The sequence below is a fragment of the Mesorhizobium sp. M1163 genome (assembly GCF_040318415.1).
Classification (GTDB): domain Bacteria; phylum Pseudomonadota; class Alphaproteobacteria; order Rhizobiales; family Rhizobiaceae; genus Mesorhizobium.
On sequence record NZ_JAMYMF010000027.1, the window covers coordinates 1 to 57,192 of the forward strand.

The 57,192-nt window shown below is 63.3% G+C and carries 49 protein-coding genes and 1 pseudogene (1 of these 50 only partly in view); 29 read left to right on the forward strand and 21 right to left on the reverse strand.

Going from position 1 to position 57,192, the window contains the following annotated elements; all coding sequences use genetic code 11:
- Window positions 1–364: 364 nt before the first annotated feature.
- The gene (locus NKH43_RS23615) at window positions 365–838 is read right to left on the reverse strand and encodes a VOC family protein (protein WP_023717939.1); all 474 of its coding nucleotides are present in this window, start codon (window positions 836–838) and stop codon (window positions 365–367) included.
- A 282-nt stretch (window positions 839–1,120) separates the two neighbouring features.
- On the opposite strand from NKH43_RS23615, the gene ilvD reads away from it, so the two are divergent.
- The 3 genes from ilvD to NKH43_RS23630 all read left to right on the forward strand — a co-directional run bounded on the left by ilvD (window position 1,121) and on the right by NKH43_RS23630 (window position 5,303).
- Entirely contained in the window at window positions 1,121–2,965 is a 1,845-nt protein-coding gene (gene ilvD / locus NKH43_RS23620; RefSeq protein ID WP_352483996.1) for a dihydroxy-acid dehydratase, read from the forward strand.
- 28 nt (window positions 2,966–2,993) lie between these two features.
- Window positions 2,994–4,268 carry an amidohydrolase family protein gene (locus NKH43_RS23625; RefSeq protein WP_352495764.1) on the forward strand — a complete coding sequence of 425 codons (1,275 nt, stop codon included), beginning with the start codon at window positions 2,994–2,996 and terminating at the stop codon, window positions 4,266–4,268.
- A gap of 114 nt (window positions 4,269–4,382) precedes the next feature.
- The gene (locus NKH43_RS23630; RefSeq protein ID WP_352860107.1) at window positions 4,383–5,303 is read left to right on the forward strand and encodes a DMT family transporter; all 921 of its coding nucleotides are present in this window, start codon (window positions 4,383–4,385) and stop codon (window positions 5,301–5,303) included.
- Here NKH43_RS23630 and NKH43_RS23635 read toward each other — a convergent pair.
- Window positions 5,300–6,202 carry a phosphotransferase gene (locus tag NKH43_RS23635; RefSeq protein ID WP_352860108.1) on the reverse strand — a complete coding sequence of 301 codons (903 nt, stop codon included), beginning with the start codon at window positions 6,200–6,202 and terminating at the stop codon, window positions 5,300–5,302. The genes NKH43_RS23630 and NKH43_RS23635 overlap by 4 nt on opposite strands.
- A 104-nt stretch (window positions 6,203–6,306) precedes the next feature.
- On the opposite strand from NKH43_RS23635, the gene NKH43_RS23640 reads away from it, so the two are divergent.
- On the forward strand, window positions 6,307–6,939 hold the full coding sequence (locus tag NKH43_RS23640) for a class I SAM-dependent DNA methyltransferase (protein ID WP_023717942.1): 633 nt from the start codon (window positions 6,307–6,309) through the stop codon (window positions 6,937–6,939).
- Between the two features lie 18 nt (window positions 6,940–6,957).
- Here the strand turns inward: NKH43_RS23640 and NKH43_RS23645 are convergent, their stop codons facing one another.
- Together NKH43_RS23645 and NKH43_RS23650 are read right to left on the reverse strand one after the other, a co-directional pair.
- The gene (locus tag NKH43_RS23645; protein WP_352860109.1) at window positions 6,958–9,411 is read right to left on the reverse strand and encodes a GcvT family protein; all 2,454 of its coding nucleotides are present in this window, start codon (window positions 9,409–9,411) and stop codon (window positions 6,958–6,960) included.
- Window positions 9,408–10,292, reverse strand: a complete 885-nt coding sequence (locus NKH43_RS23650) for a phosphotransferase family protein (RefSeq protein WP_023717944.1) — start codon at window positions 10,290–10,292, stop codon at window positions 9,408–9,410. Before NKH43_RS23650 ends, NKH43_RS23645 begins: the two co-directional genes overlap by 4 nt.
- Before the next feature lie 433 nt (window positions 10,293–10,725).
- On the opposite strand from NKH43_RS23650, the gene NKH43_RS23655 reads away from it, so the two are divergent.
- The 7 genes from NKH43_RS23655 to NKH43_RS23685 all read left to right on the forward strand — a co-directional run bounded on the left by NKH43_RS23655 (window position 10,726) and on the right by NKH43_RS23685 (window position 18,252).
- A complete protein-coding gene (locus NKH43_RS23655; RefSeq protein WP_352484001.1) occupies window positions 10,726–11,502 on the forward strand; it encodes a DeoR/GlpR family DNA-binding transcription regulator in 777 nt (258 codons plus the stop codon).
- A 66-nt stretch (window positions 11,503–11,568) separates the two neighbouring features.
- The gene (locus NKH43_RS23660; protein WP_023717947.1) at window positions 11,569–12,495 is read left to right on the forward strand and encodes a LysR family transcriptional regulator; all 927 of its coding nucleotides are present in this window, start codon (window positions 11,569–11,571) and stop codon (window positions 12,493–12,495) included.
- 198 nt (window positions 12,496–12,693) lie between these two features.
- Entirely contained in the window at window positions 12,694–13,848 is a 1,155-nt protein-coding gene (locus NKH43_RS23665) for an ABC transporter substrate-binding protein (RefSeq protein WP_352860110.1), read from the forward strand.
- 182 nt (window positions 13,849–14,030) lie between these two features.
- A complete protein-coding gene (locus NKH43_RS23670; protein WP_352860111.1) occupies window positions 14,031–15,029 on the forward strand; it encodes an ABC transporter ATP-binding protein in 999 nt (332 codons plus the stop codon).
- 14 nt (window positions 15,030–15,043) lie between these two features.
- Entirely contained in the window at window positions 15,044–15,994 is a 951-nt protein-coding gene (locus NKH43_RS23675; protein ID WP_352860143.1) for an ABC transporter permease, read from the forward strand.
- Complete coding sequence (locus NKH43_RS23680) at window positions 15,984–16,799, forward strand: ABC transporter permease (RefSeq protein ID WP_352479858.1); 816 nt, start codon at window positions 15,984–15,986, stop codon at window positions 16,797–16,799. Before NKH43_RS23675 ends, NKH43_RS23680 begins: the two co-directional genes overlap by 11 nt.
- A gap of 25 nt (window positions 16,800–16,824) precedes the next feature.
- A complete protein-coding gene (locus tag NKH43_RS23685; RefSeq protein ID WP_352483988.1) occupies window positions 16,825–18,252 on the forward strand; it encodes a gamma-aminobutyraldehyde dehydrogenase in 1,428 nt (475 codons plus the stop codon).
- 49 nt (window positions 18,253–18,301) lie between these two features.
- Here NKH43_RS23685 and nhaA read toward each other — a convergent pair whose 3' ends face one another.
- From nhaA to NKH43_RS23710, 5 genes are all read right to left on the reverse strand, one after another.
- The gene (nhaA, locus tag NKH43_RS23690; RefSeq protein WP_352860112.1) at window positions 18,302–19,495 is read right to left on the reverse strand and encodes a Na+/H+ antiporter NhaA; all 1,194 of its coding nucleotides are present in this window, start codon (window positions 19,493–19,495) and stop codon (window positions 18,302–18,304) included.
- A 91-nt stretch (window positions 19,496–19,586) separates the two neighbouring features.
- The gene (locus NKH43_RS23695; protein WP_023676342.1) at window positions 19,587–20,150 is read right to left on the reverse strand and encodes an ActR/PrrA/RegA family redox response regulator transcription factor; all 564 of its coding nucleotides are present in this window, start codon (window positions 20,148–20,150) and stop codon (window positions 19,587–19,589) included.
- A gap of 63 nt (window positions 20,151–20,213) precedes the next feature.
- Complete coding sequence (locus NKH43_RS23700) at window positions 20,214–21,539, reverse strand: ActS/PrrB/RegB family redox-sensitive histidine kinase (protein ID WP_352860113.1); 1,326 nt, start codon at window positions 21,537–21,539, stop codon at window positions 20,214–20,216.
- A gap of 91 nt (window positions 21,540–21,630) precedes the next feature.
- Window positions 21,631–24,213, reverse strand: coding sequence for an ATP-dependent helicase HrpB (gene hrpB, locus NKH43_RS23705; RefSeq protein WP_352860114.1), 2,583 nt, complete (start codon window positions 24,211–24,213; stop codon window positions 21,631–21,633).
- 76 nt (window positions 24,214–24,289) lie between these two features.
- Window positions 24,290–25,180, reverse strand: a complete 891-nt coding sequence (locus NKH43_RS23710; RefSeq protein ID WP_352860115.1) for a DMT family transporter — start codon at window positions 25,178–25,180, stop codon at window positions 24,290–24,292.
- A 26-nt stretch (window positions 25,181–25,206) separates the two neighbouring features.
- Here NKH43_RS23710 and NKH43_RS23715 point away from each other — a divergent pair, with 26 nt between their 5' ends.
- The 14 genes from NKH43_RS23715 to dhaK all read left to right on the forward strand — a co-directional run bounded on the left by NKH43_RS23715 (window position 25,207) and on the right by dhaK (window position 37,932).
- Complete coding sequence (locus tag NKH43_RS23715; protein ID WP_352860116.1) at window positions 25,207–25,896, forward strand: PIG-L deacetylase family protein; 690 nt, start codon at window positions 25,207–25,209, stop codon at window positions 25,894–25,896.
- 212 nt (window positions 25,897–26,108) lie between these two features.
- Complete coding sequence (locus NKH43_RS23720; protein ID WP_023717957.1) at window positions 26,109–27,440, forward strand: ABC transporter substrate-binding protein; 1,332 nt, start codon at window positions 26,109–26,111, stop codon at window positions 27,438–27,440.
- A 128-nt stretch (window positions 27,441–27,568) separates the two neighbouring features.
- Entirely contained in the window at window positions 27,569–28,516 is a 948-nt protein-coding gene (locus NKH43_RS23725) for a carbohydrate ABC transporter permease (RefSeq protein ID WP_302893612.1), read from the forward strand.
- Complete coding sequence (locus NKH43_RS23730; RefSeq protein WP_023717959.1) at window positions 28,513–29,463, forward strand: carbohydrate ABC transporter permease; 951 nt, start codon at window positions 28,513–28,515, stop codon at window positions 29,461–29,463. Before NKH43_RS23725 ends, NKH43_RS23730 begins: the two co-directional genes overlap by 4 nt.
- Window positions 29,460–29,660, forward strand: coding sequence for a hypothetical protein (locus NKH43_RS23735; protein ID WP_023717960.1), 201 nt, complete (start codon window positions 29,460–29,462; stop codon window positions 29,658–29,660). Before NKH43_RS23730 ends, NKH43_RS23735 begins: the two co-directional genes overlap by 4 nt.
- A gap of 3 nt (window positions 29,661–29,663) precedes the next feature.
- Window positions 29,664–30,776 carry an ABC transporter ATP-binding protein gene (locus NKH43_RS23740; RefSeq protein WP_352860117.1) on the forward strand — a complete coding sequence of 371 codons (1,113 nt, stop codon included), beginning with the start codon at window positions 29,664–29,666 and terminating at the stop codon, window positions 30,774–30,776.
- Window positions 30,769–31,782, forward strand: coding sequence for an ABC transporter ATP-binding protein (locus NKH43_RS23745; RefSeq protein WP_023717962.1), 1,014 nt, complete (start codon window positions 30,769–30,771; stop codon window positions 31,780–31,782). The genes NKH43_RS23740 and NKH43_RS23745 overlap by 8 nt, the downstream gene beginning before the upstream one ends.
- A 67-nt stretch (window positions 31,783–31,849) precedes the next feature.
- Window positions 31,850–33,493 (forward strand): dihydroxyacetone kinase subunit DhaK, encoded by a 1,644-nt coding sequence (locus NKH43_RS23750; RefSeq protein ID WP_352860118.1) that lies wholly within the window; start codon window positions 31,850–31,852, stop codon window positions 33,491–33,493.
- Window positions 33,494–33,574: 81 nt separating this feature from the next.
- Entirely contained in the window at window positions 33,575–34,177 is a 603-nt protein-coding gene (gene dhaL, locus NKH43_RS23755) for a dihydroxyacetone kinase subunit DhaL (RefSeq protein ID WP_352860119.1), read from the forward strand.
- The gene (gene dhaM / locus NKH43_RS23760; RefSeq protein ID WP_352860120.1) at window positions 34,174–34,563 is read left to right on the forward strand and encodes a dihydroxyacetone kinase phosphoryl donor subunit DhaM; all 390 of its coding nucleotides are present in this window, start codon (window positions 34,174–34,176) and stop codon (window positions 34,561–34,563) included. Before dhaL ends, dhaM begins: the two co-directional genes overlap by 4 nt.
- A 23-nt stretch (window positions 34,564–34,586) precedes the next feature.
- Complete coding sequence (locus NKH43_RS23765; protein WP_352860121.1) at window positions 34,587–34,889, forward strand: HPr family phosphocarrier protein; 303 nt, start codon at window positions 34,587–34,589, stop codon at window positions 34,887–34,889.
- Entirely contained in the window at window positions 34,873–36,489 is a 1,617-nt protein-coding gene (ptsP, locus tag NKH43_RS23770; protein WP_352860122.1) for a phosphoenolpyruvate--protein phosphotransferase, read from the forward strand. The genes NKH43_RS23765 and ptsP overlap by 17 nt, the downstream gene beginning before the upstream one ends.
- Window positions 36,490–36,496: 7 nt before the next feature.
- On the forward strand, window positions 36,497–36,919 hold the full coding sequence (locus tag NKH43_RS23775) for a hypothetical protein (protein WP_023717968.1): 423 nt from the start codon (window positions 36,497–36,499) through the stop codon (window positions 36,917–36,919).
- A 26-nt stretch (window positions 36,920–36,945) separates the two neighbouring features.
- A complete protein-coding gene (dhaK, locus tag NKH43_RS23780) occupies window positions 36,946–37,932 on the forward strand; it encodes a dihydroxyacetone kinase subunit DhaK (RefSeq protein ID WP_352860123.1) in 987 nt (328 codons plus the stop codon).
- A gap of 282 nt (window positions 37,933–38,214) precedes the next feature.
- On the opposite strand, the gene NKH43_RS23785 is transcribed toward dhaK, so the two are convergent.
- Window positions 38,215–39,012, reverse strand: a complete 798-nt coding sequence (locus NKH43_RS23785) for a DUF2259 domain-containing protein (protein ID WP_352860124.1) — start codon at window positions 39,010–39,012, stop codon at window positions 38,215–38,217.
- Between the two features lie 171 nt (window positions 39,013–39,183).
- On the opposite strand from NKH43_RS23785, the gene NKH43_RS23790 reads away from it, so the two are divergent.
- Together NKH43_RS23790 and NKH43_RS23795 are read left to right on the forward strand one after the other, a co-directional pair.
- On the forward strand, window positions 39,184–41,091 hold the full coding sequence (locus NKH43_RS23790; RefSeq protein WP_023717972.1) for a propionyl-CoA synthetase: 1,908 nt from the start codon (window positions 39,184–39,186) through the stop codon (window positions 41,089–41,091).
- 128 nt (window positions 41,092–41,219) lie between these two features.
- Window positions 41,220–41,984, forward strand: a complete 765-nt coding sequence (locus NKH43_RS23795; protein WP_352640700.1) for a metallophosphoesterase family protein — start codon at window positions 41,220–41,222, stop codon at window positions 41,982–41,984.
- Window positions 41,985–42,086: 102 nt separating this feature from the next.
- Here the strand turns inward: NKH43_RS23795 and NKH43_RS23800 are convergent, their stop codons facing one another.
- Entirely contained in the window at window positions 42,087–42,239 is a 153-nt protein-coding gene (locus NKH43_RS23800) for a Thivi_2564 family membrane protein (RefSeq protein WP_352860125.1), read from the reverse strand.
- A complete protein-coding gene (locus NKH43_RS23805; protein ID WP_352860144.1) occupies window positions 42,169–43,167 on the reverse strand; it encodes a sensor histidine kinase in 999 nt (332 codons plus the stop codon). The genes NKH43_RS23800 and NKH43_RS23805 overlap by 71 nt, the downstream gene beginning before the upstream one ends.
- 166 nt (window positions 43,168–43,333) lie before the next feature.
- Between NKH43_RS23805 and NKH43_RS23810 the strand changes: the two genes are divergently transcribed.
- Window positions 43,334–44,614 (forward strand): glucoamylase family protein, encoded by a 1,281-nt coding sequence (locus NKH43_RS23810; RefSeq protein ID WP_352860126.1) that lies wholly within the window; start codon window positions 43,334–43,336, stop codon window positions 44,612–44,614.
- Between the two features lie 65 nt (window positions 44,615–44,679).
- On the opposite strand, the gene NKH43_RS23815 is transcribed toward NKH43_RS23810, so the two are convergent.
- From NKH43_RS23815 to NKH43_RS23840, 6 genes are all read right to left on the reverse strand, one after another.
- Complete coding sequence (locus NKH43_RS23815) at window positions 44,680–47,100, reverse strand: polysaccharide biosynthesis tyrosine autokinase (RefSeq protein ID WP_352817043.1); 2,421 nt, start codon at window positions 47,098–47,100, stop codon at window positions 44,680–44,682.
- Between the two features lie 149 nt (window positions 47,101–47,249).
- Complete coding sequence (gene galU / locus NKH43_RS23820) at window positions 47,250–48,146, reverse strand: UTP--glucose-1-phosphate uridylyltransferase GalU (protein ID WP_352817040.1); 897 nt, start codon at window positions 48,144–48,146, stop codon at window positions 47,250–47,252.
- Window positions 48,147–48,222: 76 nt separating this feature from the next.
- Complete coding sequence (locus tag NKH43_RS23825; RefSeq protein WP_352790637.1) at window positions 48,223–49,173, reverse strand: glycosyltransferase family 2 protein; 951 nt, start codon at window positions 49,171–49,173, stop codon at window positions 48,223–48,225.
- A complete protein-coding gene (locus NKH43_RS23830; protein ID WP_352860127.1) occupies window positions 49,163–50,113 on the reverse strand; it encodes a glycosyltransferase family 2 protein in 951 nt (316 codons plus the stop codon). The genes NKH43_RS23825 and NKH43_RS23830 overlap by 11 nt, the downstream gene beginning before the upstream one ends.
- Window positions 50,113–51,108, reverse strand: coding sequence for a glycosyltransferase family 2 protein (locus NKH43_RS23835; RefSeq protein ID WP_352860128.1), 996 nt, complete (start codon window positions 51,106–51,108; stop codon window positions 50,113–50,115). The genes NKH43_RS23830 and NKH43_RS23835 overlap by 1 nt, the downstream gene beginning before the upstream one ends.
- Window positions 51,109–51,119: 11 nt before the next feature.
- A complete protein-coding gene (locus NKH43_RS23840; RefSeq protein ID WP_352860129.1) occupies window positions 51,120–52,292 on the reverse strand; it encodes a glycosyltransferase family protein in 1,173 nt (390 codons plus the stop codon).
- 292 nt (window positions 52,293–52,584) lie between these two features.
- On the opposite strand from NKH43_RS23840, the pseudogene NKH43_RS23845 reads away from it, so the two are divergent.
- Window positions 52,585–53,637, forward strand: a pseudogene (locus tag NKH43_RS23845) (polysaccharide pyruvyl transferase family protein); the annotation flags it as partial.
- Between the two features lie 222 nt (window positions 53,638–53,859).
- On the opposite strand, the gene NKH43_RS23850 reads toward NKH43_RS23845, so the two are convergent.
- The 3 genes from NKH43_RS23850 to NKH43_RS23860 all read right to left on the reverse strand — a co-directional run.
- Window positions 53,860–55,323, reverse strand: a complete 1,464-nt coding sequence (locus NKH43_RS23850; RefSeq protein WP_352790644.1) for a lipopolysaccharide biosynthesis protein — start codon at window positions 55,321–55,323, stop codon at window positions 53,860–53,862.
- Entirely contained in the window at window positions 55,320–56,606 is a 1,287-nt protein-coding gene (locus NKH43_RS23855) for a glycosyltransferase (protein ID WP_352860130.1), read from the reverse strand. Before NKH43_RS23855 ends, NKH43_RS23850 begins: the two co-directional genes overlap by 4 nt.
- Before the next feature lie 70 nt (window positions 56,607–56,676).
- A protein-coding gene (locus tag NKH43_RS23860; protein WP_023717986.1) for a glycosyltransferase crosses the window boundary here: on the reverse strand, window positions 56,677–57,192 show its final stretch. Its footprint extends 564 nt past the window's final position; 516 of the gene's 1,080 nt are visible here — the last part of the coding sequence; the start codon falls outside the window, past its right edge; it ends in the stop codon at window positions 56,677–56,679.

The following is a 57,192-nucleotide window of genomic DNA, read 5'->3' on the forward strand; positions in this document are numbered from 1 at the left end:
CGCCCAGGTGACGATGGCGGCGATCGCCTTCAACATGCGCCGATGGGCCGCTATCGCGGGATAGGTGCGCCTGAGTTCCGCCCATGCAGGGTCGGACGACCGCCTGAAACCCCAAACAAGACGCCAAATCCCCCGCAAACAAGCCAACAACCGCCGCAACCCCGCCGCCGCAAGCTTTTGCTCATGACTGCGCAACAGGTCCCTTGTGGGAGAAGGTGTCGCCGAAGGCGACGGATGAGGGGTGTTCCAGGAAACACCAACGTCTCATTCCGTCCAACACCCCTCAACCGTCTCGGCGCCTTGCGCCGATCCACCTTCTCCCCTTACAGGGTCCCTCAAGGGGGAGAAGGTGGATCGCGTTCGTTCACGCCTTGGCCGCCTCTTCGATCTTGGCGACGTCGATCTTGGTCATCTGCATCATCGCCTGCATCACGCGGCCGGCCTTTTCCCTGTCGGGGTCCAACAGCAGTTTGGGCAGCTGCTCGGGAACGACCTGCCAGGAGAGGCCGAATTTGTCCTTCAGCCAGCTGCACTGGCTGGGCTCGCCACCGCCCGCGATGAGCCTGTCCCAGAAATAGTCGACCTCTTCCTGCGTCTTGCAGTCGATGGAGAGCGAGACCGCCTCGGTGAACTTGAATTGCGGGCCGCCGTTGAGGGCCTGGAACGGAACGCCGTCGAGCTCGAATGAGACCATCAGCACCTTGCCCTCACGATCGCCGCTGCCCTTGGGCCAGCGCATCACGCTCAGCACCTTCGAATTCTTGAAGATGGAAACGTAGTGGTTCATGGCCTCCTCGGCTTGGTCGTCGAACCACAGGCAGGTGGTGATCTTTTGCATTCTCTTGCTCCTCGGGCTGGTTTGTTTGCTTTCGAAACGGCCGGTTGGTGATTGATGCCCCGCTCCTGCCGTCTGCCCAAGGACGCTCGAGCAAAACACGATCCGACAGCACCTCTGACTTTTTTGCGGTCTGGACCGGCTGCGTCTTTGGCTGGCCGTTCGTTCCGCTACCTGACGCAGCGCAAAATTGTGGCCAGACCAGAGCGTGGCGTCTATAAGGCCTGCGGCTCAATTCCGGTTTTCCGCACCTTTGGGTGCGACGCAGACAGCAAGGACAGTTCAATGCCCGCCTACCGTTCCCGCACCACCACCCATGGCCGCAACATGGCCGGCGCCCGCGGCCTGTGGCGCGCCACCGGGATGAAGGATTCGGATTTCGGCAAGCCGATCATCGCCGTGGTCAATTCCTTCACCCAGTTCGTGCCGGGCCACGTCCATCTCAAGGACCTCGGCCAGCTGGTTGCCCGCGAGATCGAGAAGGCCGGCGGCGTCGCCAAAGAATTCAACACCATCGCCGTCGACGACGGCATCGCCATGGGCCATGACGGCATGCTGTATTCGCTGCCGTCGCGCGAATTGATCGCCGATTCCGTCGAATACATGGTCAACGCGCATTGCGCAGACGCCATGGTCTGCATCTCGAATTGCGACAAGATCACGCCGGGCATGCTGATGGCGTCGCTGCGCCTCAACATCCCGACTGTCTTCGTCTCCGGCGGACCGATGGAGGCCGGCAAGGTGGTGCTCGCCGGCAAGAGCCAGGCGCTCGACCTAGTCGACGCCATGGTCGCCGCCGCCGACGACAAGATCTCCGACGAGGACGTCAAGATCATCGAGCGCTCGGCCTGCCCGACCTGCGGCTCGTGCTCGGGCATGTTCACCGCCAATTCGATGAACTGCCTGACCGAGGCGCTCGGCCTCTCGCTACCCGGCAACGGCTCGACGTTGGCGACGCACGCCGACCGCAAGCGCCTGTTCGTCGAGGCCGGCCATCTGATCGTGGATCTCGCCCAGCGCTATTACGAGCAGGACGACGACACCGCGCTGCCGCGCAGCATCGCCTCGAAGGGCGCCTTCGAGAACGCCATGACGCTCGACATCGCCATGGGCGGTTCGACCAACACCGTGCTGCACATCCTTGCCGCAGCACATGAGGGCGAGGTCGACTTCACCATGGAGGACATCGACCGGCTGTCGCGGCGGGTACCGGTGCTTTGCAAGGTGGCTCCGGCCAAGGCCGACGTCCACATGGAGGATGTCCACCGCGCCGGCGGCATCATGGCGATCCTCGGCCAGCTGGATAGCGCCGGGCTGATCAACCGCGACCTGCCGACGGTGCACACCGCGAGCCTCGGCGAAGCGCTCGACCACTGGGATATCTCGCGCACCACCAGCCAGAATGTCCGCGATTTCTTCCTGGCGGCACCCGGCGGCGTGCCGACGCAAGTCGCGTTCAGCCAGGACCGCCGCTGGGATGATCTCGATCTCGACCGCGAGAAAGGTGTCATCCGCTCGGCCGAACATCCTTTCTCAAGGGATGGTGGCCTCGCCGTGCTGAAAGGCAATCTCGCATTCGACGGCTGCATTGTGAAGACTGCCGGCGTCGATGAATCGATCCTGAAATTCACCGGTCCGGCAAGAGTGTTCGAAAGCCAGGACGCCAGCGTCAAGGCGATCCTGTCGAACGAGGTCAAGGCCGGCGATGTCGTCGTCATCCGCTATGAAGGGCCGCGCGGCGGCCCCGGCATGCAGGAAATGCTCTATCCGACCAGCTATCTTAAATCGAAGGGTCTCGGCAAAGCCTGCGCACTGATCACCGATGGGCGTTTTTCCGGCGGCACCTCCGGCCTGTCGATCGGCCACGTCTCGCCGGAAGCGGCGGAAGGCGGGCTGATCGGGCTGGTCAGGGAAGGCGACACGATCGAGATCGACATCCCCAACCGCACCATCCGGCTGGCTGTCGACGACGCGGAACTCATCGCCCGTCGCGCGGCGATGGAGGCGAAGGGAACAGCCGCTTGGAAGCCCGAGGAAAAGCGCAAGCGCAAGGTAACGACGGCCTTGCGCGCCTATGCGGCAATGGCAACCAGTGCTGCCAAGGGTGCGGTGCGGTACGTGCCGGAATAGGCATCATTCTTCAACGAGGTGGCGATAAATGGATTTCGACCTTGTGGTGCGCGGCGGGACGCTGCCCGACGGCAGGATCGCCGATATCGGCATCGTCGGCGAGACGATCGCGGCGATCGAGCCCGAGCTCAACATCAGCGCCGGCACGGCGATCGATGCCCATGGCAATCTGGTCTCGCCGCCTTTCGTCGATCCGCATTTCCATATGGACGCCACGCTTTCGCTCGGCATTCCCCGCATCAATGTCTCGGGCACGTTGCTCGAAGGCATTTCGCTGTGGGGCGAGCTGAAGCCGCTTCTGACCCACGAGGCGGTGCGCGACCGTGCGCTTGCCTATTGCGACTGGGCGGTGTCGATGGGCCTGCTCGCCATCCGCACCCATGTCGATGTCTGCGACGATCGCCTGCTGGCGGTGGAAGCGCTGCTCGACGTGAAGAAGACGGTTGCGCCGTATATCGACCTGCAATTGGTCGCCTTCCCGCAGGACGGGTTTTACCGCTCGCCGACGGCGCGCGACAACACCACCCGCGCGCTCGACATGGGCGTCGATGTCGTCGGCGGCATCCCGCATTTCGAGCGCACCATGGCCGACGGTACGCGCTCCGTCACCGAGCTCTGCGAGATCGCGGCCGAGCGCGGCCTGATGGTCGACCTGCATTGCGACGAGACCGACGATCCGCTGTCGCGCCACGTCGAGCAGCTTGCCTATGAGACGCAGCGGCTTGGATTGCAGGGCAGAGTGGCCGGCTCGCACCTCACCTCGATGCATTCGATGGATAATTACTACGTCTCGAAGCTGTTGCCGCTGATCGCCGAGGCCGGCGTTTCGGCGATCCCCAATCCGCTGATCAACATCATGCTGCAGGGCCGCCACGACACCTTTCCTAAGCGCCGCGGCTTGACGCGGGTCAAGGAAATGCTGGCGCACGGGATCCGCGTCGGCTGGGGCCAGGATTGCGTGCTCGACCCCTGGTATTCGCTGGGCACCGCAGACATGCTCGACGTCGCCTTCATGGGCCTGCATGTCGCGCAGATGTCGAGCCCAGCCGAGATGGCGCGCTGTTTCGACATGGTCACCAACGTCAATGCCGCCATCATGGGTCTCGACCACCTTGGCCTGGCCGTCGGCAAGCGCGCCAGCCTGGTCGTTCTCGATGCCGGCAACCCGCTCGAGGCGCTGCGCCTGCGCCCCGAGCGGCTCTGCGTCATTGCCAAAGGCAAGGTGGTGGCCGAGCGGAGCCGGCAGGACACGCGGCTTTCGATCGCCGGAAGGCCGGGCACCGTGAATCGGCGCCACGCTTAGACCAGCCGATTTCCGGCGCTGGTCTTACCGAATTCTCGATTTTCGCCTCGTCACGGCCGCTGCTAGCGACTACGACGCGGGTCACCGTAGCCACGGCGAGGAACCGGTAACGGAATGGCGCAGCGCGCAGCCCAGAACTCGACGATCAGGAACGTGCTGCTGGCCGGCATCCTGCTGATGCTCGCCGGCGATTTCCTGTTTGCGTTGAACGACGCGATGGGCAAGTGGCTGGTCGCCAGTTTTTCCGTCGGCCAGGTCGTGCTGAGCCGCTCGATCGGCGCCTTTTTCATACTCGGGCCGATGATTGCACATCAGGGTGCGGCCAAGCTGTTTCGCATGGAGCGGCCGGAGCTGCAGCTGCTGCGCGTAGTGATGACGACGCTCGACACGGCGCTGTTCTACGCGGCGGTCGTCTATCTGCCGCTCGCCGACGTGATGAGCTTCTACATGGCCGGGCCGATCTATGTGGCGGCGCTGTCGCACTTCTTGCTTGGCGAAAGGGTCGGCTGGCGCCGCTGGGCGGCTATTCTGGTCGGTTTCTGCGGCGTGCTGATCATGCTGAAGCCGTCTTCGGCGGCGTTCTCGCTGTCGTCGATGTTCGCGCTCGCCGGCAGCATTTCCTTTGCCTTCGCCATCATCCTCAACCGGCGACTGCGCGGCACCAGCGACACCTCGCTGGTCACCTGGCAAACCATCGGCACGCTGCTGGTCGGCGCTGCGTTGACCATCGGCAGTTGGAAGACGCCGTCCTCGCTCGATTTCGGCGCCATGCTGCTTCTGGGCATTGTCTCCTGCGGCGCGCATCTGATGATCACCAGGGCATTGAAGCTTGCGCCTGCCTCGACCTTGGCGCCGCTGCATTACAGCCTGCTGTTGTGGGCAGTGGTCTTCGGCTCGGCCTTCTTCGGCGATGTGCCTGGGCCACGCATCCTGGTCGGCTCGGTCATTGTCGTGCTGGCCGGCCTGTTCATCTTCCACCGCCAGAAGGTGGTCGACACGGTGCCGCCCGAAAACGTGCCGAAGGGTGTGAACTAACCCTGGCGCACCGCCGCGAGATGCCGGGAAAATTCCGGCGTCTCTATCAGTGCCTTGCAGCGCGCGAAGCGGCCGTCGGCGTAGGCGCGGAAATCGTCGACCGGATTGCCGTTGGCAAGCTGGATCAAGCCCCACAGCGTCCACAACAGGTCGCACATCGCCTTGTAGATGACGATGCGACCGCGCTCCGCCGGTGTCGGCTCACCGCCGAAATAGGCCAGCGTCATCTCCTCCTCCTGCGCGGCGTCGAATTGCCCTTCGACGCTGAGGTCGCCGAGGTCCCAGAGCGGATCGTTCATCCCGGAATATTCCCAATCGACGATCCACATCCTGTCGCCCGTATCGAGAAAGTTTTCGCAGAGCGGGTCGCAGTGGCAGGCGACGATCGGCAGAGGATGAGCCGCAAGTGCCGAGCGCACGGTTTCCGCTTCGCGGACCACATCGTGGTAGCCGGCAGGCAGGGCGACGTCCTTGGTCGACAGCACTTTCAGATAATCGTCGATCATCGCAAACAGCTCGAAGCGGAAGGGGAACACCGCGCCGGATGTGTGCAGTTTGCGAAAGGCCTTGCCGGCGCGTGCCGGGCTGCCCGGTCGGGTCTTGAATTTTTCCGGCGACATCGTCTCGGCGCCGGCGATGAAGCGGGTCAGCAGCACGCCGGTCTCGGCATCGACATGCAGCACTTCCGGGCTGACGCCGGCCTTCGCCGCTTCCCGCGCCGCCACTGTCTCGTTGGCGCGGTTGATGTATTCCTCGGTACCCTTGCCGGGGATACGCAGGCAGAAATCCTTACCCCTGAAGACGAGGTTGGTCAGGCCGCCGAGCCGTTCCAGCGGGCCGTCATAACCGGCCAGCATCGGAATGGCCGCAAGTGCGGCGCGTGCCTGGTCGTCCGCCATGGCTTTCGCTCCTTTTCCCGTCTTTATTGTCGCGACGACGGTTCCACAGTTTTCGCCGTTTGGCTATGATCGCGTCGCAGATCGATACCAGGCGACGGAAAGCGATGACGGACAGCAAACAGCAGAGCGCGCTCGCCGCAGCCTATGCGGCGAAGCGACCGGAAGACGTCGCGGCGCTCTACGACAGCTGGGCCGGCACCTATGACGCCGACATGTCGGCGGCCGGCTATCGCCATCCGACCATCTGCCTTGCCTTGCTGGCCCGCCATCTGCCGCGCGGCGCCGCTCCTCTCCTCGATGCTGGCGCAGGCACCGGGCTCATCGGCGAATGGCTTGCCATCACCGGTTATCCGCAGGTCGAGGCGCTCGACATTTCGGAAGGCATGCTGGCGCAAGCCGCGCGCAAAGGCGTCTATTCGGCCCTTCACTGCCTGGCGCTTGGCGCGCCGCTGCCTTTCGTGGACGATGCCTATGCCGGGATCATCTCAGCCGGCGTCTTCACGTCCGGCCATGTCGGGGCCGAGGGTCTGGACGAGCTGATCCGCATCTGCCGGCCGGGCGGGGTGATCGTGCTGACGGTGAAGAACACGCTGTGGGATGCGGGTTTTGCCGCGCGGATCGCCGAGCTCGAGGCGCAAGGCACCGTCACCCGCGCCGAGGAGACGCCGCCCTATGTCTCGATGCCAGGCGAGGCCGATACGGTGCCCAGCCGAGGTTTGGTGCTCATCGTGAACTGAGGCTGAAACCGGAAGGCTCTAGGCCTTCACCTTTGCTCCCGCCGGATCGTAAAGCGGCTCGAGGTGGATCTTAGCCGGCGTCCGTTCCATCGCCACCACCAGCTCGTAATCGCCGCAGGTGAGGAAATCATCGCTGACGCCATCGGCATTGCGCACATAGCCGTAGCCGATGTTCTTGCCGACGGTGTAGCCATAGCCGCCGCTGGTGAGATAACCGACGGCCTCGCCATTGCGCAGGATGGTCTCACGCCCGAGCAGCACGATATCCGGATCATCGACTGTGAAGCCGGCAAAACGTTTCCTGAGCGCCGCGCCGTCGAGCTTTTCAAGCGCCCGCCGGCCGAGGAAATCGGTGTTCTTCCTGAGCTTCACCGCCCAGCCGAGGCCGGCCTCCTGCGGCGTGTCGTTGGGCGTGATATCGGCGCCCCAGGCGCGGTAACCTTTTTCCAGCCGCAGCGATTCCAGCGCCCGATAGCCGACCGGGCGAATGTCGTGGACAGCGCCCGCCGTCATCAGCGCGTCGAAAACCTCGCCCGTCGCCGCGATCGGCGCATGCAGCTCCCAGCCGAGCTCGCCGACATAGGTGACGCGCAGTGCCCGAATGACGTGGCCGGCAATGGCGATCTCGCGAACATGGCCGAACGGAAAGGCGGCGTTCGAGACGTCGGCATCGGTCACCGCTGACAGCACGTCGCGGGCGCGCGGCCCCATCAGCGACAATGTGCCGAACTCCTCGGTGACGTCGGTCAGCGTCACGTCGAACTCGCTGCCGATATGATCGGCAATCCAGGAGAAATCATGCGTGCGGAAACCGGTGCCGGTGACGATGTAGAATTTCTCCTCATCGAGCCTCGCCACGGTCAAATCGGCCTCGATGCCGCCGCGCGTGTTGAGGAGCTGCGTGTAGGTCAGCCGGCCGACCGGCTTGGCGACGTCGTTGGCGCAGATCCAGTCCAGCGCCTTCAGCGCGTCGGCGCCGGTCATTTCGTATTTGGCGAAAGACGACTGGTCGAAAATGCCGATCTTTTCGCGCACGTGGCGGTGCTCGTCGCCGACGGGTGAAAACCAGTTCTGCCGGCCCATCGAATAGACGTCCTTCGGCTCGATGCCTTCCGGCGCGAACCAGTTCGGCCGCTCCCAGCCGAGTTTCGAGCCGAACACGGCGCGATGTTTTTGCAGCCGCTCGTATAAAGGCGAGACGATGCACGGCCGGCCGGTGACATATTCCTCATGCGGGAAGCCGATCGTGTAGTGCTTGCCATAGGCTTCCAGCGTGCGGTCGCCGACCCATTGCCGGTCGCAGTGCAGGTCGGAGAAGCGGCGGATGTCGACCACCCACAGATCGAGCGGCGCCTCGCCATCGACGACCCATTGCGCCAGCACCCAGCCTGCGCCGCCGCCGGACGCGATGCCGAAGGCATTGAAGCCGGCGCCGACGAACATATTGGGGCATTCCGGCGCCACGCCGAGGATGAAATTGCCGTCCGGCGTAAAGCTCTCCGGACCGTTGATCATCTGCTTGACGCCGACATTGGCGAGCGCCGGGACACGCGCGATCGCTTGGCTCATATGCTGCTCGAAATGATCGTAATCATCGTCGAACAGCCGGAACTCCCAATCGTCCGGCACATCGCCGCCCGGCAGACCGGTCGTCCAGGCCTGCGGGTTCGGCTCGTAGCCGCCCATCACCAGCCCGCCGACCTCCTCCTTGAAATAGGTGCGGCGATCGGGGTCGCGAATCGTCGGCGCATCGGCCGCCAAGCCGTCGATCCTCCCGGTGATGATGTACTGGTGCTTCACCGGCTGCAGCGGCACGTTTATGCCGGCGAGCGCACCCACCTGCCGCGCCCATTGCCCGGCGCAGTTCACCACCTTGTCGCAGGCGATATCGCCCTTGCTGGTCTTCACCGCGGTGATGCGGCCGTCTCTCATTTCGAAGCCGGTGACCCGCACCTCCTCGAACAATTTTGCGCCGTGCATGCGCGCGCCCTTGGCCAGCGACTGGGTGATGTCGGAAGGGCTTGCCTGACCGTCGCTGGGCAGCCAAGAAGCGCCGACGAGGTCGCCGGTTTCCAGCAGCGGCCACATTTCCTTGACCTCGGTCGGCGACAGCAGATGCATGTCCATGCCGAAGCTCTTTGCCGTCGTTGCCAGCCGCTTATACTCGGTCCAGCGGTCGGCATTGGTGGCAAGCCGCAGGCAGCCGGTCATCTTCCAGCCGGTGGCAAGGCCGGTTTCGGCTTGCAGCCCTTTGTAGAGATCGACCGAATATTTGAGCACCCGCGTGATCGACGCCGACGAGCGCAGCTGGCCGACCAGCCCGGCAGCATGCCAGGTCGAGCCCGAGGTCAGCTTGCCCTGTTCGAGCAGCACGATTTCGGCCTTGTGGTCGCGCGCCAGATGATAGGCCGTCGAACAGCCGATGATGCCACCGCCGATGACGACGATGCCGGCGTGGGCGGGCAAGGTCATGGCCGCATCCCGTATTTTGTCCTGTAGTTTTCCAGGGCGGCTTCGAGCCGCGCCAGGTTTTCGTCGGCGTAGGCGGCGTAGTCGACGCCGGGCGCATCGAGGTAGAGCTCGGAAACCATGCCCCACATCGCCTCGCGCAGCAGCGACGCGCATTGCATGGCGGCGTGCGAGCGCCGTATCGCTTCGTCCGGCTCCTTCATGAAGTAGGCGGTCAGGAAGGCGAAGGATTCCTCGTCGCTCATGCCGGCATTGGAAGCCGCGCCGGCAAGGTCGAACATCGCGGTGTTGAAGCCGGCATATTCGAAATCGATGAGCCATAGCCTGTGACCGTCATCGATTATGTTAGCCGGCAGAAGATCGTTGTGGCCGAAGACGATCGGCAGCAGTTTTTGCGCGCGCTCGAGCTCGTCCGCCAGCGTCAGCAGGCGTGGCAATTCGCCCAGCTTGCGGCTGCCGCCTTCCTCCAGCGTGCGCGCATAGTCGCGAATGACGTGGAATACCCAGAACATGAAGCCGGCGCCGGAGACATGACCGGGCATCTCCCGGTGGAAACCGCGCAGCAACGCGGCGACGCGGCCGAGATCGGCGCGCACGTCTTGCGCGACATAGGCCTTGGCGCCGAGATACTCCGTCACCATGACGCCGGGTCCGGTGTAGCGGACGGCCGGAGCGAAGCCTGCCGCGTGTGCTGCCCGCGCGGTCATCATCTCGCGCTCGCGAAAGACATGGTGGAACGGATAGTCCTGCCCGATGCGCACGACGTGCCGCCCGGCCGCGTCCTTGACCAGGTAATTGGCATTGCTCAACCCGCCCGGCAGCGGCGCAATGTCGATGCTGCCGGTCCAGCAAGGCAGCGCGCGGATGCGGTCTTCGACAGTCACGATCTCGTCCAACATTGGGTCAATTTTCCACGCATGTCATGGCTGGCCAGCGATGACGATCGGACGGAGGAATGGAGGCAACGCGAAGATCTCGTCGGTGCAGATCTCGGGATCGGTATCCCGCACCGCACCGACGAGCCCCTTTGTGCCGGGTTCTTCGACGCCGGCATCCGCCCCCGCGGATCCTAATTTTCGGTTCCCTCGCACCCGAGGATTTCCCAGGCGTTCAGGCAAGCAATTTTTCGTGCGGCTCAGCCGTCGGCCTCCGTTCCGAGCCTGTCACAGCGATAATGTCGCGCCAGGCTGGAGACGTTGTCAACGCAATTGTGGTGTTTTCTGCTTTTTTGCCCGAATTTTGCGAAATATCTTGGAGTAAGTGGCATTTATGCCGTAGAAACGGTCAATGGTGCAACAATTCGACCGGTTGGAACCGATGGGCCACTCGAAGCGGCATGGCGAAATCCTGCGCCTCCTCAAGGAGGAAGGCACCGTCACCATTGCCAGCCTGGCTGACCGGCTGGGCGTCTCGCTGGAGACGGTACGCCGCGATGTCAAGCCACTGACCAGCGATGGTTCCATCCTCAAGATGCATGGCGCCGTCGGCCTGCCGTCGATTGCCGGCGAAGCGCCGTTCGAGCGGCGCATGCGTGAGAACGCCGATGCCAAGCGGGCAATTGCCCGCATGGTCGCTGCCACCATCCGCGACGGCGAGTCGATCATGCTCGACACCGGCACGACCACGAGCTTCCTGGCCCGCGAGCTGCTCGGCCACCGGCGGCTGACGGTCGTCACCAATTCCTCCGACATCGCCCGCACGCTGGCCACCGTCAACGGCAACAAGGTCTATATGGCCGGCGGCGAGCTGCGCAGCGATTCCGGTGCTGCTTTCGGCGTCTCAGCCATCGAATTCGTCAGCCGCTTCTCCGTCAGCCACGCGGTGATTTCGACCGGCGCGGTCGATGCCATCACGGGTGTCATGGACTATGACCTCGAAGAGGCTGAGTTCGCCCGCATGGTGCTGTCGCGCGGCCAGCGTTCGCTTGTCGTCACCGACCACAGCAAATTCGGCCGGCAGGGTCTGGTTCAGGTCTGCGGCTTCGACGGCTTTTCCGAACTCGCGACCGACCGTCTGCCGCCGCATGACATCGCCGCCGCCCTTGCCCAGGCCGGCGCGCGGCTCAGCATTGCGGATGGCGGAAGCGAGGACTGAGCTCTATCGGGAGAACGGCACCAGCACCCACTTCCCAGCGCCGCCTCTGCCGTGTTTAGTCCGGCCATGGCTTTCACCATCCGCCAATTGCAGTTCTTCATCGCCGTCGCCGAGCAAGGCACGGTGTCGGGCGCCGCCCAGAATCTGTCGATCTCGCAATCCTCGGTCACCGAGGCGATCAAGGAGCTGGAGCACGATCTCGGCGTCGAGCTGTTCGAGCGCCACCCGCGCGGGCTGAACATCACCCACAAGGGCCACCAGTTCCTGCGCCATGCGAGGAAGATCCTTGCCGACGTTTCCGATGCGCGCCGCGCCTTCTTCGGCGAACAGATCGCGGCAAGCGGGCGGCTGCAACTTGGCGTCACCTCGCTGGTCGCCGGCTATGTGCTGTCCGATCTTCTTGCCCGCTACCGCCGCGCCTATCCGGGTGTCGAGGTCTCGGCGATCGAGGACAATGGCGACTATCTCGAGCACCTGTTGATCGGCGGCAAGCTCGACATTGCGGTCATGGTCACCTCGAACCTGCGCGACCGCACCGCGCTGCAGTCCGAAATCCTCGAAGTCTCGGCCTACCGGCTGTGGCTGCCGCTCGGCCATCCGTTGGCCGGTGCCGACATCATCGGTATCGGCGATATCGCCTCGGAACCGCTGATCATGCTGACCGTCGACGAGATCGAGGAGAATACCGGAAAGCTGCTGACGGCGATCGGCGCCAAACCGCACGTCGCATTCCGCACCCGCTCGGTCGAAGCGGTGCGCAGTCTCGTCGCCACCGGCGCCGGCGTGGCGCTGCTGCCGGACCTCGTCTACCGGCCATGGTCGCTGGAAGGCGACCGCATCGAATCGCGCGATATTTCGGGATCGTTGCCGGTCGTCCAGGTCGGCATGGTCTGGCGGCGCGGCTCCGGCCTGCCGCAGGCGGCGCGCGACTTCATCGGACTTGCCCAGTCGCAGCGCATGGTGCGCCAACGGCCCGAGAAGATCGGCCGGTGATGTATCGGAAAAACCGATATCGACTTTCTGATAAATGAATTTGCGAAACCGGAAATTTCGCAGCACTTTTGAGCCAGGGAACAAAGCTGCCGCAGGAGCACGGCCCCTTAGAGCCGCGCATCCAACGTTTGAACGGGCGCATGACCTTTTCCGAAAACCGAAACCGGTTTCGAGGTCATGCAAAATGGGAGATCGACGATGAATTCATTGCTGAAATCATGCACTGCCTTGACGGTCGCGCTGACCTTCTCCGGCCAGGCCATCGCCCAGGTCAAGGAGCTGGGCAAGGGTGAAGGCGAGGTCAATATCGTCGCCTGGCCGGGCTATATCGAGCGCGGCGAAACCGACAAGGGCTATGATTGGGTCACCTCGTTCGAGAAGGAAACCGGCTGCAAGGTCAACGTCAAGACCGCCAACACCTCCGACGAGATGGTTTCGTTGATGAACGAAGGCGGTTTCGACCTTGTCACTGCCTCGGGCGACGCCTCGCTGCGCCTGGTTGCGGGCAAGCGCGTCCAGCCGATCAACACCGACCTCATCCCGAGCTGGAAGACGGTCGACGACCGGCTGAAGGATGCGCCCTGGTTCACCGTCGGCGGTGTCCATTACGGCGTGCCGTACCAATGGGGGCCGAATGTGCTTATGTACAACACCGAAGTGTTCAAGGAGGCGCCGAAGAGCTGGAACATCGTGTTCGAGGAAATGAAGCTACCCGACGGCAAGTCGAACAAGGGCCGCGTCCAGGCCTATGACGGGCCGATCCACATTGCTGATGCCGCCAACTACCTGATGGCCCACAAGCCGGAGCTCGGCATCAAGGATCCGTACGAACTGACTGAGGACCAGTACAAGGCTGCGCTCGACCTGCTGCGCGTCCAGCGTACGCTGGTCGGACGCTACTGGCATGACGCTGCCATCCAGGTCGACGATTTCCAGAACGAAGGCGTCGTCGCCTCCGGTTCATGGCCCTATCAGGTCAACACGCTGATCGCGGCCAAGAAGCCGGTCGCCTCGACCATTCCCGAGGAGGGCGTCACCGGCTGGGCCGACACCACCATGATGGAGGCCGATGCGGCCCACCCGAACTGCGCCTACATGTGGATTGAGCATTCGCTGTCGCCGAAAGTGCAGGGCGACGTCTCCGCCTGGTTCGGCTCGCTGCCGGTGGTGCCCGCCGCCTGCAAGGGCAACGAACTGCTCGGCCAAGAGGGCTGCAAGACCAACGGCTACGACAATTTCGACAAGATCAAGTTCTGGAAGACGCCGGTCTCGAAATGCGCCACCCAGAACGACCAGTGCGTGCCCTATTACCGCTGGGTGTCGGACTATATCGGCGTCATCGGCGGACGGTGAGTTCGTCTCACTTACTAAGCTCGGCGCTGCCCCTCACCCTTACCCTCTCCCCGTGAAGAACGGGGGGTCGCCAGCGTTGGAGCGCCTCCCTTCTCCCCGTCCACTACGGGAGAAGGTGCCGGCAGGCGGATGAGGGGCAGCGCTACCCTGAATTTGATGAGCCTGACAGATCAGGACAACCCATGACTTCCGCCGTTTCTTTCCAAAAAGTCTCCCGCCATTTCGGCAGCGTGCGTGCCGTCGACGCGGTCGATCTCGACATCGTGCCGGGCGAGTTCTTCGCCATGCTCGGGCCTTCCGGCTCGGGCAAGACGACGTGCCTGCGCCTCATCGCCGGGTTCGAGCAGCCGACGGCGGGCTCGATCTCGATCTTCGGCGAACGCGCCGAGGGCGTGCCGCCCTATCGCCGCAACGTCAACACCGTGTTCCAGGATTATGCGCTGTTCCCGCATCTCAACGTGCTCGACAACGTCGCCTATGGGCTGATGGTCAAGGGCGTCGGCAGACTGGAGCGGCAAAAGGCGGCGGAAGAGGCGCTGGCGCTGGTGCGGCTTCCCGGCTACGGCGCGCGTCGCCCTGGCCAGCTTTCCGGCGGCCAGCGCCAGCGCGTCGCGCTCGCCCGTGCGCTGGTCAACCAGCCCAAGGTGCTGTTGCTCGACGAGCCGCTCGGCGCGCTCGACCTCAAGCTTCGCGAGAACATGCAGGAGGAGTTGAAATCACTGCAGAAGGCGCTCGGCATCACCTTCGTGTTCGTCACCCATGACCAGGGGGAGGCGCTGTCGATGGCCGATCGCGTCGCCGTCTTCAACGACGGCAAGATCATGCAGATCGGCACGCCGGAAGACATCTACCAGCGCCCCAAGACCCGCTTCGTCGCCGATTTCGTCGGCTCGTCCAACGTACTGCCGCCGGATTTCGTCCAGCGCTATGCCGGCCAGCATCGCTGGGGCAGCCTGCGCCCTGAATCCATTCGCATCGGCCGGGCGGCCAAGGGCGACGGCGTTGCGGCTCGCCTGGTGTCGACCAACTATCTCGGCGCGACGATAAGACTGGCGCTCGATGCCGAAGGCTTGCGGCTGCATGCCATCGTGCCGGCGGGTGCTGCCTTGCCCCGGGAAGGCGAGGCGGTGGTGCTCACCTTCAACCGCGAGCATTTGCATCTGATGGACGAGTTGGGATGAGCCTGGACGCCGCCATGCCGCGGGCCACGACCCCCGCCATCCTGCCGGGAAGCGGCGGCCTGCGCGGCGCGCTGTCGGATCTCTTCTGGCGCCGGCCGCAATTCTTGCTGCTCCTGATGCTGCTGCCGCCGGTTCTTTGGCTCGGCATCGTCTATATCGGCTCGCTGTTCGCGCTGCTTTTGCAGAGCTTCTTCTCGATCGACGAGTTCTCCGGCCTCATCAACCGCGAGTTCACGCTGAAGACTTATGGCGACCTGCTGCAGGCCGCCAATCTCGACATCATCCTGCGCACGGTGACGATGGCGGCGCTGGTGACGTTTGCGTCGGCGGTCATTGCCTTTCCCATCGCCTATTACGCGGCGCGCTATGCGCGCGGCCGTTGGAAGGCGTTGTTTTATCTCGGCGTCATGCTGCCGCTGTGGTCGAGCTACCTGGTCAAGATCTATGCCTGGAAGCTGATCCTCGCCAAGGAAGGCATCCTGACGTGGCTGCTGGCCAAATTGCATCTTCTGTGGCTGCTTGATGCCTGGCTATCGCTGCCGATCGTCGGCGGCAACTCGCTGTCGGTATCGTCCACCGGCACCTTCATCGTCTTTGTCTATGTCTGGCTGCCGTTCATGATCCTGCCGGTGCAGGCGGCCCTCGAGCGCGTGCCGGGCAATCTGGTCGAGGCTTCTTCCGATCTCGGTGCGTCACCCGGCCAGACCTTCCGCAACGTGCTGTTCCCGCTGGCGCTGCCCGGCATCGTCGCCGGCTCGATCTTCACCTTCTCGCTGACGCTCGGCGACTACATCATCCCGCAGATCATCGGCACGTCGCGGCTGTTCATCGGCCAGGCCGTCTATTCGCAGCAAGGCACCGCCGGCAACATCCCGCTCGCCGCCGCCTTTACCGTGGTGCCCATCGTCATCATGGGCTTCTACCTCTGGGGCGCCAAGCGCATGGGGGCTTTCGATGCGCTCTGACCGTGGCCCATCCGCGCCGATCGGCCTGAAGCTCGCTGCCACCGGCGGCCTGCTCTTCCTGCACCTGCCGATCCTGCTGATCTTCGTCTATGCCTTCACCACCGAGGAGAAGAGCTTCGTCTGGCCACCACCGGGCCTGACCACGCAATGGTTCGCCGTCACCTGGAACCGGCCGGACGTCTGGCAGGCGCTGTCGCTGTCGGTGCGGGTCGCGGCGATCTCGACCGCCATCGCGCTAGTCCTCGGCACGCTGTGCGCCGCGGCCGTGTCCCGAACAAAATTCTTCGGCCGCGAAACCATCTCGCTGCTGGTGATCCTGCCGATCGCGCTGCCCGGCATCATCACCGGCATCGCGCTGCGCTCGGCGTTCGCGCTGGCCGAAATCCCGTTCTCGTTCTGGACGATCGTGCTCGGCCACGCCACCTTCTGCGTGGTCGTCGTCTACAACAATGCGGTCGCCCGTTTCCGCCGCACGTCCGGCTCGATGATCGAGGCGTCGATGGATCTCGGCGCCGACGGTTTCCAGACCTTTCGGCATGTCGTGCTGCCCAACATCGCAACCGCGCTGCTGGCCGGCGGCATGCTTGCCTTTGCGCTGTCCTTCGACGAGGTCATCGTCACCACCTTCACCGCCGGCCAGCAGCAGACGGTGCCGATCTGGATGCTCGAAGAGTTGATCCGTCCGCGCCAGCGTCCGGTCACCAATGTCGTGGCCATGGTGGTGGTGCTGGTGACGCTGCTTCCCATCCTCGCTGCCTATTACCTGACCCGCGACGGCGACCAGATCGCCGGTTCGGGCAAATGATCTCGTTCATAAGGGAGAGACTTCCATGGACACGCAGATGCTGATCGGCTCGAAATTCGAAAAAGGCACCGAGACCGAGGAACCGATCCTCAACCCGAAGACCGGGGCGAGCATCCTCAATCTGCCCGAGGCCAGCCCGGCGCAGATCGAGGCGGCGGTGCTTGCCGCCGAAAAAGCCTTCGTCACCTGGTCCCGCACAACGCCGGCGCAGCGCGCCGGCTATCTCCTGAAGATCGCCGATCGCATCGAGGCCGCGGCACAGGATTTCGCGGCGCTCGAGGCGCTGAACTGCGGCAAGCCGATCAATGCCGTGCTTAATGACGAGATCCCGGCGATCGTCGACTGCTATCGCTTCTTTGCCGGTGCGGTCCGCTCGATGCCCGGCCAGGTCGCCGGCGAATACATTCCCGGCCACACCTCGATGGTCCGCCGCGACGCCATCGGCGTTGTCGCGTCGATTGCGCCGTGGAACTATCCGCTGATGATGATGGCCTGGAAGCTGGCGCCGGCGATTGCCGGCGGCAACACCGTCGTCTTCAAGCCGTCGGAACAGACGCCGCTGACCGCGCTGAAGCTGGCGAAAATCCTTGCCGAGATCCTGCCGGAAGGCGTCGTCAACGTCGTGCTCGGCCGCGGCGACAGTGTCGGCAACACGCTGATCAACCACCCGAAGGTCAACATGATCTCGATCACCGGCGACGTCGCCACTGGCAAGAAGGTGCTGCAGGCCGCCGCCAAATCGGTCAAGCGCACACATCTCGAGCTCGGTGGCAAGGCGCCCGTCATCGTCTTCGACGACGCCGATCTCGGTGCAGTGGTCAACGGTCTGCGCGCCTTCGGCTATTACAATGCCGGCCAGGACTGCACCGCCGCCTGCCGCATCTATGCCGGCAAGAAGATCTACGACAAGCTTGTCGCCGACCTCTCCGCTGCGGTCTCGACCATCAAGTATGATCGCCCCGACGATACCGAGAACGAGATCGGCCCGCTGATTTCGCGTCGCCAGCGTGATCGCGTCTCGAGCTTCGTCGAGCGCGCGTCTGAGCTCAAGCACATCGAGATCACCACGGGCGGCAAGCCGGGCGAGGGCTCCGGCTTCTTCTACCAGCCGACCGTCGTCGCCGGCGCGCTGCAGGAAGACGAGATCGTGCGCCGCGAAGTGTTCGGCCCGGTGGTCTCGGTCACCCGTTTTTCCGAAGTCGACGAGGCGGTGAACTGGGCCAATGACTCTGACTATGGCCTGGCGTCATCGGTGTGGACCAAGGACGTTTCGCGCGCCATGGCGACGGCCGCCCGCCTGCAATATGGCTGCACCTGGATCAACACCCACTTCATGCTGACAAACGAGATGCCGCATGGCGGGTTGAAACAATCCGGCTACGGCAAGGACATGTCGCTCTATGCGCTGGAGGATTATACAGCCGTCCGCCACGTCATGATTGCGCACGGGTAGGGTCCAGATGCGGGAGAAGGTGGCCTGAAGGCCGGAAGTGGCGGCGCGACTATTCTTCCGCCTCGTCCGTCCCGTCCGCCGCCGGCGCCACCAGCAGCACGGTGGCGCCGAGGAGCGCGGCGATGAAGGAGCCGGCGAGGATGCCGACCTTGACCGCGTCCTGCAGAGCGACGTCGCTGGCGAAGGCGAGCAGGCCGATGAACAGGCTCATGGTGAAGCCGATGCCGCAGAGCAGCGAAATGCCGATCATGTGCAGCCAGCCGGCATTGACCGGCAGATCGGCGAAGCCGAGCCGGATGGCAAGCGCAGAAGACCCGAACACGCCGACCAGCTTGCCGGCGACGAGGCCGGCGGCGACGCCGAGCGTCAGCGGCTCGGCCAGGGCGGCAGCGCTGAGACCGCCGAGCGAGACGCCGGCGTTGGCAAAGCCGAAAATCGGAATGACGAAAAAGGCGACGACTTTGTGCAGGCCGTGTTCGAGCCGGTGCAGCGGCGAATGGTCGAGATCGTGGCCGCTGCCCAGCGATATCTTCAATGGAATGGTGAGGGCCAGCGCGACGCCGGCAAGCGTCGCATGGACGCCCGATTTGAGCACCAAAACCCACAGAACGATGCCGAGCAAGACGTACGGCAGCAACGTCAGCACCCGCATGCGGTTGAGCACCACCAGCAGCGCGATGACCGAGAAGGCGGCGCCGAGATAGGCGAGCGACAGGCCGCTGGTATAGAACACCGCAATGATGAGCACGGCGCCGAGATCGTCGATGATGGCGAGCGCGGTGAGGAATATCTTCAGCGAGCCCGGCACGCGGCTGCCGAGCAGCGACAGCACTCCGAGCGCAAAGGCGATATCGGTGGCGGTCGGGATCGCCCAGCCGGACAGAGCGGCCGGATCGTTGCGGTTGATGGCGACGTAGACCAGTGCCGGCACCGCCATGCCGCCGGCGGCGGCGATGCCGGGCAGCACGCGGCGCGGCCAAGTCGAGAGCTGGCCGTCGAGCATCTCGCGCTTGATCTCGAGGCCGACCAGCAGGAAGAACACCGCCATCAGGCCGTCATTGATCCAGTGCGAGACGCTGAGCGGTCCGAGATAGGCGTGGAGGGCGGAGAAATAAGCCTCGCTCAGCGGCGAATTGGCGACGATCAAGGCCAGGGCCGCCGCAGCCATCAGGATGAGTCCGCCGGCCGCCTCGCTGTCGAGGAATTCGCGCAGCATGGAGACCAGCCGCTTTTCGTCCTGCATGTCGCCTCCGTCGTATCAGCGGCAAGGTCCGACACCGCCAAGCGATGATGCGCAAACAGCGCTGGCCGGGCAAGCCTGCAGTCAGAGCCTTTTAGCGCGGCGCGCGCTTGGCGAGGATACGCTGCAGCGTGCGGCGATGCATGTTCAGCCGGCGCGCGGTTTCCGAGACGTTGCGGTCGCACATTTCATAGACGCGCTGGATGTGCTCCCAGCGTACCCGGTCGGCCGACATCGGATTTTCGGGCGGTGCTGCGCGTTCGCCCGCCGTGCGGGTCAGGGCTGCAAAGATGTCGTCGGCGTCGGCCGGCTTCGACAGATAGTCGATAGCGCCGAGCTTCACCGCCGTCACCGCGGTGGCGATGTTGCCGTAGCCAGTGAGGATGATGGCGCGGGCATCGTCGCGCTTCTCGCGGATCGCGGCGACGACGTCGAGGCCGTTGCCGTCGGCCAGCCGCATGTCGACCACCGCGTAGGCAGGCGGATTGGCGCGCGCCTTGGCAACCGCCTCCTCGACGCTCTCGGCCGTCTCGACCACGAAACCCCTGGTTTCCATGGCGCGGGCAAGCCGCGTCAGGAACGGCTTGTCGTCGTCGACGATCAGCAGCGAGGTGTCCTCGCCTTCGACCATTGCGCCAATCGTTTCGTCAGTACTCATCGTGCTGAAAATCCTGCTGCCTGATTTTTACGCAAATATAGTTTCGCGACGCTATTGTCCAATTTAGGCCGTGTCGAACATGGTGGCCGAAGCCTGCTCGGGATTGAGGAAGACGCTGCGCGGCCACGATATCTGCACGATAGCGCCCTCGCCGGGCTCGCTCGAATTGCGGAAATCGAGCGTCGCCCCGGAGCGTTCGAGCAAGGTCTTGGCGATGAATAAGCCAAGGCCGAGGCCGCCGCCGGCTTCGGTGCCTTGTCGCGTCGACATATAAGGTTCGCCGATGCGGTCGATGATCTCCGGCGGAAAGCCCGGCCCGTCGTCGATGATCGAGAAGCTGACGGCGGCCTCGTTCCAGCTCCAGCGTACAGTGACGTTCTTGCGAGCGAAGTCGACGGCGTTCTCGACCAGATTGCCGAGGCCGTAAATGACGCCGGGATTGCGCCGGCCCACCGGTTCCGGGCCGATGCGCTCGCCCGGCCGAAGCTTGATCGAAATGCCGAAATCGCGGTGCGGCGCCGTCACCTCCTCGACCAGTGAGGTCAGCGGCAGGCGCGAGAGGTGCACCTCGCTCTCGGAGGAAAGGCTGGTCAGGCGCTTTAGGATTTCGCGGCAGCGCTCGCTCTGCGAACGCAGCAGCTTCACGTCCTCGCCGTATTTGGGATCTTGGCCAAGCGCCTTCTCCATCTCCTTGGCGACAAGCGTGATCGTGGCGAGCGGCGTGCCGAGCTCGTGCGCGGCGGCCGCGGCGAGGCCGTCGAGGGCTGAGAGATGCTGCTCTCGCTGCAGCACCAGTTCGGTGGCGGCAAGCGCGTTGGCAAGCAGCCGCGCCTCCTCGGCCACCCGGAAGGCATAGATCGCGGTAAAGGCGATGGAGCAGAACACCGCCATCCACATGCCGGCGACATAGATGAACGGCATCGCCAATGGTGCGCCCTCATGCCAAGGCAGCGGCAGGTGGTAAAAGACCAGCAGCGTCGCCGCCACGATCACCAGCGCGCCGAGCATGGCGGTCAGCCGCAGCGGCAGCGACGTCGCCGAGACGACGACGGGCACGGTCATCAGCAGCGAAAACGGATTGGTGAGGCCGCCGGTCATGTAGAGCAGGCCGGCAAGCTGCAGGCTGTCGAAGGTCAGGATGGCAAAGGCCGAGAGCGGGGTAAGCCGATGCGCCGCCGGATAGCGGAAGGTCAGCAAAAGGTTCATCCAGGCCGAACAAGCGATCAGCGCAAAACACATGCTGACCGGCAGCGGAAATTTCAGCCCGTAAGCGACGACAAGCACGGTCAGGCTCTGGCCGACGATGGCAAGCCAGCGCAACCTGATCAGCGTGTTGAGGCGCAGCCGCTGGCTTTGCTGGAAGTCGGGTGCGTGCAGGATGTTTATCATGGCCAATGATTATAGAGGGGAAACAGCCGGAGGTCTTTTCCGAAAAAGCGCCGAAGCTGGCCTTCCGTTCGGGATAACAGTCCGGGAATCATTAGGTACCGCGCGGTTTGGCGCGGCTCGTGGCGGCGGCGAGAAGCGGGTTCTCCGGCCAGACATGCCTGGGATAACGGCCGCGCATGTCTGTCCTCACATCGGCCCAGGAGCCGCGCCAGAAGCCGGGCAGGTCGCGCGTCGTCTGGATCGGCCGGTGCGCCGGTGACAGCAATTCGAGCGTCAGCGGCACAGTGCCGTTGGCGATCGCGGGATGCCGGTCGAGGCCGAACAGCTCCTGTACGCGGATCGCCAGCACCGGCCATTCGCCGTCATAGCGGATCGGCAGCCGACTGCCCGACGGCGCGTCGAAATGGGTCGGCGCCAATGTGTCGATCTTGCGCTGCAATTCGTGCGGTACCAGCGTCATCAGGCCTTGCGAAAGCACGCTGGGATCGATCGCGGCAAAGGATGCGGCACCGGAAAGGAACGGCAGCAGCCAGTCGTCGAGGCGCTCGACGAGCGCCGCATCGGAGACATCGGGCCATGGCGCACCGAGGCCGCGATGCAGCCAGCCGAGCCGCTGCCGCAACGTCTCCGCTTCCCTGCTCCACGACAGCAGCGACAGGCCGTGTTCGCGCAAGGCGTCGAGAATGGCGCTGTCTGCGTCGGCACCGGTCGGCGCCGGCAGCATGCGTTCGGACAACGTGATGGCGCCGAGCCGAACCGTTTCGCGCACCCGCACCGCGCGCCTATCGCGGTCGAAGCTCACCTCGCGGCGAGTCTCGATCTTTTCCGCCAGCGCGGTGCGGATGTCGGCCTCGTCGAGCGCCGCCGCCGCGGTGATGCGGGCGTTCTGCGCCTTACCCTGCAGATCGGCGACGACGAGCCAGGTCTCGCCGGCCAGCGGGTCGGAGGCGTCGAGCATGACGCCGGAGCCGTTGGCAAGCACGAAGCGGCCACGCTCGCCGCGCGCTTTAGCGACCCGGTCCGGCCAGGCATGGATGAGGAGAGCGCCGGCGGTGCTGCCCTCTCCCTTGAGGGGAGGGTCGATCCGCGTAGCGGACCGGGGTGGGGTCGGTTCGGGCACGCCATCGGCGACCCCGCCGCGTCTCCCTCGTCTCGCTGCGCTCGGCTCGCTCGCCGACCCTCCCGTCGAGGGGGAGGGTGAAGCCTGCTTTGCCAACCTCTCGGCCAGCTGCCGGGCAGCGGTGGCACGCGGCGATCTTTCGGCATGAAAGCGCATCAGCCGCCGTTCGAGATCGGCACCATCGCCGCCAAGGCCGCGCTCGGTGAGCAGCATGGCCAGCATCGCCGCCTCGAGCGCCTGGCCGGTCCTTGCCGCCTCGGCGACCATGTGGGCGAGCCGGACCGGCAGAGCCAGCTTGCGCATCGCGGCACCGGCCTCCGTCAAGCGCCCTGCCGCATCGACGGCATCGAGCGCGCGCAGCAGCGCCCTTGCCTCGTTGAGCGCCGGAGCCGGCGGGGGGTCGAGGAAGGACAGGCTCGTCGGATCGGCAACGCCGAACGCCGCGCAATCGAGCAACAGGCCGGAGAGATCGGCTTCGAGGATTTCCGGTGGCGTGAAGGCCGGCAGTGCCGCTGTCTGCTCGGCCCGCCACAGCCGGATAGCGACGCCCGGCTGTGTGCGCCCGGCCCGGCCGGCGCGCTGGTCGGCGGAAGCGCGGGAAGCACGCACCGTCTCCAGCCGCGTCAGGCCGCTGGCCGGCTCATAGCGCGGCAGCCGCGACAGGCCGGAATCGATGACGACGCGCACGCCGTCGATGGTGATGGAGGTTTCGGCGATCGACGTCGCCAGCACGACCTTGCGACGGCCGGGCGGCGCCGGCTTGATCGCTGCGTCCTGCGCCTTGTTGTCGAGCATGCCATAGAGCGGCACGATGTCGGTGTCGGCGCCGACCTTGCCCGCCAGCCGCTCGGCGGTGCGCTCGATCTCGCGCTGGCCAGGCAGGAAGGCAAGCACGCTGCCCTCCTCCCCGGCAAGCGCCGAGCGGATCGCCCTTGCCATGGCATCCTCGATGGTGACGCCGGCCGGCCGCTCGTCATAGCGGATGTCGACCGGAAAGGCGCGGCCTGCGCTCTCGATCACCGGCGCGCCGGACAGCAATTTTGCGACACGCGCACCGTCGAGCGTCGCCGACATCACCAGCAATCTGAGGTCGGGCCTCAGCGCACTTTGCACGTCGAGCGCCAGCGCCAGCCCGAAATCGCCGTCGAGCGAGCGTTCGTGGAACTCGTCGAACAACACCGCCGCGACACCGGGCAGCTCGGGATCGTCGAGGATCATGCGGGACAGCACGCCTTCGGTGACGACGAGAATCCTGGTCTTTGCGGAAGTGCGGTTTTCCATGCGCATGGCATAGCCGACGGTTTCACCGGGCTCTTGGCCGAGCAATTCGGCCATGCGGCGGGCGGCAGCGCGGGCGGCGAGGCGGCGCGGCTCGAGCAGAATGATTTTTCCGGCGCCGAGCCATTCGGCGTCGAGCAGCGCCAGTGGAACCAGCGTCGTCTTGCCGGCACCGGGCGGCGCCACCAGCACGGCGCTATTGCCATGGCCGAGCGCTTCATTGAGCGCCGGCAAGGCAGCGGAGACCGGCAGGTCCGGCAAAGGTTTTGTGGTCATTGTCCCAAGGATGTGCAGCCAGTTGGCAGCGACCGCATATCAGCGGTGGCGGTCGCGGCGCAACCTCGGCGCCGACTCAAAGCCTGGTCCGCGAAAACGGGTTCCAGCGCACGGTGCCGAGCCGCACCTCCTCGCGCACCATCGTCAGCAGACCGGAACCGCCGACCACGGCCAAGCCGACCAGCGACAGAAAATCCGGATATTCCCTGAAGAACAGCGCACCTAGAACCACCGCCCAGACGATTTGCGAATAATGCGTTGGCGCGATGCGGTTGGCCGGCGCGTATTTGACCGCCAGCAGATGCAGCAACTGACCGCCGGCGGTAAAGGCGCCGGCCAGCACCAGCCACGCCCATTGCCTGCCATCCGGCAGCGAGAACGAGGTAGCCGCCGCACCGACGCCGTTGAAGAGCAGGCCGTAGCCGATCAGCACGCCGAGCATCGTCGTGCGCTTTTCCTGCGCGGCGAGCGAACGCATCAGGATGACATTGGTGGCGGCCAGGAAGGCGATGATGAACGCCGCCAGATGACCAAGATGCAACTCGCGAAACCCAGGCTTGACGACCAGCATCACCCCGGCAAAGCCAGCGACGACCGCCAGCCACCGCCATGGGCCGACCTTCTCTTTGAGGACGAGCGTGGCCAGGATGGTGACGAACAGCGGCGCCAGGAAGATCAGCGCATAGACTTCCGCCAGCGGGATGGTGGTGAAGGCGTAGACGCTGAGCACGCCGGAGGCGATGCCGGCCCAGGCGCGGGCCTGTACGGCCCAAGGCCGTGTCGTGCGCCAGAAATCGCGCCAACGCTCGCCTGGCGGCCTGGCAAAGAGCAGAAAGCAGCCGGCAAACAATGTCGAGAAGAAGCCGATCTCGAAGACGTTGAACTGCCCGCCCAGGCTTTTGACAACCGCGTCGCTGCACGAATAGCTTGCATAGGCGATGAGAGCGAGCAGAATTCCGTTGGGCACGTTTTCCATTTCCGGGAGGGATGAGAGTGAAGATATTGGCGCTTGGCGCGCATCCGGACGACATCGAGATCTTCATGTTCGGTACGATGGCCGCCTATGCCGCGCAAGGCGCAGAACTCTTTTTTGCCGTAGCCACGGATGGCGCCAGGGGCGGCTACGGCGATCCGGCCGCGCTTGCCCGCACGCGCCGCAAAGAGGCGACGGCGGCGGCCGGTCTGCTTGGCGTGACGCCGCGCTTCATCGATTTTCCCGATGGCGCGCTGGTGGCGGACGCCGCCCTGATCGCGGCGCTGAAAGCACTGATCGGCGAGATAGGGCCGGATCTGGCGATCACCCATGCGCCGAACGACTATCATGGCGACCACCGCGCGCTATCGGATAGCGTGCGCATCGCAGCGTCATTCTCGGTGCCGGTGCTGCATGCCGACACGCTCGGCGGCACCGGGTTTTCGCCAACGCACTACGTCGATATCTCCAGGCATTTCCATCTCAAGGCGGAGGCGATCCGGGCGCACCAGTCGCAGGATCCCGAGCGTTTCGTCGACGCGGCGCGCACGCAGAACGCCTTTCGCGCCGGCCAGTGCAACGGCCCAGCCGGATCGTTCGCCGAGGCCTTCCGCTTCGAGCCGGTCTTCCCCTTCGCCGATATCCGCGCGCTGCTGCCGCCGGCCCCAGTGATCCGTCCGGTGGCGGTCAGCAACAAGACGGTGACCTAGGCAGGTCGCCGCAACTTCTCACGTTGCTTTCCTATCCAGCATGCTGCGGTGCAGCAATGAATTCGCTTGCCTTGTTTAGTAAAAATTGCATCACTAAACAAATTACTAAACATCCGACGTGTTGCCGCGCCGTTGTGTTTAGGCCCCGGAGGAGGGGTTTAGCGGGCTCTTGAAACCGTCATCCGGACGCGTTTCGCAAATGGGAGGAAGGCATGAAATCGACCTTGAAACTGGCGTTGGGACTGGCATCGACACTCCTCGCGTCGACAGCCGTTTCGAACGTCGCGCAGGCAGAAGATCTGACGCTTTGCTGGGCAGCCTGGGACCCGGCTAACGCGCTCGTGGAATTGTCCAAGGACTTCACCAAGGAAACCGGCATCGGCATGAAATTCGAATTCGTGCCGTGGACCAACTATGCCGACCGCTTTCTCAACGAGCTGAATTCGCACGGCAAGCTGTGCGACATGATCATCGGCGACAGCCAGTGGATCGGCGGCGCCGCCGAGAACGGCCATTACGTCAAGCTGAACGACTTCTTCGACAAGGAGAAGATCAGCATGGACGATTTCGTGCCGGCGACTGTCGTCGGCTACTCGGAATGGCCGAAGAACTCGCCGAATTACTGGGCGCTGCCGGCTATGGGCGACGTCGTCGGCTGGACCTATCGCAAGGACTGGTTCTCCAAGCCGGAACTGCAGAAGGAATTCAAGGAGAAATACGGTTGGGATCTCGGCCCGCCGACAACCTTCGACCAGCTGAGGCAGATCGCCGAATTCTTCCAGAAGCGCGAGATCGACGGCAAGACCGTCTATGGCGCGTCGATCTACACCGAGCGCGGCTCGGAAGGTATCACCATGGGTGCCATGGACGTACTCTACAGCTTCGGCTTCCAGTATGAAAATCCGAAAAAGCCCTACGAGATGGAAGGTTTCGTCAACTCCGATAAATCGGTGAAGGGCTTGGAGTTCTACAAGGCGCTCTATGATTGCTGCACCCCTCCCGGCGCCTCGAACAGCTACATGGGCGAAGGCGTCGACGCCTTCAAATCCGGCCAGGTGGCGATGCACATGAACTTCGCCTTCACCTGGCCAGGCCTGCAGAAGGACGAAAATGTCGGCGGCGACAAGATCGGCTATTTCGTCAATCCCAAGGGTCCCGACGGCGACCAGTTCGCCCAGCTCGGCGGCCAGGGCATCTCGGTGGTCTCCTATTCCGACAAGCAGGAAGCCGCGCTCAAATACATCAAATGGTTCGCCAACAAGGACGTGCAGTCCAAATGGTGGTCGCTCGGCGGCTATTCCTGCCTCAACGCGGTCGTCAAGGACCCGGGCTTCCCGGCCAGCCAGCCTTATGCGCAGACCTTCCTCGACTCTATGGCCATCGTGAAGGATTTCTGGGCCGAGCCGAGCTACGCACCGCTGCTGCAGGCATCGCAGAAGCGCTTCCACGACTATGTCGTTGCCGGGCAAGGCTCGGCCAAGGACGCCCTCGACGGCCTCGTCAAGGACTGGACCGAGGTCTTCCAGGACGATGGGAAGATGTAACCGGGGCAAGATGTAACCGGCTCCTCCCGAGCCCATGACCGAACCGTCCCGTGCCGCCCTTGGCACGGGACACAGTTCAGATAAATTCCATTGTCGAGACGATCCAAGTGACCGAAGCAGGACTGACCATGCTCAATCGGACTGCGGACAGCGTTGCCCGGGCTACGCCCGAGCCGTTGGCCCGCAAGGTCCGGGGCATCAGCGACAAGGGCCTCGCCTGGCTGTTCATCTCGCCGACGATCCTGTTGCTTTTAGCCATCAACATCTTCCCGCTGTTCTGGGCGATCTATCTGTCCTTCACCAATTTTCGCGCCAATCGTCCCAATGAGGTGGTGAAGAACCTGGGGCTCGCGAACTACAAGCGCATTCTCGCCGACCAGGACATCTGGATCGCCATGCAGACGACAGCGCATTTCGTGTTCTGGACCATCCTGCTGCAGACGCTGATCGGCTTTACGCTGGCCTGGCTGATCGACCGCAAGTTCCGTGGGCACGCCTTCTGGACGACCATCATCCTGGTGCCGATGATGCTGTCGCCGGCGGTGGTCGGTAATTTCTGGCGCTTTCTCTACGAGCCGCAGATCGGGTTGTTCGCCTACGCCGTCTCGTTCGTCACCGGCATTCCGGCAACGCAGATCAGCATGCTCTCCAACGTGTCGCTGGCGCCATGGTCGATCATCATCGTCGACACCTGGATGTGGACGCCTTACGTGATGCTGATCTGCCTCGCCGGCCTGCGCTCGATCCCCGAATACATCTACGAAGCGGCCGAAGTCGACCGCGCCTCCAACTGGCGGCAGTTCTGGTCGATCACGCTGCCGATGGCGCTGCCCTTCATCATGCTGGCGGTGCTGTTCCGCGGCATCGAGAACTTCAAGATGTTCGACATGGTCAATTTGCTCACTGGCGGCGGGCCGGGATCGACCACCGAAGTGGCCTCGATTACGCTGAAGCGGCAGGCCTTCGAAAGCTGGCGGACGGGCTATTCCTCGGCCTTCGCCATCATCCTGTTCGTCGCGGTGTTCGGCCTGGCCAATATCTACGTCAAGGCGCTCAACAAGGTGAAGCAGAGATGAGCCTGACGTCAGCCCATTCGGTCGTCGCACCATCGGCCACGTCGAAGCGCGTCGCCGGCACGATTATCGTCGCCTACGCGCTGATCTCGATCGTGCCGCTGCTGTGGATCTTCGCGACAAGCTTCAAGACGCCGCCGGATTCGATCGCCTATCCGCCAAAGATCCTGTTCCAGCCCAGCGTTGAGGGCTACTGCAACCTGTTCACGACGCGGACAAGGCAGACTCCGGAATACATCAACTCGCTGGGGCCGGCGACGGGCCTTTGCGACGAGACGGTGCGCAAGCGCAACATGGTGATCGCCGGCCCTTCGAACTTCATGCCGCGCTTCGTCAATTCGCTGATCATCGCCTTCGGCTCAACCTTTTGCGCAGTGTTCCTCGGCACGCTGTCGGCCTACGGTTTTTCGCGCTTCAAGGTGCCGCTCGCCGACGACCTTTTGTTCTTCATCCTGTCGACGCGGATGATGCCGCCGATCGCTGTCGCCATCCCAATCTACCTGATGTATCGCGAGCTTGGCCTGTCGGACACGGCTCTCGGCATGATCCTGCTCTATACGGCGGTTAACGTGTCGTTGGCAGTGTGGCTGCTGAAAGGCTTCATCGACGAGATCCCGCGCGAATATGAAGAAGCGGCGATGATCGACGGCTACACCAGGCTGCAGGCGTTCTGGCGCACGGTACTGCCGCAGGCGACCACCGGTATTGCCGCAACCGCCATCTTCTGTCTGATCTTTGCCTGGAACGAATATGCTTTCGCTGCGCTACTGACCTCGGGCACGGCGCAGACCGCGCCGCCCTTCATCCCGACCATCATCGGCGAAGGCGGCCAGGACTGGCCGGCGGTCGCGGCCGGTACGACGATCTTCCTGGTGCCGATCCTGGTCTTCACTATCCTGCTTCGCAAGCAATTGCTGCGCGGCATCACCTTTGGCGCGGTGCGCAAATGAACCTGACCGCAAAACGCAAATCGCGCTGGCCCGTTTGGGCCAGGCGCGGGCTGATGGAAAACGTCGCCACCGCGATCATCGCGATCGGCTTCCTGATGCTGTTCCAGCCCTTCGCACTGGCGCTCTACACCTATTCCTTCATCACCATGCTTGCCGGCACGGCGATGTTCATCATCGTCTCGAAATTTCCGGAGTAGACGATGGCCGAGATCAGGATCGAACATCTGAGGAAGGCTTTCGGCGATTTCGTCGCCGTGCAGGATTCCAACTTCGTCGTCGAGGACGGCGAGTTCTTCGTCATGCTGGGGCCGTCGGGCTGCGGCAAGACGACGACGCTTCGCATGATCGCCGGGCTCGAACTGCCGACCGGCGGCAAGATCCTGCTTGGCGGCGAGGACGTCACCATGCGGCGTGCCCGCGAGCGCGACATCGCCTTCGTCTTCCAGCTGTTCGCGCTCTATCCGCACATGAATGTGAGAAAGAACATCGGCTTTCCACTTCTGGCGCAAGGCATGCCAGGCGCTGAAATCCGGAGCCGAGTGGAAGAGACGGCGAAGCTCTTGCGGATCGACCATCTGCTCGACAAATCCGTCTCCGGGCTTGCCGGCGGCGACCGCCAGCGCGTGGCGCTCGGCCGCGCCATCGTGCGGCGGCCAAAGTGTTTCCTGATGGACGAGCCGCTCGGCACGCTCGACACCGAATTCCGCGACCTGATGGTCCATGAGCTGCGCGAATTGCACAACCGCATCCACGCCACCACCGTCTATGTCACGCACGACCAGATGGAAGCGATGTCGATGGCCGACAAGATCGCGGTGATGAACCATGGCGTCATCGAGCAGTTCGGCACGCCGCGTGAGATCTACGACCGGCCGGCGACGATGTTTGTCGCCGACTTCATCGGCTCGCCGCCGATGAATTTCCTCGGCTTCGGCGGCGGCCTTTCAAAGGGCGCCAAGGAAATTGTTGTGCAAGGCGCGAAGGTGGCCGTGCCGGAAGTGCGCGAGGATGTTGCACCGGCCGAGATGGCGCTTGGCATCCGACCGGAGCACATCCGCTTCGACGACGCCTCGAAGCTGCGCGGCGCCATTTACGGCACCGAGTATCTCGGTACCACGCAGATCGTGGCGGTGGAGACGGCAGACGGCATCATCAAGGCCAGGGTGCCGGCCGAAATCCGGCTCAATCCGGGCGATCATGTCGGCCTGGCGCTGAGCAGCGCGCGGCTGTCGCTGTTCGCAAAAGGATCCGGCCGTGCGGTGCGCACCGAAATCCATGAGTCGGCCTCCCAGGGGAGAGCGCATGATGGCTGACGTTCACATCAAAGGCGTGACCAAGGTTTTTGGCGAGCATGTCGCCGTCGACAATCTCGACCTGCATATCGCCGACGGGGAATTCGTCGTGCTGCTCGGGCCGACCGGCGCCGGCAAGACGACGACGCTCAGGCTGATCGCTGGGCTGGAGCGGCCCGAAGCGGGCTCGATCCATATTGCCGGCCACGACACGACGACGCTGTCGCCGGCCGAGCGCGACACCGCTTTCGTGTTCCAGCAATATTCGCTCTATCCGCATCTGTCGGTCTACGACAACCTCGCCTTTCCGCTACGCTCGCCGGCGCGCAAAATGCCGGAGGATCAGATCCGCCGCCGCGTCGAGGACGTGGCCAAGATGGTGCGCATCCACCACAAGCTGAATAATCGCTCGACCAAACTGTCGGGCGGCGAGATGCAGCGCGTCGCCATCGGCCGCGCTCTGGTGCGCAAACCGTCGATCTACCTGATGGACGAGCCGCTGTCGTCGCTCGACGCCAAGCTGCGCGCCGATCTCAGGCTCGAGCTGAAGCGCATCCAGGCCGAACTCGGCGCTACAATGCTCTACGTCACACACGACCAGATCGAAGCGATGACCATGGCCGACCGCATCGGCATCCTCGCCGACGGCGTGCTGGTGCAGATCGGTTCGCCGCGCACGATCTATTCTGAGCCGGCAAACCTTCACGTCGCGGCAAGGCTAGGCCAACCGGCCATCAATTTGTTGCCGGTCGGACTGCTGCCGGATGGCGGCGCGCCGGCGGGAACCAAGACGATCGGAGCGCGCACCGAACATCTTTCGATCGAGAAGGCGGCGAACGGCCATGCCGACGGCGTCGTCGATTGGGTCGAGCATCTCGGCGACCAGAACCATCTGCACGTGACGGTGGGGACCAAGAAGCTGGTGACGCTGACCGACCCCGACACCGACCTGGCGCAGGGCGACAAGATCATGATCCGCTATCGCTCGCCGCTGTATTTCGGCGCCGATGGGCGACGGCTGATGTGAGCGCTGCGCGAGTGTTTTCCTGGCACCTTTCAACCGGCAATTTCGGGCACCGGACTGGACCAATTCGATGAAGCATTTTTTCAATCGCAGGGATACGATCGTAACTGAGGCACTGGACGGCTTTCTCGGCACGACCGGCGCCGGCGATCTCGCTCGCCTCGACGGCTATCCCGAAATCAAGGTCGTCCTCCGTGCGGACTGGGATAAGAGCAAGGTCAGCATCATCTCCGGCGGCGGGGCCGGGCACGAACCCGCGCATGCCGGCTTCGTCGGCGTGGGCATGCTGACGGCGGCAGTATCAGGCGAGATCTTTGCTTCGCCGAGCGTGGAAGCAGTATTGGCCGCCATCCGCGCGGTAACCGGTCCCGCCGGGTGCCTGCTGATCGTCAAGAACTACACCGGTGATCGCCTCAACTTCGGCTTGGCAGCCGAGAAGGCGCGCGCCGAAGGCTTCCGCGTCGAGATGGTGATCGTCGCCGACGACATTGCCCTGCCGGATATTGCCCAGCCGCGTGGCGTTGCCGGCACCTTGTTCGTGCACAAGATCGCCGGCCACCTGTCGGAAGCCGGCAACGATCTGGCGACGGTTGCCGCTACGGCGCGGGCCGCGGCGGTGGACATCGTTTCACTCGGCATATCGCTGTCGTCCTGCTCGATCCCCGGCCAGAGCCATGACGAAAGATTTGGCGCCGACGACGCCGAACTCGGCCTCGGCATCCATGGCGAACCGGGCGTTGAGCGGATTGCGGTGCAAAGTGCCGAAAGGCTGGTTGCGATCATGTCGGAGCGCCTTGCCGCGCGGCTCGATCCCGCCAGTGACTACGCCTTGCTGATCAACAATCTCGGTTCGGTGCCGCCGCTGGAAATGTTGCTTGTCACCAATGCGGTGTTGGCTTCACCGCTGGCACGAAAGGTGACGCTGACGATCGGGCCCGGGCAGCTTATGACGGCGCTCAACATGAACGGCTTTTCCCTGTCGCTGATCCGGCTCGATGCGCCTCGCGAAGTAGCCTTGCGGGCGCCGGTCGGCCCTCACGCCTGGCTGCCGGCAAGAGCCGTTCGCCCAGTGAGCGTCGTGCCGGTGGCCAAAGCCACCAGCCCGAACAACGCGTCAAAAGCCAGCCAGGATGCACGCACCGAGCAGTTGGTTGTCGCGGTCTGCGAACGGCTGATCTCGCTTGAAGGCGCGTTGAACGGACTGGATGCCAAGGCGGGAGACGGCGACACCGGATCGACTGTGGCGGCCGGTGCGCGGAGCGTGCTTAGCCGCCTTGAGACACTGCCGCTCGCCGACCCTGCCGCAACGCTCGCCACCGTCGGCGACATCCTGAGTACCAGCATGGGCGGCTCCAGTGGCGTGCTGCTGTCGATCTTCTTAACCGCCGCCGCGCAGGCGTCGAAATCTGGCGAAACGCTTCCCAAGGCGCTTCTCGTCGGCCTGGATCGGATGTCCTTCCATGGCGGAGCGAGGGTCGGCGATCGCACGATGATCGATGCCCTGGAACCCGCCTTGAGGGCGTTGGATAGCGGCAGTCTGGAGGACGCGGCGGTCGCGGCGCGACGCGGCGCCGAGGCCACCGCGGCCATGCGCAAGGCCAAGGCCGGGCGGTCCGCCTATATTGGCAGCCAGCTCGACGGCGTGGTCGACCCCGGCGCCTTTGCCATCGCCGAGGTCTTCACTGCCCTCGCTGCGTTGCTCGAACCCGCTTGACTGGGGAAAAGAATGCTTCAATTGCCGGATATGCAATTTTCTCGTACTGCCGGCAGCGCGGAGGCCAGGAGCATGGGTGATATGGCGGTAGCGGATCTTTCTAGGCTAATCGAGGCGGCGGCAAACACCATCGCCGCCCATGCCGAAGAGCTGACCGGGCTCGACCAGGCGATCGGCGACGGCGACCATGGGCTCAACATGAAACGCGGCTTCGAGGCCGTGCGGGCCGAGGCCGGCGCGTTCGCGGCAAAGCCGTTGCCCGAGGCGCTGAAGGCGGTCGGCACCAAGCTGGTGATGACCGTCGGCGGAGCCTCCGGACCCCTGTTCGGCACGCTGTTCATGGCGCTCGGCAAGGAGATTTCCGCCGCGCCGGATCGCGCCAATCTGGCTGCGGCCTTCGGCAAGGCGATTGAAGCGGTGGCCGCCAGAGGCAAGTCGCAGGCCGGGCAAAAGACCATGCTCGACGTACTGCAGCCGGTGCATGAAGCGCTGGTGCAGGGAAAGACGGCAGCGGACATCGCCGAGGTCGCTGACAACGCAGCCGAGGCGACCGTGCCGATGAAGGCGTTGCGTGGGCGCGCCTCCTTCCTTGGCGACCGTTCGATCGGTCATATGGATGCCGGCGCACGCTCGACCGCGCTTCTGGTGCGGGCCGTAGCCGAGATAATCGAGAGGCGCGCATGAGCAATGTCGGCATCGTCATCGTATCGCATTCGCCGCTGGTCGCCGAAGGCACCGCCGATATGGTGCGGCAGATGGTCGGCGACGAAGTGCCGCTTGCATGGTGCGGCGGAAACGGCCATGGCGGGCTGGGAACCAATGTCGAGGCGATCATGGGCGCCATCGACAAGGCCTGGTCGGAGGCGGGTGTCGCCATCCTCGTCGATCTCGGCGGCGCCGAGACCAATAGCGAGATGGCGGTCGAGATGATCGGCGAACCACGCGCCCAGAAGATCATCGTCTGCAATGCGCCGATCGTCGAAGGCGCGGTGATGGCGGCGACCGAGGCTTCCGGCGGCGCCTCGCTCAGGGAAGTGGTAGCGACGGCGCACGAATCGTCGCCGTCGTGAAACGAACGGGAATTTTGACAAGCATGTCCGCAGCAGCCGAAGCCAGCGTCCTGATCACCCATGAGGTAGGCCTGCATGCGCGTCCTTCGGTGAAGTTCACCAAGCTTGCCAAGACGTTTTCGGCCGAGGTCGAAGTGGCGGTCGCCGCCAACGGGCCGTGGTACGACGCCAAGAGCATCGTCAAGGTGATGGCGGCCAAGGCGCCAAAAGGCACTGTGCTGCATATCCGAGCCAGAGGCGACGGCGCCGGCGAGGCGGTCGACGCGCTGGTCGAGCTGGTGCGGCGCGATTTCGAGGAGGGCAAGGACCATGCCCGAACCGCTTAGGCTGCAGGGCATTTCGGCATCGGCCGGCTATGCCGAGGGGCCGCTGTTCGATCTGGACCAGGCCGCTGTACGTTATGTTCGCAAGGCGAGTGCCGCGGACGAGAAGGCGGCGCTTGAGGCCGCCATCTCCATTGCCGCAGGCCGGCTCGCGATATTGATCGAAACCAGCGACAGCGAGGCGGCCGGGATCCTCGAATTCCAGCTCGCCATGCTGGAGGACGACGCGCTGACCGGCCCGGCTTTTTCGCACATCGCCGAGGGCATGGCTGCTGATGTGGCTTGGCGAACAGCGCTCGACGCCGAGATGGCCGGCTACGAAACATCCGAGCAGGACTATTTCCGGGCGCGCGCGGCCGATATGCGCGATATACGCGACCAGGTGCTACGCGCGCTGACCGGGGGCGGCGACATTGCCGCGCCGGCGGGTGCGATCTTGTATGGCGAGGATATCGCACCGACGCGCTTCCTCGAGACCGACTGGAGTGCCGGCGGCGGCATCGCGCTTAAGGCCGGAAGCGCCGCAAGTCATGTCGCAATGCTGGCACGCTCGCGCGGCGTGCCCATGGTGGTGGGGCTTGGGCTCGTGGGGCGTGGGGTAGCCGGGCCTGGTGCTTCGCCGGCTCACCTTGCCGGAATCGCACTGCTCGATGCCGAACATGGCGGCATCGTGTTGGGGCCTTCGAAAGCGGAGATCGACGCGTTCCGGCGATCGTCGTCGTCTTTCGCGGCGCATCGCGGCAAAGCGGCAGCCTATCTGACAAGGCCGGCGGCAACGAAGACCGGCATAGCGATCGGGGTGCAGGTGAATATCGCCGATCCGTCCGATGTAGACAGCATCGATGTCGCGACGTGCGACGGTGTCGGGCTGATGCGGACCGAATTCCTGTTCGGCAAGACGCTGCCGGACGAGGAGACGCAATATCACGCCTACCGCAAAGTGCTGGAATGGGCCAGCGACAGGCCGGTAACAATCCGTACCGTCGATGCCGGCGGCGATAAGCCTGTGCCGGGTCTGACCGTCGAGGAAGGTAATCCATTCCTTGGCCTGCGCGGGATCAGGCTGTCGCTGGCGCGCCCAGAGGTCTTTCGCGTGCAGATCCGCGCCTTGCTCCGCGCCGCCATGCACGGCAATCTGAAGGTGATGTTCCCGATGATCGCCGTTCCGGAAGAGTATGAACGCGCCACCGCGCTGTTCGCTGAGGAGCAGGCTGACCTTTTGGCGCGCGGCATCGCGCAAAAAATGCCGCCACTTGGCATCATGGTCGAGGTGCCTTCGGTGGCGATTGCGCCGGAGGCATTCGCCAGGGCCGCCTTCTTCTCGATCGGTTCGAACGATTTGACCCAATACGCGATGGCCGCCGCTCGCGATAACATTTCGGTCGCACATCTGAATTCCGTCAGGCACCCGGCCGTACTCCGGCTGATCGCGTCGGTTGCCGCCTTCGGGCGCGAGCATAATATCCCGGTCAGCCTGTGTGGCGATGCCGGCGGCGACCCCGCCTCGATCCCGGCGCTGCTCGAAGCCGGCCTGCGTGACCTCTCCGTCGCTCCCGCCCAACTCGCGATGGCCAAGGCGGCCATCGCGGACGTTTGGATCTAGGCCCGGCATGTCAGACAAGGCGTCGCAATCCGGCCCCGAAGAGGCGATCCGCGCCTACAAGACGATCCTGTCCCAGGTGATCGATCAGCGCCCGTCCGGCATGCGCCAGCGCCTCGCCGACGCGCTGGGCAAGCATCGCAGCTTCGTCACGCAGATTTCCAGCCCGGCCTATTCGACGCCGATCCCGTCGAAGCATTTGCCGGCTATCTTCTCCGTCTGCCATTTCAGCCCGGCCGAACGCGATCATTTCCTCGAAGCCTACCATCGGGCGCATCCGGGAAAGATGTCGCTGGCTGCAGGCATGCGCAAGACACGCCATGTCTCGCTGATCGTTCCCGATTTCGGCGACGACAAGCAGAACGCGGCGCTCGACCGGGCGGTCAATGATTTCATCCAGAAGATCACCAGCATCGCCGGCAAGGGCAGCTGACGCTGGGCTATTTCGGGAGGACAGCCATGAAGAAATTTCTGAATTCCGTCGACACGGTGCTGACCGAGAGCCTCGACGGCTTCGTTGCCGCGCATGCCGATATCCTGGCGCTTGGCGAGGAGCACAAATTTGTCCGCCGCAAGGGGCTCAAGCCGGGCAAGGTGGCGTTGATCTCCGGCGGCGGCTCGGGTCACGAACCGCTGCATGGCGGGTTCGTCGGGCACGGCATGTTGGATGCCGCCTGCCCCGGCCAGGTGTTCACCTCGCCGACGCCGGACCAGATGATGGCGGCGGCTGAAGCCGTCAATACGGGCGCCGGCTGCCTGTTCATCGTCAAGAACTACGAGGGCGACGTAATGAATTTCGACATGGCCGCTGAAATGTCGGAAGGCGTGATGCAAATCGTGACCAATGACGACGTCGCGGTCGAAAACTCGTCCTACACCACCGGCCGGCGCGGCGTCGCCGGTACGCTGGTGATCGAGAAAATCGTCGGCGCGGCGGCCGAACAAGGCATGCCACTGGAGTCTTTGAAGGCGCTGGGCGAGCGCGTCAACGGCGCAACGCGCTCGATGGGCGTGGCGCTGACCAGTTGCACCGTGCCGGCGGCGGGCAAGCCGACCTTCGACATCGGCGACGGCGAGATGGAGTTCGGGGTCGGCATCCATGGCGAGCCCGGAAGGCGGCGCGACACGTTGAAGAGCGCCGACGCTATCGTCGAGGAGATCTGTACCGCGATCCTCGGCGATCTGGGCGACGGCGCCAAAGGCCGGGCGCTGCTCTTCGTCAACGGCTTTGGCGGCACGCCGCTGATGGAGCTTTATCTGATGTACAACAGCGCCCGCAAAACCTTCGAGAAGCACGGCGTGACCGTGACCCGGTCGCTGGTTGGGTCCTATGTGACTTCGCTCGACATGGCCGGCTGCTCGATCACGCTGAGCATGTTCGACGCCGAGACGGCAGTGTTTTGGGATGCGCCTGTGCACACCGCCGCGCTGCGCTGGGGCATGTAGCGGCGGAGAATGCCCCAGAAATAGTCGGTGATAAGACCGACAGCAGCAGCGTGGTGCATCGCCAGACTGTTGTCCTCCTCACCCTAGGTAAGATAAGGGACTCAGCGGGCTTGCGGAGTTGGGGCATGCGTTACAATTGGGACCGGGCGCCGACAGGTTTCGAGCGTCATGGGAAAATGCTGGCAGCCGCCTTGCTGATCGCCGGCGGGGTTGGCCTCATGCTCGCTGCGCTGCCGCTTTAGGAATCAACTCGAGTAGCAGATTATTTCTCAGCGGGTTGTCTCAACGCGCCTGCCCTGTCACGGCTATGAAACGGCGGTCACGCCCTTCAAATCCCTGGCTGAAACGCTGCACGAGTACGACAAGCACGCCTGCTTTGCGGTCGGGGGTGAATGCGTAAGATTCCGACAGGCTGTAAGAAGTCGGGCAATTCCTCGAACCCGGCACCGCCCTGTCCTCATGCAGCAGCTTGATCGGCTTGCCGTCCTGACCCTGCAGCGTCAGGCGAAAGCCGAGCGCCTTGCCGGTCGTTTCGCCTTGCTGCGTCCTGTCGAAACTCGATGAACAATCCGCCGTGCTGTCGGCAAGGATCTGGTCGAGCTGAATGGTCGAGATGCCAAGCTCGTCATAAGTCGGCCAAAGCCATTTCTGCGAAACCTGCTCGAGGCGCGCAATGTCGTTGTAGGCGACCATGTCGTCGGGAAAAGTGAATTTGTCGAAGCCCGTCCGCTCGCCGCGCAGTGCGATGGCATATTTGGCCAGCAAGGGCGCTGCCAGCTCGGCGGCCTGTGCCCTTGCCTGCGCAAGTGTCAACGTAGAATCCTCCGTCTCGTCGACGATGAGGATCGGCTTGCCGCCGACGAATTGATCGGTGCGGGTGTCGATGATTTCGATCTCCGACCAGCCCGAATCCGAAGCACCGGCATCGAGCGTGCCGTACTGCTCGAAGGCGAAATAGTTACCGTCGGGCGAAAAGCCGACGATGCGCCGTGCCGCCGCATCGCCGGCCTGAGCAGCTGAAGCGAGTGCGAACGCCAGCGTCGCAACGACGGCAAATCCAAGCTCGTATCGCAGTTTCATCGCGCCCTGCCCCCAATGTCGAAAATTCGGCCGTATCAGCCCCGCAGGCCACGACGACCCTGCATTTGCGGCCGAATTAGACCGACGGCAAACGAAAAGCACAAATACATGGTTACAGAAAGCAGCATACGCTATTTCAAGGACAGCAAACATTCCTGGGGAGGAAGCTGGATGGCGTCACGCTACCACGAGGTCTATGATGGCTGGAAACGCGACCCGGAAAAATTCTGGGCCGATGCCGCCGGCGCAATCGACTGGTTCTCGCCCTTCGAGACCGTGTTCGATGCCAATGCCGGCGTCTATGGCCGGTGGTTCAATGGTGCCTCGTGCAACACCTGCTTCAATGCCGTCGATCGTCATGTGGCGGACGGCCGCGCCGACCAAATAGCGCTTATTCATGACAGCGCGATTTCGGGCACAATCAAGAAATTCACCTATGCCGAGTTGAAGCGCGAGGTGGTCGCACTGACCTCGGTACTCAAGAATCGCGGCATCCAAAAAGGCGATCGCGTCATCATCTACATGCCGATGGTGCCGGAAGCAGCCTTCGCCATGCTTGCCTGCGCGCGGATCGGCGCCGTGCATTCAGTGGTCTTCGGCGGTTTTGCCTCACATGAGCTCGCCACGCGCATCGACGATGCCAAGCCGAAGCTGATCATCTCGGCGTCCTGCGGCCTGGAGCCCGCGCGTGTCGTTGCCTATAAGCCGCTGCTCGACAAGGCGATCGAGATGTCGCGGCACAAGCCCGAAGCCTGCCTCATCCTGCAGCGCGACCAATTGCGCTGCGAGCTCAGGGAAAACTACGACATCGACTATGCCGACGCTGTGGCGCGGGAGCGGGCCGCGGGTGCCAATGTCGACTGCGTTCCGGTGCTTGCCACCGATCCGCTCTACATCATCTACACGTCCGGCACGACCGGCCAGCCAAAGGGCATCGTGCGCGACAATGGCGGCCACATGGTCGCGTTGAAATGGTCGATGGAAAACGAGTTCGGTGTGAAACCCGGCGAAGTGTTCTGGGCGGCTTCGGACGTCGGCTGGGTGGTCGGCCATTCCTATATCGTCTACGGCCCGCTACTGCATGGCTGCACGACGGTGCTGTTCGAAGGCAAGCCGGTCGGCACGCCCGATGCCGGCACCTATTGGCGTGTGATCGCTGAGCATGGCGTCGTCGCGTTGTTCACCGCGCCAACCGCCTTCCGCGCCATCAAGGGACAGGACCCGAGGGGCGAGTTCGTCCCGAAACACGATCTGTCCCGGTTCCGCACGCTGTTCCTTGCCGGCGAGCGCGCCGATGCGGAAACCATCAAATGGGCCGAGCAGAAATTGAACGTGCCGGTGATCGACCACTGGTGGCAGACCGAGACCGGTTCGCCGATGACCATCAATCCCGCCGGACTGGGCCTGCTGCCTGTCAAATACGGCTCGCCCGGCATGCCGATGCCCGGCTACGACATTCGCGTGCTCGACGATGCCGGGCATGCGGTCAAGCGCGGCACACTGGGCAACGTTGTGGTCAAACTGCCATTACCGCCCGGCTGTCTGCCGACGCTGTGGAATGCCGACGAGCGGTTTCGCCAAGCCTATCTCGAGGAGTTCCCCGGCTTCTACAAAACGGCGGATGCCGGCATGATGGACGAGGACGGCTATCTCTATGTCATGGCCCGCACCGACGACATCATCAACGTCGCCGGCCACCGGCTGTCGACCGGCGCCATGGAGGAGGTGTTGGCCGCGCATCCCGACGTTGCCGAATGCGCCGTCGTCGGCATCGCCGATGCTATGAAAGGCCAGGTTCCGCTCGGCTTCGTCGTGCTGAATGCCGGCGTCGACCGCGACGCGGGCATCATCGAAAACGAGGTGGTCGCGCTGGTGCGCGAACGGATCGGCCCGGTCGCCGCCTTCAAGACGGTGGTGACGATCAAGCGCCTGCCGAAGACGCGCTCCGGCAAGATCCTGCGCGGCACTATGCAGAAGATCGCCGACAAGGAGAAATGGAGCATGCCGGCGACGATCGACGACCCCGCCATCCTCGACGAGATCACCGCCGCGCTGAACGGCCGTGGCATCGGCCTGTAGGACGCCGAAGCCGAGTTGCGTCCGAAGCTCCGGTATGGAACGACCGGTGCCAGACATGGTATCCACGCGCTGCGTCGCCATGCTGTTTCGAGATCGAGGCGCATTCATAGCCATACGAGACGCCATTCGTGACCCTGTTCCAGCGATCGAGAAAGCCCCGGACCGTGGCGCGCCAGCGGCTCGAGATGGATCTGCAGGACACGGTCGTCTATGCGATCGGCGACGTGCATGGCTGCTATAAGGAGCTTCGCTCCCTGGAGCAGAACATCCTGGTCGATTCTGCGTCTTTCGAAAGGCGTAAGCTCATCATCATGCTCGGCGACTACGTCGATCGTGGCCCCCAGTCGGCGCGCGTGCTCGATCATCTGCTGGCGCCGCCACTCCAAGGCTTCCAGCGCATCTGCCTTGCCGGCAACCACGAAGTCGTGATGCTGAACTACCTCGACGGGATCATTTCGAGAGAGTCGTGGCTGGCGATAGGTGGCCTGCAAACGCTGTTTTCCTACGGCGTTGATCCGTCGCGCATGGCCGATCTCTACGGTTCAAGCGAGGAGGTCGACCGGCGCATTCGGGAGATCATTCCAGCCGGCCATGTCAGCTTCATGCGTGCGCTGCCGGTCATGGTCTATTCGGCCAAATTCGTGTTCGTACACGCCGGCATCAGGCCCGGCATCGAGCTGGCCGCGCAAGACGAGGACGACCTGCTCAACATCCGCTCGGAGTTCTTCGAAGCCGCGCATCTTCTCGAACGTTATGTCGTGCACGGGCATACGCCGGTCGACATTCCGAAGCTCGAGGGACGCCGGCTTGGCATAGACACCGGCGCCTTCCAAACCGGCCAGCTGGCCGCCCTCAGGATCGTCGACAACCGCGCGAGGCTGATATTTTCCTAGAGCGGGAAGGTCTCAAGCCGTCTGCTCATGAGTGGGTGTAAAGCGCTGGGTTGTCTTGCTCGCTCGGACGCCAGCAGCGTCGCATATCCCAACCGTGATGGCTTAAAACACTGCGAGGTACTTCAGCAGCGAAATGATGCCAATAATGATCACGACAATCTGGGCAATCTGACGAGTGCGACCATCAAGCGGCAGCCGATTGACCAGATACAGCACCAGAATGATGACAAGGAAAGTGATCAGAATGCTGATCAACGGAGTGCCGGCCATTGTCCCTCACTGTATGAAACGTAGAAAAAAGCCAGCACACCGCGTCGAGTGAAGATTGCCCATGCTTGTTCGAGCCGTAGCACCTGACAAGTGATTCGAACAGCCTGGCTGGCGGTGTCGAAGGCTGTCTGGCACGCCACAGAACCTTAACCTCTTTAAATCGTTCTATCCTTCCATTTTCCGCCATAACGTTTACAGCAATAGCCTGTGGTTCCCCGATCATCGAAGCGGCCAAACTGCTGCAAAGCTTCGACAGATAAGAACCAACCTCGATTTCGTCGGCACCGGTTGAGGCATGGAGATGCCGCTGCACTTCTGCTACCGACAGCACGCGTTGATGGGCATCCTTCAGGTGCTGCCGCGTTTCATCTGAGGTGACGGACCGAGCCTTCAGCAGCAAAATGCTGGCGATGATCTGCAAGCTGTTGGCGACCCGGTGCTCCATTTCGCGCAGCAGCACATCCTTCTGCCGCAGCAGGTCTTCGGTGCGGCCGAGAAGTTCTTCCTTTTCCCTTTCTATGGCGCGGCGCGCCGTGATGTCATTGAAGGCGAGCAGGATGGTCGCGGCTGAACTGTGGTCGTAAAGGACCTTCCGCGCGTTGAGCAGCATCGTGCGCCGGCCGATATCGGGGAAATCATGCTCGACCTCGAAGCCGTCCATGGCGGTCTTCTCGGGAATGATCGTCTCCAAGAGCAGGTGAAGCGCTGGAATGTCCCACTGGCCGTCGCCCAGCGCGTAGAGCAGCGAGCCGTGCGTCTGCTCGGGGTCGACCCTGAAGGTCTGATAGAAGGAGTGGTTGGCCGCCAGCACGCGAAAGTTCTCATCGAGAACGAGGAAGGGTTCGACCATCGTATTGACGATGGCCTGCGCCAGCGTCTGCGCGTCTTCGATATTCGCAATGGGATGAAACATAGGCTTCGAGGCCAATCCAGGGGCTGTTTCCCCTTGATTTTCTTTCTACCGGGTCGCCAAGCACCTGTTGCGAATTGAATCGGCCTGACACGAGTGAGCGGCCGGTCCGTGCGCACAATTGTTTTAGGAATGGCCTTAGGACACCCGAGGCACTAACACCGGCTCGATGATTCCAGCACTCGACCTCCCGGAAAATACTCTCGAGCTCGACGATGATGCGCTGTTGGATGTCGTGCAGCGGCAGACGGTGCGCTATTTCTGGGAAGGCGCGCATCCCGTCAGCGGTCTTGCCCGCGACCGGCAAAAGACCACAGGTGATCCTGCCAACGATCTGGTGACGATCGGGGGGGCCGGTTTTGGCATTGCAGCCATCATCGTTGCGGTCGAGCGGGGATGGATCGACCGCACCGCGGCTTTGCTGCGATTGCACGGCATGCTCGATTTCCTGGAGAACTCCCCGCGCTACCACGGCGTTTTTCCGCATTTTATCAACGGGCGAACTGGTGCGACGATCCCGTTTCGTCGCAAGGACGACGGCGCTGATCTCGTCGAAACCACCTTCCTGTTTCAGGGTCTGATTTGCGCCCGTGAGTATTTCGCCGGGATGACAACTGGCGAAGTGCGCCTGCGCCAGCGCGTGGACGCGCTGTTGCTACAGGCCGAATGGAACTGGTTTACACGCGGCGCTCGGCAACTCATGTGGCATTGGAGCCCTAATTTTGGCTGGGCGATGGACAGCCCGATCAGGGGTTGGAACGAATGCCTGCTCACTTTCGTGCTGGCGGCGGGATCGGCGCGCCACCCTATTGATCCGGGAATCTATCACGAGGGTTTTGCTGTAGGACCTGGCTTTCGAAACGGGCGCGACCATGACGGGATCGTGCTGCCGTTGGGAATGAATTCTGGTGGCCCACTCTTCTTTTCGCACTATTCTTTCTGCGGGCTCGATCCCCGGGGCCTAAGTGACCGCTACGCCGATTACTGGCAACAGAACGTCAGTCATACGCAGATCAATTATCGGCATTGCGTTCGCAATCCCCATAGCCATTTGGGATATGGACCGGACTGCTGGGGTCTGACCGCGAGCCATGGGCCGCGAGGATACGTCGCGCATGCACCCGACAGGGACTTTGGCGTGATCACTCCGTCTGCTGCCCTGTCGAGCTTTCCCTATGCCCCGGCGGAGGCGATGCGCGCACTGCGTGGCTTCCTGGGCAAGCCTCGAAAACGCATATGGGGCCGCTTCGGCTTTGTTGACGCGTTTTGCGAAAGCCGCAACTGGTACTCCCGAACCTATCTGGCGATCAATCAGGGGCCGATCATCGCGATGATCGAGAACCATCGTACAGGGCTGTTGTGGCGGCTTTTCATGAGGGCGCCGGAAGTGCGCAGAGGCTTGGAGAGGCTTAGCTTCATCAGCAAGCATCTCAGAATGTCAACACCCTGATAGATCTTTGCGACGCCGGGTGATTCCGCTTCGGTGCAAAAATGCTCGAAACGCGCGGACCGCACTCAGGCAGCCGCCTTTGTGCGCGCTTCCGATTTTTCCAGATAATAGCTCGAATATTTGTCGAAGAATTTTTCCGAGCCGCCGATCGCGCCATACTTGGCGAGTTTCTTCAGCTCGACCTTGTTCAGGACCGCGCCAATGATCTTCTTCGCGATATAGGGTTCCGAGCTGAGCATCGATTGCACCATCGCACGCGGCGTGCGTCCCCACTCGGTGACCAGCACGAAGCCGTCGACAAGCGGAGCGAAGGCCTTGGCGTCGACGACAGGCCCGAGCGGCGGCAGATCGACGATGATGTACTCGAAGGTTTCCTTGGCGTTGTCGATGAAGCGCCGCATGCCGGCCGAAGACAGAAGCTCGCTGGTATGCGAAAACTGGCCACGCAGGACGGCCGGGATGATCGCCAGTTTGGTCTGCCGGTCGATCTTGCCGACCGACTGCCAGGTCTGCCCGCTCACCACCGCTTCCATCAAGCCCTGCTCGGCCTCCATGCCGAGGCTGCGGCTGAGGCCGGGATTGCGCAAGTCGCCGTCGATCAGCAACGTTTTCGATCCGTTGGCGGCAAGCAGCCCGGCAAGATTGGCCGCCACCGTCGACTTGCCTTCGCCCGGAAGCACCGAGACCACGCCGATGACCCGGCTGCCCTGGCCTTCTATCACGACGTCAAAGGCGATCTTTGCGTTGCGCAGCGTCTCGGAGAACATCGATGCCGGTGCATCAACGGTTACCCGCATGCGCGCACGTTTTTCGGCTGCCGACAATGTTTTGGAGGGCTGGGATTTGGAGGACTTGGCGGTCTTGGATTCAACGACTTTGACGTCAGGCTGACCGCCATTGCGCTGGTCATCCTTGCCAGCCTTGCCGATGACCGGGAGATAGCCGAGGAATTTGAGGCCGACACGGTCGCGCACATCCTCGCCGGTCCTGAAGAAGCGTTCCCTGAATTCATTCAGACCACCAACCCCTGCCCCCATCATTATGCCAAGCGCCAGCGAAAGCCCCAGCACGATGGCCGTTCGCGGGGTTGCGGCCGACTGTGGCATCGTCGCGTCCGAGATGACCCGGATCTTGCCGACTGGGAAGGATTGCTGTTGGGCGGCCTCCTCATAGCGGTTCAGGAATGTCTGGTAGAGTGTCGAGAGCGCCGTCGCCTTCTGGTCCAGTTCACGCAACTTGACCTGCGACTGGTTGTCGATGGAGCTCTTGCCTGCCGCCAGGGCGACATTTGCGCGGAGCGCGGTTTCGCGCGCCAGAGCGACCTCGTATTCGTTGCGGTAGCTTTCGGTCAGTTGCTTCAGCTCGCCGAAAATCTGCGCCGATATGTCGGCCTTCTCCTTGGCGAGCGCGACGGCCTGCGGATGTTGCGGGCCGAAATTGGCTTCGACGTCCTGCTGCCGCTTGGCGACTGTGAGATAGCGGTTCTTCAGCGTCGTGATGACGGAGCTGCTCGGCTGGTCGTTCGATATCGCGGCGTCCTTGAACGCATTGTCCGAGCCGCTTTCGACGATCGACTTGTACTGCTGATAGCGGGCGCCGGCACGTGCGGTATCGGCCTGTGCGACGATCAGCTGAGTGTTGAGATCGGACAGTTGCTTGTCGCTGATCAGCTGGCCGTCATTGACGGCCAATCCATGTTCGGCCCTGAACTTTTCGACCGCCAGTGCGGCCGCCTGGGAGCTCTCACGAAGCTCGGTCAGCCGGCCCTGCAGCCAGACAGCCGCCCGCTCGGTCGCGTCGAAGCTGGCATCAAGCTGATCGGCGAGATAGGCGTCGGCATAGGCCTTGGTGATGGCGGTCGCAAGCGCCGGATCCGTCGCCTGAAAGGAGATGCTGATGACAAAGCTTCGGCCGATCCGCTCGGCATCGAGTTGGTTCTGCAGTTTGAAGATTGCGTAGTCGCGGGACGACGACGATGCGGTGATCGCGTCACGCGTCGCGGCATCAAGCTGAGTGACATCGGTTGTGCTCGCGGCGCGCTTGGGGCGGACAGACTGGATGATACCGCGTACAAAGCTTGCGACCTTAGACAGGGCCGATGTCGGAGGGTTCATGAAAGCGTCGTTCTGATCGAGCTTCAGCTTGTCGACGACCACTCCCGCCAGCCTGGCCGACTGTAGAATTTCGATCTGGCTCAGAACGGCGGAGTCGGTCTGCATGCTGACCGACGCCGCCGAAATATCGTCGACGACCTTGTTCAATCCTTCGTCGATCAGCACGCTGCTCGTCGCCACATAGGTAGGAGGCGTGGTCTGCAAATAGAGCACGCCGAGAAAGAGACCGATGATGGCGCAGGCGGCAACCACTTTCGCCTGCCGCGCGGCCATGCCAAGCAGACGCTCGATGTCGATGAAGTCTTCGGCGTTTGCCGCACTCGAAGTCGGCAATGGCGTCCTCTTGTCGACAGGAAAATTGGCATAGTTCATCTTCGGTCCAATTCTAGTTTGCAGGCGCTACCGCCTCGAAGATCGGCACATAGGGTGCAAACCTTGCGCCGGACAGTGCGCGTTACGCGCGGCGCAACGGCCTGTCCTGCGTCATCAGCCGCACCCACAATGCCTCGAAAAAATGGACATTATGCGGCTTCTTCCCGACGTTGATGCGACCGGACGAATTCCTGCAGCATCTCGAAGATCGGACCCTTCATGTCCTCACGCGCCAGCGCGAAAGCGACATTGGCCTGGATGAAGCCCTCCTTCGAACCGCAGTCGAACATGCGGCCGTTGAAAGGCTGGGCGAAGAAGGCCTGCGTCTGTGCGAGACGCACCATTGCGTCGGTCAGTTGGATCTCGTTGCCGGCGCCGCGTTGCTGGCTGCCCAGCAGCGAGAATATCTCGGGCTGCAGGATGTAGCGGCCGTTGATGTAGAAGTTCGACGGCGCGTTGGCCGGTGCCGGCTTTTCGACCATGGCCGTCACCTCGAAGCCGGTGCCGACATCCGCGCCGCGCCCGACAATGCCGTATTTGCTGGTCTCGGTCGGATCGCAACGCTCGACGGCGATAACGTTTGCGCCAGTCTGCGCATAAAGATCGGCGACTTCGGCAAGACACCCTCGCCCGCCAAAGGACACCATATCCGGCAACAGCAACGCGAAAGGTTCGTCGCCGATGACCTCTCGCGCGCACCAGACGGCGTGGCCGAGGCCTTGCGGCGACTGCTGACGGATGAAGCTCGTCGCGCCGGCGACGGGAAGCAGGCTCTCGAGCGATTCGAGCTGCGCCTTCTTGCCGCTCTGCTCCAGGGTTCCGATCAGTTCAGGATGCAGATCGAAATAGTCCTCGATCACCGCCTTGTTGCGGCCGGTGACGAAGACTATGTGCTCGATGCCGGCCTCGAATGCCTCGTCCACCGCATATTGCACCACAGGCTTGTCGACCACCGGCAGCATTTCCTTCGGCATGGATTTGGTCGCCGGCAGGAACCGCGTTCCAAGCCCCGCCACCGGTATGACTGCCTTCCTGACTTTTTTCATTGCATGTTCCTTCTGAGGAGATCGATTTCAACCCTGTCGCAGGCGGCGAAATTTGTCTTCATTCGCCTGCAGCCCTTTACCTCCCCGCCACCACGGCAAACTGTGCCGCTACCCTTCGCAGCCGGACGGCGATCGGCATGCTCATATGCCGAACCGCCGCCGGATCGCTGAGCGCCGTCCATATCGCCTTGAGCGGGGACCGCGCCTTGATGTGCTGAACCAGCGACAGGAATGATGCCGCCCGCCGCAGGCTGCGAGCGCGCCTGGCGAACGCCGCCGCGGCCGCAGCATCCATGGAATGGGTCGCGGCGAAGGTGGCATCGGCCCGGCGCATCGCCTCGACGTGATGAAGTTCGAGCACCCGGGAGATGGAACCGGTGCGAATGTGGTAAATATAGCCGGTGGTCGGCTCGACCACGCATTTGCCGCCTTTGGCCAGAGCACTGGCCAGGAGGATATAGTCTTCGCCAATGATCAGGCTTTCATCGTAACGAAGCCCGTTCTCGTTCAGGAACCGGCGCTGGAAGATCGGCTTGACGTAGCCGAGATTGAACCTCGATTCGAAGAGGACATTGCCGCCGATGAAATCCGCCAGCGAGATTTCACCGAGGCCTTCCAGATAGTCGGCCGGGAACATCGTCTCTTCGGCAACGCCATCTTCGCGAACGACCTGCAGATTATCGACCGCGATCTCGGCGCCCGCTTTCTCCGCGCGTTCGATCATGGTGCAGATTCGCCCGGGATAGACCGCGTCGTCCGAATCGAGAACCGCGACCCACCTGCCGCGGGCAAGCTCAAGGCCGGCGTTCCTGGCGCCGCCGGGGCCACGATTTTGCTCAAGCGCGACAACGCGTACGATGTCTTCGGGGTAGGATCTCGCCAGGTCGAGCGTCCGGTCGCGCGACTTGTCGTCGACGACGATGACCTCGACGCTGACATTGCGCTGGGCGACGGCGCTGGCAATCGCCCGATCGATGGTCGCCTCGGCATTGTAGGCGGCAATCACGAAGCTCACGTCAGGCTGCACGCTTGCCCCCTTGCTGCGGCGAAGACAGGCCGTATTGGCGGATTTCACGAACCCCGACGAGGCCGCTGACGACGCCGACATGCATAATGCCGCGAAGGACGCTGCGGTTCCGTCGGACGGGGTCGATGGCGACCGGAATTGCCGACAGGAAACTATAGCCGGCCTTTGCCGCGGCAATGCCGACCTGCTTGAGCCGGGAAAGGCCGCGCGCGTTGCGCCCCAGGAGGTGACCATGCGTCTGCCCGACGCGGAACCGGCGGCGGCCGAGCCAGTCGAATGCCGCCCTGGCAGGCGGCACCACTTCATCGACCCAAGCCTCTGGCGAAAAGGCGATACTGCCGCCGGCCTTGACCATCTGGTCGAAGAATTCCGTATCTTCGCCGCCGGTCTGGCCACGTGCCAGGCTGAAGCGCCGGCCGCGCAGGCTCTCAGCGCCAATTCTGAGCAGGACGTTGCAGGTGTAGCCGGTGCGGATCTCGCCGCGCACCCAGACCGGCGAGGTCGAGTGGAAATCGCCTTTGCGCATCCAGTCGGGCGCATCCGGCAGGTAACGGGCTTGCACCGGCCCGAGCACGGCCGCAGCACCAGTTGCTTCCACCGCCGCCACCAGTTCGGCAAGCCAGCCAGCGGTGGCCGTCTCGTCGTCGTCGATAAAGGCGACGAAATCCGCCGCACTGGCATCGAGGCAAGCGTTGCGCGCGATCGAAATGTTGCGGGCCGGGGCGTGCCGGTAGGTCACCGGCAGCTTCAACTCCCCCGCTAGCTTGGCGACCAGCGGCTCGGCCGTCGGCGTATCGTCGTTGTCCGCGATGATGACACCGACATCGAATCCCGCGGGCATATCCATGGCTGCTACGGAGCGGAGCGTGTCGACAAGCTCCGGCCGGCGAAATGTGCAGACGCAAATATCGATGCTTCGATTTTTCTTGACCGGGTCCATCACGCTACCCCGCGCTGCGGTCGCGGTGCTAGCAGCTGCAGCCAGAAGCCGACCGACCAGCCGAAATGCATGACCATTGCCGAGACCCCGGCAAGCGCAATGTCGGGTTTGCGCTGACTGACCGCGGTCCAGAAGCCGTAGCCAAGGCAGACCGAGACCCATAGCAAAAGCGGCACGGCCGCCAGCCAGTGGACGAAGGAAAAGGCGGCGAGAAGAACCACGGGAAACACCAGAAGCGGCACCATCTGCCGGATCTTCGGGATCATGCGGTGCTTGAGAACGTTCTTCGCCCGGCCGCGGCCATAGCCGAGATACTGAAAATAGAGGCCCTTCAGCGAGGAGCGCGGGTAGTAGACCATTTGTGTCTTACCGGTCATCCAGATCCGGTAACCGGCCTGACGGAGCCGATAGTCGAGTTCGGCATCCTCATTGTGGCTGAACGTCTCGTCATAGCCGCCGACCGCGGTGAAGGCCGATATCCGGATCAGCGCATGGTGGCCATGATCGACCCATTCCCCCGCCGAAAGGTGCCGATGCTTGGAGCCGCCGGTGCCGAGCCTGGAATTCTGGGCCGCGGCCGCCGCCTTCTGCACCATGCCGCTGCCACTGGTCAGCATCGAGACGACGACCGAATCCGCCCCGGTGGCCTGCGCTTCTTCGACCAGCCGGTCGCAATAGTCGGCGGGATAGCCGCCATGCGCGTCGATGCGAATGAGATAGTCGACGCCCTCCCCGAACCTGGCAATGGCGAGATTGATCGCCGCGCTCTGCAAGCGCTTTTCATTGTGGAGCAGGACCACCCGCTGATCTTTTGCGGCGATATCCGCGACGATCGTCCTGGTGCCGTCCGCACTGCCGCCATCGGCAACGATGATCACGGCGCCCAGCCTCTTGGCCGCAGGGCGGAGCTCTCGAAGCAACGCGCCGATATGGGGCGCTTCGTTCAGGCACGGAACCACGATCATGCAGGATGGGAGCGTTTCGGTTTGCGTCATCGGCCGTCCTTCTATGCCAATGCTTCGGCAGCATATGGACCGGGCGCCGCGGCAAGGCCGCGGAGTTTTTCGACGAGCGCCCGGCAATCGGCGCGGTCGTAGCTCCAGGTGCGCGGATTGCGGGCGAGAACACGTGCCCTCAATGTCTCGAACCGATGCTGCTCCATGGTGCCGAGGGCAGCTTCGAGCGCCTCGGGCGTGGCTTCTGGCAAAAGAACGCCGATGCCTTGCCGATCGAGGAACCGGCCGGTCTCGGTGTTGCCCATCGAGATCGGCACGGCTCCGAAGCGGCAGCCCTCATAGAGACGGTTGGGCAGCAGCCATTCGGAATTCAGGCCCTGCTCAAAAAAGTCGATGGCCCAGGAAAAGTGAACCTCGCGGTAGATCGCCGCCATATCCTCCGGATTGCGATAGGGTCCGCCAAACGAGAGCCAGGGTTCCGATTCAACAAAACCGTGGAAATCGGGAAATTCGGACAACGCCGGGCGGCCTCTGAGGACGATTTCGAAGCGGCCGTCGAGGCGGCGCGAAAATTCGGCCAGAAGCTCCAGGGAGCGGCGGCAGCGCAGCGCCCCGAACCAGCCGATTCGCCAAGGCGGCGCAACAGAATTCTCCTCCGTCATGCGGTCATCCAGGGAAGCCGCGACTGGCTCGAAATACTTGTTTTCGAGCAGTTCGACCGGCGCGGCAATCTGTCCGAACGGCTTGAAATAATTGGCGATGAAGGCCGGAGAACTGGTCACCAGAAGCTTCACATCCCTGGCCAGGAAGCGTTCTGCGCCGCGCATCGCCCAGCCCAGCGGATCGTCGCGAAGCAGCAGACGATGGATGTCGAGGCACTCGTAGACAATCGGCACCGTTGCCTGGAAAGCCGACCTGGCCCGCCGGGCAAGCGCCAGCATTTCCAAATTGCGCGCGATAATGAGGTCGGGCCGTTGCATTGAACCCAGCTTGGAGCCGGTCGAGACCACCGCCTTCATGATCGCCGCCAGACGCTGGGCGAATCGGCCATCACGCGTCGGGCCGAGATCGATCGGCTGCAAGCCCTCGACATCAGCAACCGCGCTTGCCGTTCGACGAAAGCCCGCCAGCGTAACCTGGGCGCCGCCTGCCTTGAGCATTATGATCCGCCGGCGCACTGCCGGGTCGGAGACGTCGTGTACCAAGTACAAGACATGCAGCATGAAAACTCGACCGCTGTTGGCCCGCCCGCGACAATGCTAGTACAGCTCTTGCTGCATCGCAACATTTTTGGTTGCAGCGTAGCAAAGATCCACATTTTTTGTTGCACTGCAAAATCGATGGGTTAATCTCGCTCTGCTTGGGCCGCATGGACCGCGCGTTGGCCCTGCCATTGAGCTGCGCGCCAATAATCACGACGCGAGGACCATCCTTGGCGTGCAGCATTTTCGGCCAACCCGCACCTCGGCATCCGTCGACCGAACCGCGGGACTACTCACGAAATGAGGTCATTCAATGAAGATCGCGGTTGAAAACACCGTCTGCCTGAATACCGGAGACGCAGCGATTCTCCTGGCGATTCGCCATGTTTTCAAGACGGTCGTGCAGGACGATATCCAGTTCTACGTCTTCGACAGCCAGCCGGAGGTGGCGGCGAGGCTCTACACGAAGAAGGAGTATCCAGATCTCGAATTCCACAAGCTGCTGTCGGAATCGCTGTTCCGCTACAAATACGGCAGTGGGCTGAAGAACCTGTTCAAGCCGATCTACAATCGGCTCGTACTCAATGCCCTGCGGCGGTTCGGCATCCGCGGCGTTCTCGGGCGTTTGTTCAGCTCAAGCAATCGCCGTGTTCTCGAGATCTACAAAGACGCCGACCTCGTGGTCACGACAGGCGGAACCTATCTCGTCGAGACCTACAATCTGGAACGGCGCCTCAATCAATTCCGGATCGACGCGATTCTGGGCAAGGACCCGGTCTTCTTCACGCAATCGCTCGGCCCGTTCAACAAAAGTTACAATCGCCAGGAGTTGAGCCCGATCTTCGACCGGAGCCCGCTCATCCTGCTGCGCGATGAACGTTCGAGAGGCCACATTGTGGACATGGTGAAAGACCCCGGCAAATGCCACGTCGTGGCCGACGCCGTCTTTGCGCTGGCCGATACCGACAGGATCGGAAGTTTTCTGGCCTCCGGCCAGTCGGCGACTGTCACCGGCCGCGTCGCCATTTCCGTCCGTCACTGGAACTATGTCAGCGACGGCGAGAGCGGCATGCGCCGCTACATCGACTCGATCCGCGAGATTGCGACCATCCTGGTCAGGGACCACGCCAAGCAGGTGACCTTCGTCTCTACCTGCCAGGGCGTGCCGGAATACGCCCATGACGATTCCAAGACGGCGCGGGCGATCGTTGCCGAACTCGATCCGGAGATCGCCAAGCATGTGAGCGTGGACGCTTCGTTCCACACGCCGGAGCAACTGATGGCCCTGGTGAAAGGCTTCGACTTCGTCGTCGCGACGCGCATGCACATGATGATCATGTCGCTCTGCGTCGGCACGCCGGTGCTGCCGATCGCCTATGAATTCAAGACCAAGGAACTCGCCAAGCGGATCGGCGTCGCCGACCTGCTGCTCGACATCGACACGGTGACGCCCGAGGAAGCGAGCGAGAAGCTCGGCAGACTTACCGCCAATCTCGACCTCTATCGCAGGACGAGCCTTCAGGCAGTGCTTGAGGAGCATGCGTCGGCGATGTCGGCAGGTGAGCTTTTGAGGCCGGTTATTGCCTGCCTAGCGGGCGTTGCGCATGGCGCTGGAAAGCGTGGTGAACAACGCACTGCGCGACTGGCGAAGGGCAAGCATGAGGATCAGGCCGATCGAATAATTGAGGGCAACCGCCAGGACCACCGCGAGCAGGTCTGACTGGCCGGTCAGCGATACGGGCAACTCCCGGTAGACGGACCAGGCAAGCAGCGACGACATGATGAAAAGCCCCTGCATGATCAGGAAGTCGGCTGCGGTCACCGGACCGACCCGATGGACAAGAACGGCAAGCACCGGGACGCGCAGCATATAGCCGCTGATCGCGTAGGCCGCGGCGACACCGACGGCGCCCCAGTGCAGGCCGATGATGAAGGCGGCGACCGTCGTCAGCGACGAGTAGATGCCCCAGTGGAACATGGTCTTGGTCTTGCCCTGGCAGATGAAGATCCATCCGGTGGTGCTTGAGACGGACTGGATCAGGCTGGCGATGCCCAGCCAGGCGAAGATCGGCGCCACCGCTGTCCAGCGCTCGCCGAAGAGAAGCCCGACGACCTGGTCCGACGTCAGCGTCAGCGCCGCGATGCCGGGCATGGTGATGGCCGCCAGCATCCAATTGGTCCGCACATAGATGTTGCGAAACCGCGCCTTGTCCTCATGGATGCGGCTCAGCAGCGGCACCATCACGCGTGTCAGCGGCTGGTTGATGTTCTGCAGCGGAAACAGCAGGAGCTTATAGGCGCGGTCATAGTAGCCGAGTTCGATCGCGCCCGAATATTTTCCGATCAGGATGTTGTCGAGATTGCGCGAGAAGAAGTTGGCCAGATTGAAGCCGGTCAGATTGGCGCCGAAGGACAATATGTCGGTATCGACCTTCAGGTCCGGCCGCGACGGCGTCCAGCGCGCCACCTGCCATGCCGCGGCCAGCGCGACAACAGCCGAAACCGCCGGGCCGATGACCAGCGACCAGTAGCCCAGTCCCGCATAGGCGGCGATTGCGGTAGTCGCAAGTCCGGCAGCGGCGGTTATCACGTCGTTCAGCGCGAGCTGGCCGAAGCGCAAATGACGGTTCATCAGCGCCAGCGGCACCGCGGCGAGGCTGCCAAGAAGCAGCGGCAAGGCAGAGCCGATGGTGATCCCGACCATGCGTTGATCGCCGTAGAAGGCGGCGATGGCAGGCGCCAGGCATGCCACTACCACGGCACTTCCCAGCCCAACCAGCGCACTGATCCAGAATACCTGGTTGAGCTGCTCGGTGCTGATGTCCTTGCGCTGGACCACAGCCTGTTGCAGGCCGAGATTTTGAAGCAGCCCGACAAAGGCCACGATCGGCCCGACGGAAGCCACCAGGCCGAAATCCTCGGGCACGAGCAGACGCGCAAGCACGATGACCGAGAGAAACTGGATCGCCATTTTGAAGCCTTGCGCGCCGATCGTCACCACGCCGCCGCGCAGAGCGACGCGACCGAACTGGGGGGGCGGATTGGCGTTCATGCCGGGCGCCTGGCTTCGGCCAGTTGAGCAACGATCTGCGCAAAACGTTCGTTGAGCAGGTCCGCGTTGAAATCCTGCTCGATCTTGCGGCGCGCCGCACGTGCGATGCGCTCGCATTTGTCCGGGTTCTCGGCCACCCAGACAAGCTTGCGGGCCAACGCCGCAACGTCTCGCTCCGGTGCGAGGAAGCCTGTCTCCTGATCCTCGATCAACTCGGGGATGCCCGAGTGATAGGTGCTGACAACAATCAGCCCGGCGGCCATAGCTTCCATCAGCGCCACCGGAATACCCTCGAGATCGCCGTCCTGTGCAGCAACGCTGGGGAGCAGGAATACGTGGGCGTCGCGCAGGCGCTGCTTGACCTCGGCGTGCGGGCGCGGCCCGAGGAAAGTCACCCTGTCGGCAACGCCGAGATTTGCGGCGAGCTTCTTCAACTCTTCCAGCAATTCGCCGCCGCCAATCACCGTATAGACCCAGTCGCGCCGCGGAAGGCCGGCGAGGGCGCGCAGGGCGAATTCGATGCCCTTCTTTTCGGTCAGCCGGCAGACCGAGATGAAGGACAGCGTGTCCCGGTCCCAGGAACGCCAATGATAGCTGATCTCGCCCGGCCGCACGCCCATATGGTGAACCATGACTTGCGCGGCAGGCGCGCCGACGCCGATCAGGGCGTCGCGGAAAAACGCGTTCACCGGCAGCTGGAGAACGCCCTTTTCGAAAACAACCTTGTAGCGCGTGAGCGTGTCGTCATGCAGCGGTTCGCCGACATCGCGGCCGTGGAATATAGTTACCAAAGGAGCGGAAATCCGGCCTCGTTTCATGGCGCGGGCAACGCGCATGCCGTTATTGCCGAAATGCGCGACGATCACATCGGCGTTCTGCAATTTGCGCGCAAAGGCGATGTCGATAACGGTCGAGAGCTTATCCCAGAACCTGCCCGACCATCTCCTGAGCGTCGGGCGAAAGCGCCCCAGTCCGCCCCACCAGCAGACGACCTTGCCAGGCAGCGCCTGCCAGCGGCGATCGTCGATGTTGCTGTCCTTGCCGAACGACGTCTCGTTGCAGACGACGCCGACTTGCATGCCGCGCTCGAGGCACCCTTCTATCTGGTCGAGGACGAAGGTCTCCGACAAAGAGGGGAACTTATCAACTACGAAGCAAATCTTCATCGAATGGACGATCTTTCGAGGCCGGTCGGCGATCTGCTCGCGCGGATGAGGGCTGAAGCCCGTCGCCGCCGTGCGAGGCGCCCCAAGCGTCTGGTGTTGTGCGTGCCGTTGTCCCAAAGCAGCTCCCACCCCGGTCAGGCGCGAGAGCCGGCTTTTGGGCAACGTGTATGGTTTTGGACGAAATGCATCAGGCGGCATGCTCCAGCGCGCCTTGCCTGGCGTTGTCGAGAACGCCGAGGAAGGTCGCGAACTGAATGTCTGGATTCATTTGCGGCCGCTCCGAAAACAGCTGCGCCGCCGCCGACAGCCTGTCGTACTCGGCCTTGTCGCTCCATAGCCGCCTGACCGCGGCGACCCAGTCGTCGAGCGGTGCGTCATAGTCAAGTACAACGCCGCCGGCGCCGATCGCTTCCGGCAGGCCGCCGCGGCGGGACCCGACGACCGGAATGCCGCTGCAATGGGCCTCGGATGCCACGCGCCCCCAGGCCTCTTCCCATTTGCTGGGCGCCAGCAGGATCTTGGTGCGGCCATAGACCGTCTTCATGTCGCTGGTACGGCTTTCCAGCCTGACGTTGCGCAGCGGCGCGATGGTCCGTTCGATCTGCGCCCGGTGGTCGTCGTCGAGCTTCCAGCTTTCGACGAACAGAAACGGGATTTCGGGGCATTGGCCGGCGATGCGCACGGCGAGTTCGAACCCTTTTTC

What these genes read in the sequence shown, in the direction of transcription:
- NKH43_RS23615 (WP_023717939.1), bottom strand. Translation starts at nt 838, where the DNA reads ATGCAAAAGATCACCACCTGCCTGTGGTTCGACGACCAAGCCGAGGAG.
- ilvD (WP_352483996.1), top strand. Translation starts at nt 1,121, where the DNA reads ATGCCCGCCTACCGTTCCCGCACCACCACCCATGGCCGCAACATGGCC.
- NKH43_RS23625 (WP_352495764.1), top strand. Translation starts at nt 2,994, where the DNA reads ATGGATTTCGACCTTGTGGTGCGCGGCGGGACGCTGCCCGACGGCAGG.
- NKH43_RS23630 (WP_352860107.1), top strand. Translation starts at nt 4,383, where the DNA reads ATGGCGCAGCGCGCAGCCCAGAACTCGACGATCAGGAACGTGCTGCTG.
- NKH43_RS23635 (WP_352860108.1), bottom strand. Translation starts at nt 6,202, where the DNA reads ATGGCGGACGACCAGGCACGCGCCGCACTTGCGGCCATTCCGATGCTG.
- NKH43_RS23640 (WP_023717942.1), top strand. Translation starts at nt 6,307, where the DNA reads ATGACGGACAGCAAACAGCAGAGCGCGCTCGCCGCAGCCTATGCGGCG.
- NKH43_RS23645 (WP_352860109.1), bottom strand. Translation starts at nt 9,411, where the DNA reads ATGACCTTGCCCGCCCACGCCGGCATCGTCGTCATCGGCGGTGGCATC.
- NKH43_RS23655 (WP_352484001.1), top strand. Translation starts at nt 10,726, where the DNA reads ATGGGCCACTCGAAGCGGCATGGCGAAATCCTGCGCCTCCTCAAGGAG.
- NKH43_RS23660 (WP_023717947.1), top strand. Translation starts at nt 11,569, where the DNA reads ATGGCTTTCACCATCCGCCAATTGCAGTTCTTCATCGCCGTCGCCGAG.
- NKH43_RS23665 (WP_352860110.1), top strand. Translation starts at nt 12,694, where the DNA reads ATGAATTCATTGCTGAAATCATGCACTGCCTTGACGGTCGCGCTGACC.
- NKH43_RS23670 (WP_352860111.1), top strand. Translation starts at nt 14,031, where the DNA reads ATGACTTCCGCCGTTTCTTTCCAAAAAGTCTCCCGCCATTTCGGCAGC.
- NKH43_RS23675 (WP_352860143.1), top strand. Translation starts at nt 15,044, where the DNA reads ATGCCGCGGGCCACGACCCCCGCCATCCTGCCGGGAAGCGGCGGCCTG.
- NKH43_RS23680 (WP_352479858.1), top strand. Translation starts at nt 15,984, where the DNA reads ATGCGCTCTGACCGTGGCCCATCCGCGCCGATCGGCCTGAAGCTCGCT.
- NKH43_RS23685 (WP_352483988.1), top strand. Translation starts at nt 16,825, where the DNA reads ATGGACACGCAGATGCTGATCGGCTCGAAATTCGAAAAAGGCACCGAG.
- nhaA (WP_352860112.1), bottom strand. Translation starts at nt 19,495, where the DNA reads ATGCAGGACGAAAAGCGGCTGGTCTCCATGCTGCGCGAATTCCTCGAC.
- NKH43_RS23695 (WP_023676342.1), bottom strand. Translation starts at nt 20,150, where the DNA reads ATGAGTACTGACGAAACGATTGGCGCAATGGTCGAAGGCGAGGACACC.
- NKH43_RS23700 (WP_352860113.1), bottom strand. Translation starts at nt 21,539, where the DNA reads ATGATAAACATCCTGCACGCACCCGACTTCCAGCAAAGCCAGCGGCTG.
- hrpB (WP_352860114.1), bottom strand. Translation starts at nt 24,213, where the DNA reads ATGACCACAAAACCTTTGCCGGACCTGCCGGTCTCCGCTGCCTTGCCG.
- NKH43_RS23720 (WP_023717957.1), top strand. Translation starts at nt 26,109, where the DNA reads ATGAAATCGACCTTGAAACTGGCGTTGGGACTGGCATCGACACTCCTC.
- NKH43_RS23725 (WP_302893612.1), top strand. Translation starts at nt 27,569, where the DNA reads ATGCTCAATCGGACTGCGGACAGCGTTGCCCGGGCTACGCCCGAGCCG.
- NKH43_RS23730 (WP_023717959.1), top strand. Translation starts at nt 28,513, where the DNA reads ATGAGCCTGACGTCAGCCCATTCGGTCGTCGCACCATCGGCCACGTCG.
- NKH43_RS23735 (WP_023717960.1), top strand. Translation starts at nt 29,460, where the DNA reads ATGAACCTGACCGCAAAACGCAAATCGCGCTGGCCCGTTTGGGCCAGG.
- NKH43_RS23740 (WP_352860117.1), top strand. Translation starts at nt 29,664, where the DNA reads ATGGCCGAGATCAGGATCGAACATCTGAGGAAGGCTTTCGGCGATTTC.
- NKH43_RS23745 (WP_023717962.1), top strand. Translation starts at nt 30,769, where the DNA reads ATGGCTGACGTTCACATCAAAGGCGTGACCAAGGTTTTTGGCGAGCAT.
- NKH43_RS23750 (WP_352860118.1), top strand. Translation starts at nt 31,850, where the DNA reads ATGAAGCATTTTTTCAATCGCAGGGATACGATCGTAACTGAGGCACTG.
- dhaL (WP_352860119.1), top strand. Translation starts at nt 33,575, where the DNA reads ATGGCGGTAGCGGATCTTTCTAGGCTAATCGAGGCGGCGGCAAACACC.
- dhaM (WP_352860120.1), top strand. Translation starts at nt 34,174, where the DNA reads ATGAGCAATGTCGGCATCGTCATCGTATCGCATTCGCCGCTGGTCGCC.
- NKH43_RS23765 (WP_352860121.1), top strand. Translation starts at nt 34,587, where the DNA reads ATGTCCGCAGCAGCCGAAGCCAGCGTCCTGATCACCCATGAGGTAGGC.
- ptsP (WP_352860122.1), top strand. Translation starts at nt 34,873, where the DNA reads ATGCCCGAACCGCTTAGGCTGCAGGGCATTTCGGCATCGGCCGGCTAT.
- NKH43_RS23775 (WP_023717968.1), top strand. Translation starts at nt 36,497, where the DNA reads ATGTCAGACAAGGCGTCGCAATCCGGCCCCGAAGAGGCGATCCGCGCC.
- dhaK (WP_352860123.1), top strand. Translation starts at nt 36,946, where the DNA reads ATGAAGAAATTTCTGAATTCCGTCGACACGGTGCTGACCGAGAGCCTC.
- NKH43_RS23785 (WP_352860124.1), bottom strand. Translation starts at nt 39,012, where the DNA reads ATGAAACTGCGATACGAGCTTGGATTTGCCGTCGTTGCGACGCTGGCG.
- NKH43_RS23790 (WP_023717972.1), top strand. Translation starts at nt 39,184, where the DNA reads ATGGCGTCACGCTACCACGAGGTCTATGATGGCTGGAAACGCGACCCG.
- NKH43_RS23805 (WP_352860144.1), bottom strand. Translation starts at nt 43,167, where the DNA reads ATGTTTCATCCCATTGCGAATATCGAAGACGCGCAGACGCTGGCGCAG.
- NKH43_RS23810 (WP_352860126.1), top strand. Translation starts at nt 43,334, where the DNA reads ATGATTCCAGCACTCGACCTCCCGGAAAATACTCTCGAGCTCGACGAT.
- NKH43_RS23815 (WP_352817043.1), bottom strand. Translation starts at nt 47,100, where the DNA reads ATGAACTATGCCAATTTTCCTGTCGACAAGAGGACGCCATTGCCGACT.
- galU (WP_352817040.1), bottom strand. Translation starts at nt 48,146, where the DNA reads ATGAAAAAAGTCAGGAAGGCAGTCATACCGGTGGCGGGGCTTGGAACG.
- NKH43_RS23830 (WP_352860127.1), bottom strand. Translation starts at nt 50,113, where the DNA reads ATGGACCCGGTCAAGAAAAATCGAAGCATCGATATTTGCGTCTGCACA.
- NKH43_RS23835 (WP_352860128.1), bottom strand. Translation starts at nt 51,108, where the DNA reads ATGACGCAAACCGAAACGCTCCCATCCTGCATGATCGTGGTTCCGTGC.
- NKH43_RS23840 (WP_352860129.1), bottom strand. Translation starts at nt 52,292, where the DNA reads ATGCTGCATGTCTTGTACTTGGTACACGACGTCTCCGACCCGGCAGTG.
- NKH43_RS23850 (WP_352790644.1), bottom strand. Translation starts at nt 55,323, where the DNA reads ATGAACGCCAATCCGCCCCCCCAGTTCGGTCGCGTCGCTCTGCGCGGC.